The 57,671-nt window shown below is 70.2% G+C and carries 43 protein-coding genes and 2 tRNA genes (2 of these 45 running past the window's edge); 32 read left to right on the forward strand and 13 right to left on the reverse strand.

Annotation, left to right across the window (positions count from 1 at the left end; all coding sequences use genetic code 11):
- A protein-coding gene (locus LZ604_RS15215) for a S8 family serine peptidase (RefSeq protein ID WP_234515627.1) crosses the window boundary here: on the reverse strand, positions 1 to 2,574 show its 5' portion. The gene continues 732 nt to the left of window position 1, outside the view; the window shows 2,574 of its 3,306 coding nt (coding positions 1–2,574); it begins with the start codon at positions 2,572 to 2,574; its stop codon lies off the left edge, out of view.
- A 349-nt stretch (positions 2,575 to 2,923) separates the two neighbouring features.
- Here LZ604_RS15215 and LZ604_RS15220 point away from each other — a divergent pair, with 349 nt between their 5' ends.
- On the forward strand, positions 2,924 to 3,403 hold the full coding sequence (locus LZ604_RS15220) for an NUDIX hydrolase (protein WP_234515628.1): 480 nt from the start codon (positions 2,924 to 2,926) through the stop codon (positions 3,401 to 3,403).
- A 180-nt stretch (positions 3,404 to 3,583) separates the two neighbouring features.
- On the opposite strand, the gene LZ604_RS15225 is transcribed toward LZ604_RS15220, so the two are convergent.
- A complete protein-coding gene (locus tag LZ604_RS15225) occupies positions 3,584 to 4,153 on the reverse strand; it encodes a GNAT family N-acetyltransferase (RefSeq protein WP_234515629.1) in 570 nt (189 codons plus the stop codon).
- A 228-nt stretch (positions 4,154 to 4,381) separates the two neighbouring features.
- On the opposite strand from LZ604_RS15225, the gene LZ604_RS15230 reads away from it, so the two are divergent.
- Positions 4,382 to 5,590 carry a glycosyltransferase gene (locus tag LZ604_RS15230; RefSeq protein ID WP_234515676.1) on the forward strand — a complete coding sequence of 403 codons (1,209 nt, stop codon included), beginning with the start codon at positions 4,382 to 4,384 and terminating at the stop codon, positions 5,588 to 5,590.
- 75 nt (positions 5,591 to 5,665) lie between these two features.
- Here LZ604_RS15230 and LZ604_RS15235 read toward each other — a convergent pair whose 3' ends face one another.
- Positions 5,666 to 6,730 carry a hypothetical protein gene (locus LZ604_RS15235; RefSeq protein ID WP_234515630.1) on the reverse strand — a complete coding sequence of 355 codons (1,065 nt, stop codon included), beginning with the start codon at positions 6,728 to 6,730 and terminating at the stop codon, positions 5,666 to 5,668.
- 213 nt (positions 6,731 to 6,943) lie between these two features.
- A complete protein-coding gene (gene pepN, locus LZ604_RS15240) occupies positions 6,944 to 9,529 on the reverse strand; it encodes an aminopeptidase N (RefSeq protein WP_234515631.1) in 2,586 nt (861 codons plus the stop codon).
- A gap of 159 nt (positions 9,530 to 9,688) precedes the next feature.
- Here pepN and LZ604_RS15245 point away from each other — a divergent pair, with 159 nt between their 5' ends.
- Entirely contained in the window at positions 9,689 to 10,351 is a 663-nt protein-coding gene (locus LZ604_RS15245) for a mycothiol-dependent nitroreductase Rv2466c family protein (RefSeq protein ID WP_234515632.1), read from the forward strand.
- Between the two features lie 262 nt (positions 10,352 to 10,613).
- Here the strand turns inward: LZ604_RS15245 and LZ604_RS15250 are convergent, their stop codons facing one another.
- The gene (locus tag LZ604_RS15250; protein WP_234515633.1) at positions 10,614 to 11,990 is read right to left on the reverse strand and encodes an amino acid permease; all 1,377 of its coding nucleotides are present in this window, start codon (positions 11,988 to 11,990) and stop codon (positions 10,614 to 10,616) included.
- Between the two features lie 413 nt (positions 11,991 to 12,403).
- Here LZ604_RS15250 and LZ604_RS15255 point away from each other — a divergent pair, with 413 nt between their 5' ends.
- Positions 12,404 to 12,985 (forward strand): biotin transporter BioY, encoded by a 582-nt coding sequence (locus LZ604_RS15255; RefSeq protein ID WP_234515634.1) that lies wholly within the window; start codon positions 12,404 to 12,406, stop codon positions 12,983 to 12,985.
- 75 nt (positions 12,986 to 13,060) lie between these two features.
- Here the strand turns inward: LZ604_RS15255 and LZ604_RS15260 are convergent, their stop codons facing one another.
- Entirely contained in the window at positions 13,061 to 14,431 is a 1,371-nt protein-coding gene (locus LZ604_RS15260) for an FAD-binding oxidoreductase (RefSeq protein WP_234515635.1), read from the reverse strand.
- A gap of 175 nt (positions 14,432 to 14,606) precedes the next feature.
- Entirely contained in the window at positions 14,607 to 16,070 is a 1,464-nt protein-coding gene (locus LZ604_RS15265) for an amino acid permease (protein ID WP_234515636.1), read from the reverse strand.
- A gap of 271 nt (positions 16,071 to 16,341) precedes the next feature.
- On the opposite strand from LZ604_RS15265, the gene LZ604_RS15270 reads away from it, so the two are divergent.
- Together LZ604_RS15270 and LZ604_RS15275 are read left to right on the forward strand one after the other, a co-directional pair.
- Complete coding sequence (locus LZ604_RS15270) at positions 16,342 to 16,827, forward strand: ribose-5-phosphate isomerase (protein WP_234515637.1); 486 nt, start codon at positions 16,342 to 16,344, stop codon at positions 16,825 to 16,827.
- A gap of 120 nt (positions 16,828 to 16,947) precedes the next feature.
- Positions 16,948 to 17,757, forward strand: a complete 810-nt coding sequence (locus tag LZ604_RS15275) for an Fpg/Nei family DNA glycosylase (RefSeq protein ID WP_234515638.1) — start codon at positions 16,948 to 16,950, stop codon at positions 17,755 to 17,757.
- Positions 17,758 to 17,771: 14 nt separating this feature from the next.
- Here LZ604_RS15275 and LZ604_RS15280 read toward each other — a convergent pair whose 3' ends face one another.
- Complete coding sequence (locus LZ604_RS15280) at positions 17,772 to 19,001, reverse strand: GNAT family N-acetyltransferase (RefSeq protein ID WP_234515639.1); 1,230 nt, start codon at positions 18,999 to 19,001, stop codon at positions 17,772 to 17,774.
- Positions 19,002 to 19,151: 150 nt separating this feature from the next.
- Between LZ604_RS15280 and LZ604_RS15285 the strand changes: the two genes are divergently transcribed.
- Positions 19,152 to 20,333 carry a PP2C family protein-serine/threonine phosphatase gene (locus LZ604_RS15285; protein ID WP_234515640.1) on the forward strand — a complete coding sequence of 394 codons (1,182 nt, stop codon included), beginning with the start codon at positions 19,152 to 19,154 and terminating at the stop codon, positions 20,331 to 20,333.
- 50 nt (positions 20,334 to 20,383) lie between these two features.
- Here the strand turns inward: LZ604_RS15285 and LZ604_RS15290 are convergent, their stop codons facing one another.
- Positions 20,384 to 21,553 carry an acyltransferase family protein gene (locus LZ604_RS15290; protein WP_267971390.1) on the reverse strand — a complete coding sequence of 390 codons (1,170 nt, stop codon included), beginning with the start codon at positions 21,551 to 21,553 and terminating at the stop codon, positions 20,384 to 20,386.
- Between the two features lie 503 nt (positions 21,554 to 22,056).
- Between LZ604_RS15290 and LZ604_RS15295 the strand changes: the two genes are divergently transcribed.
- The 3 genes from LZ604_RS15295 to LZ604_RS15305 all read left to right on the forward strand — a co-directional run bounded on the left by LZ604_RS15295 (position 22,057) and on the right by LZ604_RS15305 (position 24,841).
- Complete coding sequence (locus LZ604_RS15295; RefSeq protein ID WP_234515642.1) at positions 22,057 to 22,251, forward strand: hypothetical protein; 195 nt, start codon at positions 22,057 to 22,059, stop codon at positions 22,249 to 22,251.
- 16 nt (positions 22,252 to 22,267) lie between these two features.
- Positions 22,268 to 24,376, forward strand: a complete 2,109-nt coding sequence (locus LZ604_RS15300; protein WP_234515643.1) for a serine/threonine-protein kinase — start codon at positions 22,268 to 22,270, stop codon at positions 24,374 to 24,376.
- Positions 24,377 to 24,565: 189 nt separating this feature from the next.
- Positions 24,566 to 24,841 (forward strand): SHOCT domain-containing protein, encoded by a 276-nt coding sequence (locus LZ604_RS15305; protein WP_234515644.1) that lies wholly within the window; start codon positions 24,566 to 24,568, stop codon positions 24,839 to 24,841.
- 147 nt (positions 24,842 to 24,988) lie between these two features.
- Here the strand turns inward: LZ604_RS15305 and LZ604_RS15310 are convergent.
- Positions 24,989 to 25,059, reverse strand: a tRNA-Gly gene (locus LZ604_RS15310).
- Positions 25,060 to 25,235: 176 nt separating this feature from the next.
- Here LZ604_RS15310 and LZ604_RS15315 point away from each other — a divergent pair.
- The 5 genes from LZ604_RS15315 to clpX all read left to right on the forward strand — a co-directional run bounded on the left by LZ604_RS15315 (position 25,236) and on the right by clpX (position 30,238).
- Positions 25,236 to 25,312 (forward strand) — tRNA-Pro (locus LZ604_RS15315).
- A gap of 202 nt (positions 25,313 to 25,514) precedes the next feature.
- Positions 25,515 to 26,891, forward strand: a complete 1,377-nt coding sequence (tig, locus tag LZ604_RS15320; RefSeq protein WP_234515645.1) for a trigger factor — start codon at positions 25,515 to 25,517, stop codon at positions 26,889 to 26,891.
- Positions 26,892 to 27,330: 439 nt separating this feature from the next.
- Complete coding sequence (locus LZ604_RS15325) at positions 27,331 to 27,942, forward strand: ATP-dependent Clp protease proteolytic subunit (RefSeq protein WP_234515677.1); 612 nt, start codon at positions 27,331 to 27,333, stop codon at positions 27,940 to 27,942.
- Between the two features lie 146 nt (positions 27,943 to 28,088).
- The gene (locus LZ604_RS15330) at positions 28,089 to 28,769 is read left to right on the forward strand and encodes an ATP-dependent Clp protease proteolytic subunit (protein ID WP_308283589.1); all 681 of its coding nucleotides are present in this window, start codon (positions 28,089 to 28,091) and stop codon (positions 28,767 to 28,769) included.
- A gap of 182 nt (positions 28,770 to 28,951) precedes the next feature.
- Positions 28,952 to 30,238 carry an ATP-dependent Clp protease ATP-binding subunit ClpX gene (gene clpX, locus LZ604_RS15335; RefSeq protein WP_234515646.1) on the forward strand — a complete coding sequence of 429 codons (1,287 nt, stop codon included), beginning with the start codon at positions 28,952 to 28,954 and terminating at the stop codon, positions 30,236 to 30,238.
- Positions 30,239 to 30,439: 201 nt separating this feature from the next.
- On the opposite strand, the gene LZ604_RS15340 is transcribed toward clpX, so the two are convergent.
- Positions 30,440 to 31,420 (reverse strand): hypothetical protein, encoded by a 981-nt coding sequence (locus tag LZ604_RS15340; RefSeq protein ID WP_234515647.1) that lies wholly within the window; start codon positions 31,418 to 31,420, stop codon positions 30,440 to 30,442.
- A gap of 137 nt (positions 31,421 to 31,557) precedes the next feature.
- Between LZ604_RS15340 and LZ604_RS15345 the strand changes: the two genes are divergently transcribed.
- The 16 genes from LZ604_RS15345 to LZ604_RS15420 all read left to right on the forward strand — a co-directional run bounded on the left by LZ604_RS15345 (position 31,558) and on the right by LZ604_RS15420 (position 54,602).
- Positions 31,558 to 34,182, forward strand: a complete 2,625-nt coding sequence (locus LZ604_RS15345) for a valine--tRNA ligase (protein ID WP_234515648.1) — start codon at positions 31,558 to 31,560, stop codon at positions 34,180 to 34,182.
- An 82-nt stretch (positions 34,183 to 34,264) separates the two neighbouring features.
- A complete protein-coding gene (gene folC, locus LZ604_RS15350) occupies positions 34,265 to 35,773 on the forward strand; it encodes a bifunctional tetrahydrofolate synthase/dihydrofolate synthase (RefSeq protein ID WP_234515649.1) in 1,509 nt (502 codons plus the stop codon).
- A 7-nt stretch (positions 35,774 to 35,780) separates the two neighbouring features.
- Positions 35,781 to 36,140 carry a DUF4233 domain-containing protein gene (locus LZ604_RS15355; protein WP_234515650.1) on the forward strand — a complete coding sequence of 120 codons (360 nt, stop codon included), beginning with the start codon at positions 35,781 to 35,783 and terminating at the stop codon, positions 36,138 to 36,140.
- 100 nt (positions 36,141 to 36,240) lie between these two features.
- Positions 36,241 to 36,654, forward strand: a complete 414-nt coding sequence (gene ndk / locus LZ604_RS15360; RefSeq protein ID WP_234515651.1) for a nucleoside-diphosphate kinase — start codon at positions 36,241 to 36,243, stop codon at positions 36,652 to 36,654.
- A gap of 362 nt (positions 36,655 to 37,016) precedes the next feature.
- The gene (locus LZ604_RS15365) at positions 37,017 to 38,036 is read left to right on the forward strand and encodes a rod shape-determining protein (protein WP_234515679.1); all 1,020 of its coding nucleotides are present in this window, start codon (positions 37,017 to 37,019) and stop codon (positions 38,034 to 38,036) included.
- 139 nt (positions 38,037 to 38,175) lie between these two features.
- Positions 38,176 to 39,138, forward strand: a complete 963-nt coding sequence (gene mreC / locus LZ604_RS15370) for a rod shape-determining protein MreC (protein WP_234515652.1) — start codon at positions 38,176 to 38,178, stop codon at positions 39,136 to 39,138.
- A 24-nt stretch (positions 39,139 to 39,162) separates the two neighbouring features.
- Positions 39,163 to 39,831 carry a rod shape-determining protein MreD gene (gene mreD, locus LZ604_RS15375; protein ID WP_234515653.1) on the forward strand — a complete coding sequence of 223 codons (669 nt, stop codon included), beginning with the start codon at positions 39,163 to 39,165 and terminating at the stop codon, positions 39,829 to 39,831.
- A gap of 138 nt (positions 39,832 to 39,969) precedes the next feature.
- Positions 39,970 to 42,222, forward strand: a complete 2,253-nt coding sequence (mrdA, locus tag LZ604_RS15380; protein ID WP_234515654.1) for a penicillin-binding protein 2 — start codon at positions 39,970 to 39,972, stop codon at positions 42,220 to 42,222.
- Entirely contained in the window at positions 42,219 to 43,418 is a 1,200-nt protein-coding gene (gene rodA, locus LZ604_RS15385) for a rod shape-determining protein RodA (RefSeq protein ID WP_234515655.1), read from the forward strand. Before mrdA ends, rodA begins: the two co-directional genes overlap by 4 nt.
- A 124-nt stretch (positions 43,419 to 43,542) precedes the next feature.
- Complete coding sequence (locus LZ604_RS15390) at positions 43,543 to 45,081, forward strand: CYTH and CHAD domain-containing protein (protein WP_234515656.1); 1,539 nt, start codon at positions 43,543 to 43,545, stop codon at positions 45,079 to 45,081.
- 233 nt (positions 45,082 to 45,314) lie between these two features.
- Entirely contained in the window at positions 45,315 to 47,285 is a 1,971-nt protein-coding gene (locus LZ604_RS15395) for a TIGR03960 family B12-binding radical SAM protein (RefSeq protein WP_234515657.1), read from the forward strand.
- A gap of 22 nt (positions 47,286 to 47,307) precedes the next feature.
- A complete protein-coding gene (locus LZ604_RS15400) occupies positions 47,308 to 47,466 on the forward strand; it encodes a hypothetical protein (RefSeq protein ID WP_234515658.1) in 159 nt (52 codons plus the stop codon).
- Positions 47,467 to 47,890: 424 nt separating this feature from the next.
- On the forward strand, positions 47,891 to 48,769 hold the full coding sequence (locus tag LZ604_RS15405) for a COG4705 family protein (protein ID WP_234515659.1): 879 nt from the start codon (positions 47,891 to 47,893) through the stop codon (positions 48,767 to 48,769).
- A gap of 96 nt (positions 48,770 to 48,865) precedes the next feature.
- Positions 48,866 to 49,276, forward strand: a complete 411-nt coding sequence (locus LZ604_RS15410) for an arsenate reductase ArsC (protein WP_234515660.1) — start codon at positions 48,866 to 48,868, stop codon at positions 49,274 to 49,276.
- A gap of 152 nt (positions 49,277 to 49,428) precedes the next feature.
- Complete coding sequence (locus LZ604_RS15415) at positions 49,429 to 51,867, forward strand: SpoIIE family protein phosphatase (RefSeq protein WP_234515661.1); 2,439 nt, start codon at positions 49,429 to 49,431, stop codon at positions 51,865 to 51,867.
- Between the two features lie 104 nt (positions 51,868 to 51,971).
- Positions 51,972 to 54,602 carry an amino acid permease gene (locus tag LZ604_RS15420; RefSeq protein ID WP_372482143.1) on the forward strand — a complete coding sequence of 877 codons (2,631 nt, stop codon included), beginning with the start codon at positions 51,972 to 51,974 and terminating at the stop codon, positions 54,600 to 54,602.
- Between the two features lie 39 nt (positions 54,603 to 54,641).
- Here LZ604_RS15420 and LZ604_RS15425 read toward each other — a convergent pair whose 3' ends face one another.
- Positions 54,642 to 55,055: a hypothetical protein gene (locus LZ604_RS15425; protein WP_234515662.1), complete on the reverse strand. Its 414-nt coding sequence runs from the start codon at positions 55,053 to 55,055 to the stop codon at positions 54,642 to 54,644.
- Positions 55,056 to 55,558: 503 nt separating this feature from the next.
- On the opposite strand from LZ604_RS15425, the gene LZ604_RS15430 reads away from it, so the two are divergent.
- Positions 55,559 to 57,052, forward strand: a complete 1,494-nt coding sequence (locus LZ604_RS15430; protein WP_234515663.1) for an alpha/beta hydrolase — start codon at positions 55,559 to 55,561, stop codon at positions 57,050 to 57,052.
- Positions 57,053 to 57,296: 244 nt separating this feature from the next.
- Here the strand turns inward: LZ604_RS15430 and LZ604_RS15435 are convergent, their stop codons facing one another.
- On the reverse strand, positions 57,297 to 57,671 hold the 3' portion of the coding sequence (locus LZ604_RS15435; protein WP_234515664.1) for a TIGR03767 family metallophosphoesterase. 1,374 nt of this gene lie beyond the right edge of the window; the window shows 375 of its 1,749 coding nt (coding positions 1,375–1,749); its start codon lies beyond the right edge, outside the window — the gene reads right to left on this strand; the stop codon is at positions 57,297 to 57,299.

Genomic DNA, 57,671 nt, shown 5'->3' on the forward strand with positions numbered 1-57,671 from the left:
ACGCACGTCGGGCTTGCAGCCGTTGCCGTCCAGGTAGTTGTTGTAGCAGTACGGCGTCGAGGTGTTGTCGACCGGAGTGCCGTACGGGTGGATCGCGATGAACCGGGTCTGGCTCTTGTCCTCCAGCCCGCCGATCGCCACCTCCAGCGACTTCGCACCCTCGGGCACGGTCACGAAGTACGACCGGGTGCTGTTGCGCTGCACCGAAGCCGACGCGGAGTAGGCGTACTCGACCGGCGTGGAGACGACGACCGTGGTCAGGATCTGCTTGTCGAGGCCCTCGGTCGCCGGGTCGTCGACCTCGAGGATCGCGCTCTTGAGGCCCGCGGACTTCGGGGCCGCCTGGACCTTCACGGTCACCGGCTGGTTCAGGGGCAGCCTCACCTCGTCCGAGCCGAGGATCCGGAAGGTGCCGCCGTAGTTGTTCTCGAAGTGCAGCTCGTGGCGGATCGCCCGGTCCGGGCCGGACGTACGGGTGATGGTGATGTCGTACGTCTTCTTCTCACCGGCCTTCAGCCCGCCCTCGCGGTCGTAAAGGCCGGTACCGAAGCCGGGGGTCTTCAGCGCGTAGTCGATCGCGGTGTCGACCGGGGCCTTCACCGTGTAGTCGTGGGCGCTCGCGTCGTCGCGGATCGCGTCCCAGGCGTCGATGATGTTGATCAGGCCCGCGCCCTCCTCGTACGCCTGAGCACCCTTGATGTGGTCGGCGGTCGAGGTCAGGGCCGTGCGCAGCTTCGCGGGCGACAGATCGATGCCCTTCTGCTTGGCGGCCGACAGCAGCAGCGCCGAGGCGCCCGCGGCCTGCGGGGACGCCATCGAGGTGCCCTGGAGCATCGAGTAGCCGGCCGGCAGCGAGTAGCCCGCCTCGGCGACCGGGGAGCCGGGCAGCCAGGTCTGAGTGGTGTTGATCGCGGCGCCGGGGGCGACGAGGGTCGGCGTGAAGCCTCCGTCCTCGCGCGGACCGCGCGAGGAGAACGGCATCAGCTGGTACTTCTTCGTCACCTGCGAGCCGTAGTTGGCGGCCCAGGTCTCCTTGGAGATGCCCGCGCCGACCGAGATGACCTTGTCGGCGAGGCCCGGGTCGCCGATGGTGTTGGCGCCGGGACCGGAGTTGCCCGCGGAGATCACCAGCTGCACGCCGTAGGTGTCGATCAGGCGCGTGTACAGCTCGGCGCGCGCGTTGTTGCCGTCGTTGAGCGCCGGCAGGCCGCCGATGGACATGTTGACGATGTCGACGCCGCGGTTGACGACGAGGTCGATCATGCCCTCGGTGAGCGCGACGTTGGTGCAGCCGCCGGTCCAGGTGCAGGCCCGGGAGGAGACGATCTTCGCGCCGGGGGCGGCGCCGTTCATCTTGCCGCCGAACAGGCCGTTGGCGGAGGTGATGCCGGCGACGTGGGTGCCGTGCTCGGACTCGATGACGCCGATGTTGACGAAGTCGGCCTTCTTGCCGACCCAGGACCCGCCGAAGGGGTCCATCGGCACGTCCTTGCGGATCTGCACGACGAACGGCACGCGCTCGACGACGTCGGTCTTCGGGTCGTCGGTGCCGAAGTAGCCGATCTGGTAGCCGTCCTTGTACGGCTTCATCGGCGTGTCGTCGCCGAAGTCGTGATTGTTGTTCAGGTCGAGGGTGACCGTGCCGGCCGCCGGGTCGTACAGGACGCCCCAGCTGTCGGTGGTGTCGCCGTCGCGGTTGAGGTCGCCCTTCTCGTCGCCGCCGGTGGTCGCGGACTCCTTGAAGGTGCTGATCTGGTACGAGCCCGTCGGCGCCGTCCAGGTCTGGCCGCCGTAGGAGAAGGTGGGCCCGGAGACCGCGGTCACCATCGGACGCCAGGTCGCGTCGCTGTCGACGATCGGGTCGGTCGCGGTCACCCAGTCGACGATCTTGCGCTCGCCGGTGGTGGTCTTCTGCAGCGCCGGGTGGCCGAGGTCCACGCCCGAGTCGAGGATGCCGATGGTGATGCCCCGGCCGTCCGCCTTCGGGTGCTCCTTGACGAAGTCGACGGCGCCCGTCTCGAAGGACGGGTTGTACGGGTTCTCGGCGGGGGTGCTCTTGCCCGGGGCGGAGTAGGTGGCCGTGCCCCTTACCGCCGTGCCCTTGGCGGTGTCCGCGCTCGGCGTCGGGTCGTCGAGTTTGATCTCCTGCCGCAGATCGATGGCGTGCACCGAGGACAGCTTCTCGGCGGCGGCGATGGCCGAGTCGGCCTTGGCTGTCGGGACGGTGGCGCGGACGTAGCCGAGTTTGTCGTCGCTACGGCCGACCGAGCCGCCCTTGACCGAGTCCAGCTCCTTGGCGACCTGCTCGGTCTGCCCGGGTGCGGTCGCGATCATCATGGTGACGTTCTTGGCGCCGTCCGCCTTGGCCTCGGCGAGGAGGTCCGCGTCGTCCGAACCGAGTTTGGCGGTCGCGGACTTGACGGCCGGGTCGGCGGAGCCCGGCTGGTGGTCCGCGGAGAAGGCCAGAGGTATCGGCCCGGCCGCGGAGAGCGCGGCCGCGAGACCTGTGGCAACGGCTATGCGGGCCACGCGTCTCGCGCCCGATATCGGGGCGCGCTGAGGGTCGGTGGTCATCGGCATCCCTTGTAGGTAAAGGAACGTGGGTGGTGCGGCCGGTTCCGACGATGCGTCGGTTCTGGTCGCGGTCGTCCGGATTTCGGGTCCCGGCGACCGCTCAGCTTTACCGAAGGGACAGATGTTTGGGGAGAGTTGACCGAGTCGGGGTGGAGCCGTGGCACAATTCCGCCATGCGTCATCGGGGACTTAGTGGCACAGGCCGGGACAATCCTGTGAACCGGCTGTGCCCCTACGCGCGTAGCCCGTGGATCCCGGCTGCCGCGTGTGCGCGGGCAGTGACCGGGCGCCTTCGCGCCGTTGCCGCTCGGCGGCCCGTCCGCCCCACGGCCCGCGGTAACGTCCGCGTGTGCACAAGAAGTTGAGGGTGGCGGCCTACGCCGTCTGCGTTCGCGACGGCAAGCTCCTGCTCGCCCGGGGGCGGGGCCGCGACGGCACTGCGGAATGGACCCTGCCGGGCGGTGGGACGGAACACGGCGAGGACCCCTACGACACCGTCCTGCGGGAGGTGGAGGAGGAGACCGGCTATCGCATCGAGCCCACCGGCCTGCTCGGCGTGGACTCCGTCCACCGCCGCCTCCCCGACCGCTTCGGCCGCACCGTCGACCATCACGGCCTGCGGCTGGTCTACGAGGGACGGGTCACCGGCGGCGCACTCCGCAACGAGGTCGGCGGTTCCACCGACCTCGCGGCCTGGCAGCATCTGGCCGCGGTGCCGGAGCTGAAGAGGGTTGGCCTCGTCGACATCGGGCTCGCACTGTGGCGCGAGCGCCCCGCGACCGGCCGCTCGTCGATCATCGGCCGACACCCTCGGCACCCGGGGAAATGAACGCGGAGTGACCGTTCCCCCGGGCCGTTCGAGGAGTGGTCGTGGACGCGCGGTCGTGGACGCGCGGGGTGGCCCGAGATCCACGTACGGTGATCGGTGCTGCGCGTTGCCGCCGCAATCACGCACAGGCGATCCCAGGGACCGGCCGGCCGTGAGGACACGGCCGGCCCGCGCCGTGGCTCACCCCTTCCGGGCCGGCACCAGCTCCGCCCGCTCCACGGCCGGCTCCCGCGGGCCCGTGGAGCGGTTGGCGGTGGCCGGGCCGCGCGGGGCCCGGCCCGTGAAGCGGAAGCGGAGCGAGGCGAGGAAGCGGCGGCCCCGGGACCAGCCCACCGGGACCGTCGTGGTCACGAGGGTGGTGCCGGACGCGGCAGCGCGGTCCAGCAGGACGGTGGCCACGGCGCGGCCCGTCCCCGTGCCCCAGAGCGACGGATGCAGCAGAAACAGGCCCACCGACCAGGCGCCGGGGGCCGGATGGTGCCGCACCGCGTCGATGATCCCCACCACCGGACCGCCGTCCTCCGTCACCACCAGGATCAGTTTGTCCTGCCAGTCCGCGCCGGGCGGCAGGCTGTAGTACAGGCTCTGGAGGTCGCCGGGGCCCGAGGGCAGGCCGGTGGCCGCCTCGAGGTACGCACCGCCGGCCTCGAAGAGCGCCAGCACGCCCGGCTCGTCGTCGGGCACGGCCTCCCGCAGGGTGTAGCGCCGTCCGTCGTCCGTCGTGATCGTCATGCTGATCGGCTCGGTCATCCGGTCATCGTCGACCCGGGACCGCACGGCGGACCACCGGATTCCGGCACCCGGGCAACCCGGGATCGCGGAATTCCGGAGTAAACCCATCCGACCCGGACATGAGACACGCTGTTCATCCAGATGAAACATCCGTGCCGCCTCATATCGGACAACCCGCAGTTCACGGGGATGGTTCGATATGTGTGCAAGGCGGGTGGTCGCGTGCTCATGAGGCACGAACTGCGCGTGCTGTCGGTATACGACGGTTTCTTCTCCGGGGGCGCCCGGATCCTCCACAGCGATGTCGTCCTGGGGCTCCAGGAGGGCGGTCAGCTCCACCGTGTGCTGAGCGTTCACGCAGAGGTGCTCCGCGAGGCCAGCCGGCAGGCGATGGAGGAGGACGCCTGCTACCGGTCCCTGACCGCGGCCGGGGTGGAGGTCACCTCCCTGGGCCGCACCTCCGGGCTGCCCGGGGGCCCCGGCGCCGACCCGGCGCTGTTCACCGGCCCGGAGCTGGCGGCGACGGCCAGGGCGATGGCGGGCGCCGACGTCATCCTGTCGCTCAAGGAGCAGCCGCTCGGCCTGCTCAACCAGGCCGGCCTGCCCCGCCGGCCGGTGATCGTCTCCCTGCACCGCTCGGACCCCCAGAACCAGGGCGGGGCGCTGGACGAGCTGAAGGCCGCCATCGACGAGGGCACCGTCGTGGCCTGCGTCTGCTGCGCCGAGTCGACCCGGGCGGCCTACGAGGCCGCCGGGATTCCGCCCGAGCTGCTGCACGTCATACCGAACGGTGTCGACCTGCTGCGCTTCCGGCCCGACCCCGCACGGCGGCTGCGGCTGCGCACCTCGCTCGGCATCACCGGCGACGCCCCGGTCGTCGTCTTCGCGGCCCGCTACGACGCCATGAAGAACGTCCCGCTCTTCCTGCGCGCCGCCCGGGCCTGGCTGCGGCAGCAGCCCGACGGGCACGTGCTGATGTGCGGCGCGGGCATGACGGTCGGCCAGCCGGGGCTGCACGCCGACATCGACGCCGCGTTCGGGCACGACCTGGCGCTCACGGACCGGCTGCACCTGCTGGGTGTCCGGCGCGACATGGAGACCGTATACGCGGCCTCCGACGTGGTCGCGCTGACCTCGGCCTGGGGTGAGGCGGCTCCGCTGTGCCTGATCGAGGGCATGATGTGCGGAGCCGTCCCGGTCGCCACCGATGTCGGGGACAGCGCGGCGATCGTCGCCGGGCACGGTTTCGTCACCCCACCGGACCCCGACGCGATCGCCACCGCCTGGGGCGACGCCGTCGCCGCCCGCGCCGACCTGGCACCGGTCCTGGAGCGCAGCCGCGAGCGGTTCAGCCGCACCCGCATGATCGCCGCCTACGCCGCACTGATCGACCGTGTGCACACGGAGTCGTTCCGGCCGCCCCTCCCGGAGCCTCCGCTGTCCGAGCCGCTCTGACGGACACGGCGCACGAGGAGGGGCCGCCGTCGGGCGGCCCCTCCTCTCCCCTCCTGACTTCCGGCGCCCCGCGGCCTACCGGGGCAGCACCATGACGTACGCGGCGGGCTCGCGGTCCGCCGATGCCATCAGGGCCGTGCGGACCACCGTCGCCTGCTGCTCGGGCGCCTCCCGCAGCTTCCTCGGCGTGATGTGGACGACCGTGATCCCGAGCCGCTCCAGGTGCTCGCGCTTGCGGGAGTACTCCGACCACACCGCGACGTCCTCCTGCCGGTGGCCGTGGCGCGGTGCTCGGGTGTCCAGCTCCAGCGCCACGGCCTGCTCGGGCCAGTACGCGTCCAGGCCGCCGAGGCAGGGGCCGCCGGGGAGCCTGAGCTCCACGTTCCAGACCGGGTCGGGGAGGCCGTGCTCGCGCACCATCCGGTACAGGCGGTCCTCCGCCATCGCCCGGCCCTCCGCCAGCAGCGAGTCCACCGCGTCCACCACGTGCGGGCGGCTCAGCAGCCTCGCCTGGTTGAGCTCCCGCACCACCGCGGCCGGCTCGCAGTGGCCGCCGCGCACCGCCTCCGTCAGCAGCCGGCGCACCGTGCCCGCGTCCGGCAGCCGGTCCACGGCGTCGGCCAGCGCGCGCGGGACCGGCGCCACCGGCACGCCGGTCACCACGTGCGGGGCGGGCAGCAGCGGGGTGCGGATCACCCGCGCGCAGCCGGTGCTGCGCAGCCGCCGGGAGCGTGGGACGAGGACGTCGATGTGCTCCAGGGACGGCAGTGTGGGCGTGCAGGAGAAGCCGTACAGGGTCAGCGCGGCCAGGCCCGTGAGCATGGCGTCGGGGTAGCGCAGCGGGGCGTGCGGGCCGTTCGCGTCCGGCTGGGGTGGGACACCGGCGGCCGGTGCGCCGAGCGGCGAGCGGGTCGCGTACAGCAGCACCGCGTGCAGGCGTTCCTCGGAGGTCGGCGGTCCCTGGTGGAGCAGGTACACGCCGGGCAGGAACTGCTGCCAGGGGCCACCGGGCCGGGCGTGCTCGGTGGCCTCGGTGGCCGTCACACCGTGGGCGCGCAGCTGGGCGGTGGTCAGCACCCGGCGCTGCACCTCCGACAGATGACGGAGGGGGCGGGGGGAGAGCGGGGTGTTGTGGTTCATGACCCCGGAGTTCCCGTGTCCGATCCGTCCGCTAACCACTGTTACACGCCTGTCGACAAATCCGGACAATACAGAGCTAAAGTACGGGCGTTCGACTGCCGAAAGGGGCTGGTCCGGACGGGGGGAACGAGGGGTTACGGGTTCGGATACTCGTATTTCGTAACTGTCGTTCCCCGGGGGCCCGTCCGTGTGACGGTCCCCCGGAACCACCTCCTAGCAACCCGCCTCCGCGTCGCACGCCTGCCCGCGCAGGATGCGCGCCAGATCGTCGCGCGCCTCGAGGACCAGCCTCCGCAGCGCGGGCGCCGCGTCCTCGTGCTCCGACAGCCACGCGTCCGTCGCGTCGAGGGTCTCCGGGGAGTCCTGGAGCGCGGGGAACAGTCCCCTGACCACGTCCATCCCGATCTGGATGGAACGCTCGGCCCACACCCGGTCGATCGCCGCGAAGTACATCGCCGTGTACGGCGCGAGCAGTTCACGCTGCGACGGCTGCACGAAGCCCGCGATGGTCGCCTCCACGAGCGCGTTCGACAGCGCGTCCGACTCGACGACCTGCGCCCACGCCTGGGCCTTGACCGCCGCGGAGGGGCGGGCGGCCAGGCAGCGCACCTGGTGCCGCTTTCCGGAGGCCGTGTCGTCGCGGGCCAGCTCCGCAGCGAGCACCGACTCGTCCGCCGCCCCGTGCGCGGCCAGCGGCTCCAGGAACGCCCAGCGCAGCTCCTGGTCGACGTCCAGGCCCTCGATCTTCGCCGTGCCCTCCAGCAGCGCCTGCAGCAGCTGGAGGTCGGCCTCGTCGCGCGCCATCGCCGCGAAGAACCGCGCCCACGTCAGCTGGTGCTGGCCGCCCGGCTCCGCCTGCCGCAGCTCGTACAGCGCGCCCTGGGCCAGCAGCCGGCCGCCGGTCTCCCGCCACTCGGGCGCCGCGTAGTACGTCAGCGCCGAGTCCGCCCAGCTGTGCAGCATCTGGAGCACGCCGATGTCGGACTCCCGGCCCGCGAACCGGAGCACCAGGTCGATGAAGTCCCGGGCCGGCAGCAGCGCGTCCCGGGTCAGGTTCCACAGCGCCGACCAGCACAGCGCCCGTGCGAGCGGGTCGGTGACGGAGCCGAGACGGTCCTTCAGGGTCGCGAGCGAGGTGTCGTCGAAGCGGATCTTGCAGTACGTGAGGTCGTCGTCGTTGACCAGGACCAGTTCGGGGGCCTCGGCGCCCGCCAGTTCACCGACCACCGTCCGGGGACCGTGCACATCCACCTCGGCGCGCGCGTACCGGACGAGCGCGTCCCCCTCGCTCCGGTACAGGCCCACGGCCACCCGGTGCGGCCGCAGTTCGGCATGCGACTCCGGCGCCTCCTGGAGCACCGACAGCTCCGCGATCCGGCCGTCCGTGCCCAACAGCACCTGCGGAGTCAGCGAGTTGACGCCCGCCGTCTGGAGCCAGGAGCGCGCCCAGGCCGTCATGTCCCGGCCGCTGGTCTCCTGAAGGACCGACAGCAGGTCGGCGAGGCGCGTGTTTCCGTAGGCGTTCCGCTTGAAGTAGCGGCGCGCGCCCTCCAGGAACGCATCCCGCCCCACGTACGCCACCAGCTGCTTCAGCACCGACGCGCCCTTGGCGTAGGTGATGCCGTCGAAGTTGAGCTTGGCGTCCTCCAGGTCGCGGATGTCCGCGGTGATCGGATGCGTGGAGGGCAGCTGGTCGGCGCGGTAGGCCCACGCCTTGCGGTTGTTGGCGAAGGTGATCCAGCCGTCGGTGAAGCGGGTCGCCTCCACCAGTGAGAAGGAGCCCATGAAGTCGGCGAAGGACTCCTTCAGCCACAGGTCGTCCCACCACACCATGGTCACCAGGTCGCCGAACCACATGTGGGCCATCTCGTGCAGGATCACATTGGCCCGGCGCTCGTACGACGCCTGTGTGACCTTGCCGCGGAAGATGTACTCCTCGCGGAAGGTGACCAGGCCCGGGTTCTCCATGGCCCCGAGGTTGTACTCGGGCACGAACGCCTGGTCGTACTTCCCGAAGGGGTACGGGTAGTCGAAGTGGTCGTGGAAGAAGTCCAGGCCCTGCTTGGTGACCAGGAAGACGTCGTCCGCGTCGAAGTGCCTGGCCAGGCCCTTGCGGCACATCGCACCGAGCGGGATCTCCAGGGTCGAGCCGTCGTCGAGGGTGCGGGTGTAGGTGTCCGTGACGTAGTGGTACGGCCCCGCCACGACACAGGTGATGTACGTGGAGATCGGCTTGGTCTCCGCGAAGCGCCACACCCCGTCGTGCCGCTCGCCGGCGCCGTTGCTCCACACCGTCCAGCCCTCGGGGGCGCGGACCTCGAAGCGGAAGGGGGCCTTGAGGTCGGGCTGCTCGAAGTTGGCGAAGACGCGGCGCGAGTCGGCGGGCTCGTACTGCGTGTACAGGTAGACCTCGCCGTCCTCCGGGTCGACGAAGCGGTGCAGGCCCTCACCGGTGCGGGAGTAGGCGCACCGGGCGTCGACCACCAGCTCGTTGTCGGCGGCCAGGTCCTCCAGCCGGATGCGGGTGCCGTCGAAGACCTCGCCGGGGTCGAGGTCCTTGCCGTTGAGCGAGACGGCGCTGACACTCGGGGCGACCAGGTCCGCGAAGCTCGTGGCACCCGGCTCGGCGCAGCGGAAGCGGATCGTGGTGACCGAACGGAACGTGCGGGGCTCACCGTCCGCGGCGCCGGGTGCCTCCCCCACCGCGGAGCGCAGGTCGAGCGACACGTCGTACCCGTCGACGGACAGCAGGGCGGCCCGCTCCCGGGCCTCGTCGCGGGACAGGTTCTCACCGGGCAAGGGGGGCACTCCCTGGGTCGGCTGGATCGGCGGACAAGGACCGATCCTGCCATGCACCCCTGATCCCGGGCACCGGGGCGCACCTCGTGAGGCCTTTGGGGAATGACGGGTGCGCCCCCGGACGTTGCCGGGTTAAACGACCGCCTTCCTAGGAGAGTCATGTCCGAGACCGTGTCCGCTTCCGGCAAGACCCCCGTCGACTTCTGGTTCGACCCGTTGTGCCCCTGGGCCTGGATGACCTCCCGCTGGGTCCTGGAAGTGGAGAAGGTCCGGGACATCGAGGTCCGCTGGCACATCATGAGCCTCGCCGTGCTCAACGAGGACAAGCTGGACCAGCTGCCCGAGGAGTACCGGGAGATGCTGGCGACCAAGGCGTGGCAGCCGGTGCGTGTGGTGACCGCGGCATGGCAGAAGCACGGCGCGGACGTCCTCGGCCCGCTGTACACGGCCCTCGGCACGCATTTCCACAACCAGGGCGAGGGCCCGACGCTCGAGGCGATCGCCGCCGCGCTCGAGGAGGTCGGCCTGCCCGCGGATCTGATCGACTACGCCGAGCAGGAGGACTTCGAGTTCGACGCCGAGCTGCGCGCCTCGCACAAGGAGGGCATCGAGAAGGTCGGCCAGGAGGTGGGCACCCCGGTGATCGCGGTCCCGGGCGCCGACGGCGAGCAGATCGCCTTCTTCGGCCCTGTGGTCACCCCGGCCCCCAAGGGCGAGGACGCCGCGAAGCTGTGGGACGGCACCCTGGCGGTCGCCTCGGTCCCGGGCTTCTACGAGATCAAGCGCACCCGTACCAAGGGGCCGGACTTCAGCAACCTGTGACGGCGCCCGCCGCGTACCGGGAGACCCCCCGCGAGTCACATCCTCGCGGGGGGTCTTCCCCTTTCTCCGCCTGCCGGTGAACGGTGAGAAGACGATCACGGCAGGACGCTTCACACGCCGTCAGACGGCGAGCGGCAGGGCGTCGGTCCGGGACCTGGCCGCCGCGTAGCGCCTGGCGACATCCTGCCAGTGTGACGGGCAACACGAAGGCCCCCACGTGTCGACGTGGGGGCCCTTGCCGGCCTTCTCCCGAGCGGGGGCGTCAATCCCGGGCGCGGACCCGCTGCCGGACGTAGCCCACGACGGCCAGGAACAGCGTCATGCCGCCCGTCGAGTACAGCTGTACGCGCGTGTCCGGCTGCCGCGCCATCAGAACGAAGATCGCCGCCATCCCTGCCAGCGCGACCCAGGTCAGCAGCGGGAACGCCCACATCCGCACGGCCGGTCGCCCGGGCGCCTCCCGCTCCAGACGGCGGCGCAGACGCAGTTGCGAGACCGCGATGAAGAACCAGACGACCAGGATGACCGCGCCGATCATGTTCAGCAGCCAGGGGAAGACGTCGTTCGGCCGCCAGTAGCTGAGGACGACGCACACGAAGCCGAACACCGACGAGGTCAGCACGGCGACCCGGGGAACGCCGCCGGACACCCTGCCGAGCGCCTCCGGGCCCTGGCCGCGTTCCACCAGCGAGTACGCGATGCGCGAGGAGCCGTAGATGTTGGCGTTCATCGCGGACAGCAGCGCGACCAGCACCACCACGCTCATCAGCCGGCCGGCCCCCGGAATGCCCAGGTGGTCGAGGGTCGCCACGTAGGGGCCCTTCTCGACGACCTCTTTCCCGTTCCACGGGACGAGGGTGACGATGACCGCCATCGAGCCGATGTAGAAGAGCGCGATGCGCCACATGGCCGTACGGACCGCGCTCGCCACACCCCTGACCGGGTCCGGGGACTCCGCCGCGGCGATGGTGACGGTCTCCAGACCGCCGTACGCGAACACCGACGCGAGCAGACCGATGACAAAGCCCTGGCTGCCGTGCGGCAGGAAGCCGGTGAGGTTGGAGGCACCGGGGGACTCGGTGCCCGGCAGCACACCGGCGATCGCCAGCACGCCCAGCACCAGGAACAGCGTGATCGCGCCGACCTTGAGGGCGGCGAACCAGAACTCGAACTCACCGAAGTTCTTCACCGCGGCCAGGTTCGAGCCGCAGAACACCACCATGAACAGCGCCACCCACGCCCACTCGGGCGTTCCCGGCAGCCAGCCGGTGACGATCTTCGCGGCGCCGATGCCCTCCAGGCCGACGGCCGTGCACAGCAGTACCCAGAACGACCAGCCCGCGGTGAAGCCCGCCCAGGGGCCGATCGCCCGCTCGGCGTGCGCGGAGAAGGAACCCGAGGACGGGTAGGCGGCCGACATCTCGCCGAGCATCCGCATCACCAGCATGACGAGCAGACCGGAGACGGCGTAAGCGATCACGATCGACGGACCGGCGGCGGCGATGCCCGCGCCGGAGCCGACGAACAGGCCGGCGCCGATCACGCCGCCGAGGGCGATCATCGACAGATGGCGCTGCTTGAGGCCGTGGGACAGGGAGGCCCCGGTCTCGGGCGGGGTCTCGACGGTGGTACTGGGCATGGGGCGCGCCTTGTCGATTGCAAGAGTCGGGCAAAAACCCCCACAGTCTGGGCAGCCTGTCCGCTCCGGCGAAGAGGCTGCCCACTATCCGGACGCCGGCCGTACGGAAGGTGAATCCCCGGTTACGCGGTCGCCGCCCGGAACGGCGATCGAGGGGGTGCGACGGGAGCCATGAGCCCGGACCAACCCGGTTGGCGAAACCCTACAGTTGCCCTCGGCCGGCCTCTCCGGGCTTCATCGCCCTCACCTCAGTGACCGGGATCACGCCGCACCATGTGTAAGCCTCGGCTTTTGTGCACAACCCACCAAGTCCCGGATCCGGCCTTTGTCGAGCGCTGACGGTGATCGCTTCACCGGCCCTGGGATAGCGTCGCCGTGTCCCGAACCGTCCCCACCGCCGGAGTGAGTTCCCAATGAGCACCGCCACCGCCACAGTTGCCCGCCCCGGCGAGGTCCTCGCCGATCTGCTGCCCGCGTCCCGCGTGCGGGACATCGCCCTCGTGGTCGGCGGTGCCGTGCTCACCGGGCTCGCCGCGCAGCTCTCGGTGCCCGTGCCGGGTTCGCCGGTGCCGGTGACCGGACAGACCTTCGCCGCGCTGCTCGTGGGCACCTCCCTCGGTGCCGGCCGCGGTTTCCTGTCGCTCGCCCTGTATGCGCTGGCCGGTGTGGCCGGCGTCCCGTGGTTCGCGGGCGGTGGCTCCGGCGCCGCCGCCCCCTCCTTCGGCTACATCATCGGCATGCTGCTCGCCTCCGCCGCCGTGGGCGCCCTGGCGCGCCGCGGCGCCGACCGCTCGGTGCTGCGCACGGCCGGGGCGATGCTGCTGGGCGAGGCGATCATCTACGCGGTCGGTGTCCCGTATCTGATGCTGGCCACCGGCATGTCCCTGTCCGCCGCGCTCGCGGCCGGGCTCACCCCCTTCCTGATCGGCGACGCGCTGAAGGCGGCCCTGGCGATGGGCCTGCTGCCCACCGCCTGGAGGCTCGTCCGCAAGTGACGCGGTCTCAGCGGGTGACACACGCCAGGAAGTGACACCCGTAAGGGAGTGACACCCGTCAGGGAGTGACACCCGTCAGGGAGTGACACCCGTAAGGGCGTGACACCCGTCAGGGAGTGACGTCGAAAAGCCGCCGTAGTTCCTGCGGAAGAGGTTCGCCGGGTCGTATCGCATCTTCAGCCCGGCGAGCCTCTTGTGCGTTCCGGCGTCGTACAGACCCTCCGTGCGGTCCCCGGACCCGAACGCAAAGTTGAGGGCGCGCCCGATCGTCCACGGCGCCACCTCGGTGAACGCAGGATCCAGCAGTGTCCGCCCGGCCTCGCGACTGCCCATCGTGAGCAGCCGCACCAGATAGCGTCCCGCGCGGTGCGGCACGCAGTTGGGTGCCTGTCGCGCCAGCGCGCCGCCCAAGTGGTTGATCTGGAGCACGCACGGGGACGGCGCGTCGGGCCCGGTGCGCGCCATCAGGCGGGCGCCCGCCTCCACGTCGAGGTCGTCGAGCACCGCGCTGTCCCCGTAGTAGGCGTGCGGGAATTCGGGGTCCCTGTGGATGGTGTGGCTGTCGGCGTACGGCATGTCGCGCAGCGAGTCCTCGAGCGCCGGGCCGATCTCCCGCAGGGGTGCGACGAGCCGCTCGCCGTCGGCGCCGGTGTGGGCGAGGCGGACCGCGACGACGTAACGGCCGCGCAGCTGCGGGGGCAGCGCCGGAATGTCCGGGTGGGAGACCGCGGAGAGCGACGACGTCAGTTCGTCGGGCACGGTCTCGCTCCACTTCCGGTAGGCGCGCAGCACGGCCACCGGGTCGACGGCGTGCCCGTCGAAGGCGAGGACCCCGCCGTACAGGCGGGGCACCGGGACGAGGTCCATCTCCAGCTCGGTGACCACGCCGAAGGCATGGCCCGCGCCGAGCAGGGCCCCGTACAGATCGGGGTCGCCGGCCGGGGTGACGGTGCGTGGACGGCCGTCCGCGGTGACGACCTCCAGCGAGCGCACATGGTCGGCCGCGTAGCCGAAGCGGCGGGCGAGAATGCCGAGGCCGCCGCTCAGTGTGTAGGAGACGGCACCCACGCCGGGCCCCGAGCCGTTCAACGGGGCGAGCCCGTACGGAACGGCGGCGGCCACGACCTGCCCCCAGCGCACACCCGCCTGGATGCGGACGGTACGGGCCTCGGGGTCGACGGTGAGACCGTCCATGCGCTTCGTCGTGATCAGGACACCGCCGGCCGCGTCGCCCGGCAGCCCGTGCCCGGTGGCCTGGACGCCGATCGGGAGTCCCCGTTCGGCCGCGTAGGCGACCGCGGCGGCCACGTCCCGCGTCGAGGAGGCGGCGAAGACCACGTCGGGCCGTAGCGTGAAACCCGTCTGGAAGCCTGCGAGTTCCTTCTCGAAGCCGATGTCGCCGGGGCGGAGGAAGAGCTGATCTGTGGAGCTTTTCAGGAGTTCCATGGCCCTCAGCATGGCGGCATAACCGGACATAAGCCGTCAGGTGACGACCGGCCAGGGGGCCTGTGTCGCGGCCCGGCCCCGGGGTCACCGTGCTGTGTCCCGTATCGGTGCCACCGCACACGGAAGGGCCCCGCGGCCTGATGCCACGGGGCCCTTCTCGACGCTCACGCGCTGGTCAGGCACCGACCTCCGCCCGCGCCCGCTCCGCGTCCGCGGTCTGCTCGGCGGTCCGTCCGCCGCCCAGCTTCTCCTTGACCACGGCGATCACGAGCACGACCGCCGCGACGAGCAGCGACAGCAGTACCGTCTCGCGTCCGTCGTGCTCCGTGTCGGTGAGCATGTAGCCGAGGACGAACACGATCAGCGCGGCCGCCGCCCAGGTCAGGTACGGGTACAGCCACATCTTCACGATCAGCTTCTCCGGCGCCTCACGCTGGATGATCTTCCGCATCCGCAGCTGCGAGAAGCAGATCACCAGCCAGACGAACAGGGCGACCGCACCGCTGGAGTTGACCAGGAAGAGGAAGACCGAGTCCGGGAACTTGTAGTTGAAGAACACCGCCACGAAGCCGAAGAGGACGGAGGCGACGATCGCCGTCCTCGGCACACCACGGCCGGTGGTCCGGGCGAACGCCTTCGGCGCGTCGCCGCGCCGGCCGAGCGAGAAGGCCATGCGGGAGGCCGTGTAGAGGCCGGAGTTCAGGCAGGACAGCACCGACGTCAGCACGATGAAGTTCATGATCTGGCCGGCGTGCGCGATCCCCAGGGAGTCCAGGGCGGCGACGTACGAGCCCTGCTTCTTGATCGACGGGTCGTTCCACGGCAGCAGGGAGACGACCACGAGGATCGAGCCCAGGTAGAAGACGCCGATGCGCCAGATGATGCTGTTGGTCGACTTGGTCACCGCGCGCTGCGGGTCCTCGGACTCGCCGGCCGCCAGCGTGGCGATCTCGCTGCCCATGAAGGAGAAGACGACGAGCAGTACGCCGGTGAGGATCGCCCCCGGCCCGTGCGGCAGGAAGCCGCCGTGGGAGGTCAGGTTGCCCAGCCCCGCCTTGTCGCTGTGCACGCCGGGCAGCACACCGAAGACGGCGAGGGCGCCGACGACGATGAAGGCGCCGATCGCCACGACCTTGATTCCGGCGAACCAGAACTCGAACTCACCGTAGGACCCGACGGAGACCAGGTTGGTCGCGGTCAGCACGATCATGACGATGAGGGCCCAGCCCCACTGGGGCACGGCCGGGATCCAGCTCTGGAGGATCTTGGCGCCCGCGGTGGCCTCCACGGCCAGCACGACCACCCAGAAGAACCAGTAGAGCCAGCCGATCGAGAAACCGGCCCAGCGGCCGAGGGCGCGGTCCGCGTGGGCGGAGAAGGAGCCGGAGGTGGGGTTCGCGGCGGACATCTCGCCCAGCATGCGCATCACCAGCACCACGAGCGTGCCGACGAGGGCGTAGGAGAGCAGGATGCCGGGGCCGGCGGTGGCGATGCCGCTGCTGGATCCGACGAACAGACCGGCGCCGATGACGCCGCCGATGGCGATCATCGACAGATGACGGTTCTTGAGTCCGGCCTGGAGGCCGCCGCCGGGTTCTCCGGCGGGTGCGGCCTTTGTGGGGGTCGGCTGCGAGGTCATAAGGAGATTTCCTTTGAGCCGGGTGTACGGGGACGTGGGGGTCACATGCCCGTACGGACGCTGGCCCCGTACGGGCGGAGCACGCGGAGTACGGGGGCTCATACGAGCGGTGTACGAGCCGGACCAGTGAATCCGAGGCGAAGAGATTCGGGAACCTTTGAATCCGGATTGTTACTTGAGGTTTCCTTGAGGTTCAATGGTGTAGGTCACACCTTTTTCGGGGTCGGAGCCCCACGAAGCCGACCGGGGACGGGCGTGACACACTCGGACCATGCGCGTGTATCTCGGCTCCGACCATGCCGGCTTCGAACTGAAGAACCACCTCGTCGAGTGGCTCAAGTCAGCCGGTCACGAGCCCGTCGACTGCGGGCCCCACATCTACGACGCCCAGGACGACTACCCGCCCTTCTGCCTCCGCGCGGCGGAGCGCACCGCGGCGGACCCCGAGGCCCTGGGCATCGTGATCGGCGGCTCGGGCAACGGCGAGCAGATCGCCGCGAACAAGGTGAAGGGCGTACGGGCGGCCCTCGCCTGGAGCGAGGAGACGGCGTCACTCGGCCGTCAGCACAACAACGCCAACGTCGTCGCGGTGGGCGCGCGGATGCACACGCAGGACGAGGCGACGAAGTTCGTCGAGACGTTCCTGAACACGCCCTTCTCGGGTGACGAGCGGCATGTCCGGCGTATCGACATGCTGTCGGCCTACGAGACCACGGGCGACCTGCCGCCGATCCCCGCCCACCACCCGCAGGACTGATCGCGCGCCCGCCGGGCGTCAGAAGGGCGGGGAGGCGCAGAGACCGGGGGTCGGCGGCCCCGTGCGCCGCCGTACCCGAGGTACGGCGGCGCAGGGACGATCTGAAAGGTGGGGGCGAGGGTGCCGGAGGGGCACACGATTCACCGGCTGGCCGAGGACTACGCCGCACGGTTCGCCGGCGGCCCCGTCGCCGTCTCCAGCCCCCAGGGCAAGTTCGCCGATGCCGCCGCCCTGCTCGACGGCGCCGAGCTGCACACCGCCGATGCCCACGGCAAACACCTCTTCCTCGGCTTCCGCGGCGGCGACTGGGTGCACGTCCATCTCGGCCTGTTCGGCAAGGTCACCTTCGGCGGCACCCCCGCGCCCCCGCCGACCGACACGGTCCGCCTGCGCCTCGCCAACCCCGTCTCCTACGTCGACCTGCGCGGCCCCACCACATGCGCGCTGATCACGGACGAGGAGAAGGACGCGCTGCACGCCCGCCTCGGCCCCGACCCGCTCCGCGAGGACGCCGACCCCGCGGCGGCCTACCGTCGCGTATCCCGCAGCCGTACGACCATCGCCGCCCTGCTCATGGACCAGAAGGTCATCGCCGGCGTGGGCAACGTCTACCGTGCCGAGGTCCTCTTCCGGCACGGTGTCGACCCGTACCGCCCCGGCAAGGACATCTCCCCGGACGAGTGGGACGCGATCTGGGCCGATCTCGTCGGCCTGATGCGCGAGGGCGTCCGCAACAACCGCATCGACACCGTCCGCCCCGAACACACGCCCGAGGCCATGGGACGCCCGCCGCGCGTGGACGACCACGGGGGCGAGGTGTACGTGTACCGCAGGGCGAACCTGCTCTGCCACGTCTGTGGCGGCGAGATCCGCACCGCCGATCTCGCCGCCCGCAACCTCTTCTGGTGCCCGGGCTGCCAGAAGCGGTAGCCGTCTCCGGGCGGTCAGAACCCGTGCGGCAGCCAGGGCGCCACCGCCGAGCCGAACGCGAGCGACGCCTCCGCCAGCGCCCCCTGCCGCAGCTCCCGCACCCGCCCGGCCGCCGCCAGCGCCTTGAGCGACACCCCGCCCAGGTACGCCGATCCCAACTCCCGCACCGACAGGGCGAGATCGGCCGCGTCGCCCGTACGCGCACAGGACGCCCCCTTCGCGTCCCCCGTCAGCCGCCAGCGCCCCTCGTTCCACGGGCAGAAGGCGTCCTCCACCTCGACCACCACGTCCACCGGCGCCTGGTACGTCCGGGCCTGGAGCGCCGCCTCGACGTCGACGAGACGCACATGGAGCGCGTCCCGCAGCCGTGGCCGGCACCGCCGCATGTCGGACACCAGATGCTGCCAGCCCTCGTCCAGCGGCCGACCGCGCACGGTCAGCGTCGTCGTCAGGTCGATACCGAACAGAAAACGCCACAGCGCCGCATCCGTCGCCGGGTCCAGCGCGGCCAGGTCCGTCAGGGAGACCGTGCCGTTGTGCCCGGCGACCCCCCAGTCGAGCTTGGTGCGGAAGCGGGCGTACCCCGTGATCTCCCCGTCCCGCTCGGCGACCACGCACTGAAGCGTCGACGCCCCGTCCCGCCCGCCCGGCGGATCCAGCAGGGCCAGCCGCTCCCAGCCGGGCTCCCGTGCCGGCATGCCGGGGCGGGAGGGCACCAATTGTGCGTAGACCGCCTCGCACGCGTCGAGGACGTCGGCGGGGGCCGCGTACCGCAGCCGTACGTCATCGGTGCCGGCCGGAACGGACAGGTGCACCCGGCTCGTGTCGATCTCCGCGCCGAGCTGGAAGGTCCCGACGCCGTACCCGAACCTGCCGTAGATCGCCGGCTCGGACGCGGTCAGCACCGCGAGCGGCTCGCCCCAGCCACGGACGTCGTCCAGCTGCCGGCGCATCATCGACGTCAGCACCCCCCGCCGGCGATGAGTCGCCGCGACGCTCACCATCGTGATGCCGGCCGTCGGGACCGGGGCGCCGCCGGGGACCGTGAGGCGGAAACGGAACGCGCCCGCCGTGCCCACACACTCTCCGTCGTCCCATACACCCAGACAACGGTCGAACGGTATGAGTTCCTTCCAGAGTGCCCGCTCTTCCGGTGATTCCTCCGCTCCGCCGAACGCCCGGAGGAGGTTGCCGTACCAGTTGTCCCACTCGTCGTGCCGCAGCACCCGAACGTCCGTCGTCATGGGCCATGCCTACCAGGGCAATGCGGGACGAGCGAGCGGATTTCTCCCCGGCCGCGGGGGCCCGGCTCCTGTGAAGTTCAGCGCTCGGAGGGGGGACAAGTGGGACCTCCCGTGCCAAGCACCTGGTCCGATGGATAGGGTCCCGAGTCAATGGCAGCAGGACGAGAGCGGCGCGCGGAAGCCGAGACGTTCACGGCCCGGTTGAAGATGCAGTGGCACCGGGCCCGCACCGGCGTGCGCAGATCCGCCGTGGACTACTTCCGCGGGGACGGCTCGGACTGGGTGGCGCTGGCCGGTCTGCTGCTGATGGTTCCCGTGATCGCGGCCACCACCCTGGTCGATCCCGTGTGGTGCTCGCCCGCGGTCCTCGTCCTGCCGATCGTCGCCGGCGGTCTGCTGCTGCGCCCCTCCAGCCTGCTCGGCCTGTACGCCGTGGCGGCCACCGCGCTGATCGTCGAGTCGGTCAAGCTCGGCCCGTACACGGAGGGCCCGTCCCGGGTCACCCCCGGCATCGTCCTGGTGGTCGCGGCCTGCGGATTCTTCGGACTGCTGATCGCGCAGTTCCGCAGCCGGGTCGGTGTGCCCTGGCGGCGCGGCGGAACCATGCTCTTCGACCTGCGCGAACGCATCCGGGTCCAGAGCAAGCTGCCGAAGCTGCCGGTGGGCTGGCATCGTGAGATGGCGCTGAGGCCGGCGGGCGGGCAGTCGTTCTCGGGCGACTTCGTGGTGGCCGCCCGCACGAACGGGGGCCGGACCCTGGAGGTGGTCCTGACCGACGTCTCCGGCAAGGGCATGGACGCCGGTTCGCGCGCCCTGCTGCTGTCCGGAGCGTTCGGCGGCCTGCTGGGCTCGCTGCCGCCGCATGCCTTCCTCCCCGCCGCCAACGGCTATCTCCTGCGCCAGGACTGGGACGAGGGCTTCGCGACCTCCATCCATCTCGTTCTGGACCTGGAGTCGGGCGACTACGAGCTTTACTCGGCGGGCCACCCGCCGGGCCTCCAGCTCAGCGCGGGCACCGGCCGCTGGGAGGAGAAGGCCGCGGACGGTCCGCTCCTCGGGGTGTACGACGGCGCCCAGTTCGACTCCGTGAAGGGCACGCTGCGTCCCGGCGACGTGCTGATGCTGTTCACGGACGGCCTGGTGGAGACGGCCGACCGCGACATCGTCGAGGGCATGGACCGTCTCACGGGCGAGGCCGACCGCTATGTGGCGGGCGGCTTCCGGGGCGCCGCCTGGCACCTGATCGAGGCGGTGGCCAAGGACGTCAACGACGACAGGGCGCTGCTGCTGATCTGCCGCGAGGGCCCGACGGCCCAGTCCGCGGCCCGCTGACCCCTGAGCCTCCCGTCCGCGTCCAGCGGGAGGCGGAGCGGCGGTTGTGCTCAGGCCCTCGCCGGCTCCCTCGTCTGCGCCGCCACGTCCTTCCCGAACGCCCAGTCCATCTCCGGCTCCATCACACACCGGAACAGCCGCCGCACCGGTGATGTGCACAGCAGCGTCACCAGCGCGCCCGCGAGGAGCGTCACGGCCACCTCGCCCGAGGGCCGGTGCAGCCAGGCCGCGTCGTACCAGCCCCGGTAGTCCGCGCCCTTCACGAAGAACCCGTGCAGCAGATAGCCGCAGAGGGTGCCCGCGCCCAGCGCCGTGAACCACGTCCTGCGTCCGGGCACCCAGGCGAAGAAGCAGACGGTGAGAAGCAGCGAGCAGCCCAGCAGTGCCAGCGTCATCACCGGACCGCACCACCACGGTGCGCCCAACTCCTGTGCACTGTCGCGATGGTAGAGCCAGGACGGATTCATCCGCGGCACCGCCCACCAGGCCACGGCGAGCGCACCGGCGAACACCGGCACCGACAGGATCCGCACGGAGCGGCGCCGCACCAGCCGGAAGTGCTCCTGCCTGAGCGACAGGCCGATGACGAAGAACGGCAGGAACTGAAGCACGCGCTGGAGGTCGAGGTCGTCACCGATGTCGGGCGAGAGGGAGGCCAGCATGGCGATCACGACGGCCGGCGGCACCGGGTGCCGGACCAGCTTCCACAGCGGGGTGGTCATGCGCCAGATGAAGAGCGCGGCCAGGAACCAGGTCAGGTACCAGGGGTCGAGCAGGCTGATCGGCAGACTGGGGTCCCCGTCGACGGTGCGTTTGAAGAGGACGTACGCCGTCTCGAACACGACGTACGGCACCAGGACACCCGTCACCAGCCGCTTGAGCCGGTCGGGGCGCATGTCGAAACTGCGCGAGAAGTAGCCGGAGATGACGATGAACGCCGGCATGTGGAAGGCGTAGACGAACAGGTACGCCGCCTGCAGGACGCGGCTGTCGCCCTTCAGCGGCTCCCAGGAGTGGCCCATGGCCACCAGCACGATCGCCAGGTACTTGGCGTTGTCGAAGAAGGCGTCACGCTGCTTGGCACGCGGTTTCGCCGGCTCGGCGGCGCGTGGGCTCGGGACTCCGCCCACAGGCGATGTCACCGGGGGAAGTGACGCGCGTGACAGCGGTGCCGACGATGGGCCTGTTGCTCTTGAGGAGGAAGAGGCGGATTGGAACATCCGAGGCACCCTAGCCTTTTCGAAGGGCTCTCGTAAAACTTTCGAATCGCATACCGCTTATCCCCCCGGATACCCGGGGTCCGGCGATGTCTGCCTTGCTGCCGCGCGTTTCAGCGCACACCGATTTTCCTACCACATAGGGGTGTTGTGTCCTAGTTCTTCCCGACTAAAGCGGGCATACCTCCCGCGGGTGACTCCGGCGGAATGTCCGGCGATGGAGGTAGTGGGGAGGGTATTCGAATAACCCGTGAACGCGATGCATGGACATGGAAACGACCGATGATGCAATTCCCGCCGCGGGCTCCTCGAATTACTGTGCGGAAACGCGGAGTTCACGATCACCCGGCGGTGCGCTCGCGCGGCGTCCGCGGCTGGGGTGACCGACGATGCCTCACGGGCCGCATAGCGGGGGCCCGTTGGTGGCACGATGGTTCTGGCGGGGGTGCGCAAGGGGTTGGTGCCCCCGGGCCGGGAGAGCGGACCGACCGAGGGTGTGATCAGTTGTGGCCATTTCGCTGTCAGTGGTGCTGCTGTTGGCGATCATCCTGGTGGTGTTGATCCGAGGGGGCTCGATCAAGACCGGCCCGGCGATCGTGGCGATCCTCTTCGGCTTCTTCCTCGCCTCGACGGGTATGGCTCCGTCCATCAGCCGTTTCCTCAACTCCATAGCGGAGACCATCAACTCGATCAGCTTCTGACCGGGGCGTTCGGGGGATGTCGCTGCGCGACGCGGACCCGGCGGAGGTGGGCGGTTACCGCATCGAGGGCCGCCTGGGCTCCGGCGGGATGGGGGTGGTCTACCTCGCGCGGTCGGCTTCCGGCCGCCGTCTGGCACTCAAGGTCGTCCACGGCCAGTACGCCGACGACGACGAGTTCCGCACGCGCTTCCGCCGTGAGGTGGCCGCGGCCCGCCGGGTGAGCGGCGCCTTCACCGCGCCCCTGGTGGACGCGGACGCCGACGCCCCGCACCCCTGGATGGCCACGCTCTACATACCGGGCGAGAACCTCGGCGCATACGTGAGGCGCAACGGTCCGCTGCCCCCGGAGAAGGTCCGCGCGCTCGCCGCCGGCCTCGCCGAGGCGCTCCGGGACATCCACCGCGTGGGAGTCGTCCACCGCGACCTCAAGCCGGCCAACGTGATGCTCGCGGACGACGGCCCCCGCGTCATCGACTTCGGCATCTCCCGCGCCGCCGACTTCGCCGCCGCGGACGTACTCACCCAGACCGGGCGGGTGATGGGCACGCCGCCCTTCATGTCCCCCGAGCAGTTCTCGTCCCCGCACGAGGTGGGTCCGGCCACGGACGTCTTCTCGCTGGGGGCGGTCGTCGTGTACGCGGCGTCCGGGCACGGTCCGTTCGACGGCGTCAGTCCGTACGAGGCGGCCCTGAAGGTCGTCGAGGGGAATCCCGACCTGCGGGGTGTCCCGGCGGAGCTGCTTCCCCTCGTGGCACTGTGCCTGGACAAGGACCCCGGGTCCCGGCCGACGGCGGACGAGCTGCTCGCGTTCCTGCGGGACGGCACCCGGCCCGTCCCGCGCGCCGCCGAGGAGGAGCCGGCGGTTCCCGAGCGGGCCGCGCGCCGGCGCCCAGGGCGCCGCCGGGCGCTGATCGCCGCCGTCTCGGTGGTGCTGGCGCTGGCGGTGGCGGCGTCGGTGGCCGCGGCCCTGCGGGGGACCGGACGGCCGGGCGTGCCCGCGGCACTGCCCGCGGGCTGGCATGCCTGGCACGCCCGGGCCCAGGGGGCGGAGGGGGCGGGCAGTGTGTTCAGCCGCTGCGCCGTGGCCGGCACGTTCCTGGTGTGCGCCGGGGACAACCTGAAAGCGGTGCCGTTCTCCCTGGCCACCGGCAAACAGGCCTGGTCCCGCCCCGTCGACTCCGTGACGGACGGCTCGGTGGGCAACGAGGGCTCGGTCATCGGCGTCCACCGGCGTGCCGTCTACGTCTACGGCAACGAAGCGGACCGCAAGGGGGACCACTACTCGGTACAGCTGATGGACACGGCCACGGCCCGGGTGCTGTGGCGGACCCCCACCGGTGACGGCGATGCGATCGCCCCCGATCCGGACCACGGCGGGGCGGCGGCCGTCCCCGAGGGCGTCCTCGCCGTCCTGGGATCCGGCGGCACCTACTCGTACGGACTGCTGGACGCCGACCGCGGGGCGGTCCGCTGGCGGCACCCGATGCCCAGGGGACACGGCGCCTGCGGCGTGGGCGCGGCCGGCGGCCGTTCCTATCTGCTGTGCTGGAGCGAGGCCGGACGCACCCGGATCTCCCTCCTCGACCCGGCGACGGGAGCGGCGCGCTGGACGGCCACGGCCGAGGGCACCCTCTTCCTCCTGGGCCAGGACCGTGGCCGGCTGATCCTCGCCGAGGAGGACATGGGCACGACATACCGCACCATCACGACCCTGGACCCGGACACCCACCGAGTGGTCCGCGTCCCGCTCGCCCGGCCCCAGCCGGCACAGGCCGCCGTGCGCCTCAGCGCAGGCGCCCTCTACTTCACCCTGGGCAACGGCAGCGTGCGCTCCGTCGACCCGCGCACCGGCCGTCAGGACTGGGAGAACAACTCCACCCTGGAGAACCCGGGCCCGCCGCTGGCCTCCGGCACGCGCGTCTACGTAGCCTCCCCGAACGGCCGGCTCGCCGCCCTGGACCGGCACACCGGAAAGGTCCTGGCCACCCGCCCGGGCCGCAGCGACGGCGGCAACGTCGACGCGACCGCCGGCAGCGCACCCCTGGTCCTGTCGGGCGACGCCCTGTACGTCCCCTACGGCTTCCGCTCGGTGTACTCGGTGGACGTACGGCATCTGCAGCCCTGAGCCGTAAGGCACACATGGGGCACCGCGGCCGGTGCGGCACGACCCCACGCTGAGGGCGATTCTTCACTCGCATGAGCCGTGGGGCCGTTCGGCCCTGAAACGGGAGCCGGATGCCCTGTTTCCACGGAAAACGACACTCTTCACGCTGGAGTCGGAAGTGCACGCCGGCCGGCCGAGGGAGTGATCGACATGTGGTACGACGGCGGCTGGGGCTGGGGCGGCTGGTTCGTGATGACCCTGTTCATGCTGCTGTTCTGGGCATTGGTGCTCGGCGGCATCGTTGCCCTCGTCCGTTACCTGACCGGCGCCCACCGTGGTCAGGGGCCTGGTACCCCTCCTCCGTCCGGCGGGCGCGGGTGGGGCGGCGGGCGGGCGGAGGACCTGCTCGCCGAGCGCTTCGCCCGCGGGGAGATCGACGAGGACGAGTACAAACGCCGGCTCACGCTGCTGAGGGAACAGCGATGAACGCGAACCGCCGGCGCCGGATGCGGGTCCTCCTGGCCGGTGCCCCGAGGAGCGCGCGGGGAACGCGGCAGAACGATCCGGACCCCCGGAAACGAGTCGGGGCCAGGTCGGAGGATCAATCCTCCGACCTGGCCCCGAGCCCTACAGAGCGGGCGACGGGAATCGAACCCGCGTAGCTAGTTTGGAAGACTAGGGCTCTACCATTGAGCTACGCCCGCAACAGGACGCGCCGCTGGTCAGTGACCGCGGCACAGGAGGCATCGTAGCGGGTCACCCGCCCCGTAGGCCAACGCGTTGATCCGCGCGCACGCCCGACGAAAAACCCGATGAGGAACCCGACAACAAAGCGGCCGCCGCGACCTGTCCGGGCATGTACCCTACGTGTCGCACCAGACGGGGTGTGGCGCAGCTTGGTAGCGCGTCCGCTTTGGGAGCGGAAGGCCGTGGGTTCAAATCCCGCCACCCCGACCAACCGGCAGGCGCCGCGCGGCGCGGCATCGCATGATCGCCTTTTGGGGCGTCCCGTGGCTGCGGTTACTATGCAAGCTGCGCGCCCGTGTGTCTGCACTGCCACGTCTCTCAGGCAGGGGCCCGCGAATCCGCCGAAGGCACGCCCGCCAGGGCGGAGCAGCTCGGCAGAACCCCAAGAAGTCAGCCACAAGGAGACCGAACCGTGAAGAGCGCCGTGGAGACCCTGAACCCGACCCGGGTTCGGCTCACTGTTGAGGTGCCCTTCGAGGAGCTCAAGGACAGCCTCGACGCGGCGTACAAGAAGATCAACCAGCAGGTCACGGTGAAGGGCTTCCGCAAGGGCAAGATCCCGGCCCGCGTCATCGACCAGCGGTTCGGCCGCGGTGCGGTCCTGGAGGAGGCCGTCAACGACGCGCTCCCCAAGTTCTACACCGAGGCGGTCAACGAGGCCGAGCTGAACCCGCTGGGCCAGCCCGAGGTCGACATCAAGGAGCTGAAGGACAACGAGCTGCTGTCCTTCACCGCCGAGGTCGACATCCGCCCGGTCATCGAGATCCCGGACTACTCCGGCATCGAGGTCGAGGTCGACGCGGTCGAGGTGACCGACGAGGACGTCGAGAAGTCGGTCGAGCAGCTGCGTGAGCGCTTCGCGTCCACCAGCCCGGTCGAGCGCGCCGCCGAGGACGGCGACGTCGTCACCATCGACCTGGAGGCCAAGGTCGAGGGCGAGGTCCTCGAGGACGGCGTCGCCAGCGACGTCTCCTACACCATCGGCTCCGGTGAGCTGCTGGATGGCATCGACGACGCCGTGAAGGGCCTCTCGGCCGGCGAGGAGGGCACCTTCACCTCCGAGCTGAAGGGCGGCTCGGCGGCCGGCAAGGAGGCCGAGGTGACGGTCAAGGTCACCCAGGTCGCCTCCCGTGAACTGCCGGAGCTGGACGACGAGTTCGCGCAGCTCGCCTCCGAGTTCGACACGCTGGAGGAGCTGAAGGCGGACAGCCGCAAGCGCCTCCAGAACATGAAGCAGTACGACCAGGCCACCCAGGCCCAGGAGCGTGTCCTGGACAAGCTGCTCGAGCTGGTCGAGGTCCCGATCCCCGAGAAGCTCCTCGAGGACGAGATCAACACCCGTAAGCACAACCTCGAGCACCACCAGCTCGGCCAGATGGGTCTGACCCTCGACCGCTACCTGGAGATCCAGGGCAAGAGCGCCGAGGAGTTCGAGACCGAGACGCGCGAGGCCGCGATCAAGGGCATCAAGACCCAGTTCGTGCTCGACGAGCTGGTCAACAAGGAGAAGCTGAACGTCAACCAGGAGGAGCTCACCGAGCACCTCATGCGGCGCGCGGCCTCCTCCGGCATGTCCCCCGACCAGTTCGCCCAGGCGGTCGTCGAGGGCGGCCAGGTCCCGATGCTGGTCGGCGAGGTCGCCCGCGGCAAGGCCCTGGCGGTCGTCGTCGAGGCCGCCACGGTGAAGGACACCAACGGCGAGATCGTCGACCTGGACGACGAGGACGAGGACGAGGCGGAGGGCTCCGCCGAGGCCACCGAGGCCACCGAGGAGAAGCCGGAGGCGTAACCCCTCCGGAACCACCGGCCACCGACGGGCCCCGGGGCGCACAGCGCGCCCCGGGGCCCGTCGCCGTCCGCACACCACCGGCCGGACGGCCCCCCGCCGCGCAGGGGGCGCGGGAAACCGCGCGAGCGTCCACGAACGACCCCCACCGACGCGACCACCGGACCACCCGCGGCGACAATGGAACCGGGCCCGGGGCGGAGCCCCGTGACGGCGCCCCCGACGCCGGGTCCCGCACCGTTAAGGCCCATGCGCTGACAGCGAACACCCGCGGAAGCGGGATGGCACCCGACTGCCTGCGCGTTAGGGTCCATGAATACGAGGGCAGGGGAGTCCCCGAAGCCGCCCCGCAGGGGACGCGCAGGGGTCCCAAGCCCCGGCAGGACACGTGAGACGGCCCCGCGCCGTCGTAAGACGAGCAGGTGGATACGTGACGAATCTGATGCCCTCCGCCGCCGGCGAGCCTTCCATCGGTGGCGGCCTCGGCGACCAGGTCTACAACCGGCTGCTCAACGAGCGGATCATCTTCCTCGGCCAGCCGGTGGACGACGACATCGCCAACAAGATCACCGCACAGCTGCTGCTCCTTGCCTCCGACCCGGACAAGGACATCTACCTGTACATCAACAGCCCTGGTGGTTCCATCACGGCCGGCATGGCGATCTACGACACCATGCAGTACATCGAGAACGACGTGGTGACGATCGCCATGGGCATGGCGGCCTCCATGGGGCAGTTCCTGCTCAGTGCGGGCACCCCCGGCAAGCGCTTCGCCCTGCCCAACGCCGAGATCCTGATCCACCAGCCCTCCGCCGGACTCGCCGGCTCCGCGTCGGACATCAAGATCCACGCCGAGCGGCTCCTGCACACCAAGAAGCGCATGGCAGAGCTCACCGCCTTCCACACCGGCCAGTCGGTCGAGCAGATCACCCGCGACTCGGACCGCGACCGCTGGTTCGACGCCGAGGAGGCCAAGGAGTACGGCCTGATCGACGAGGTCATCACCACCGCTGCCGGCATGCCGGGCGGCGGAGGCACCGGGGCGGGCTCGTAAGGGCTCACCGGGCCCAGAACGGCCGGCAGGACCCTCCGGGCGCCCGCCCGGGCCCCTGCCGCCGTGACGGTCCCACCGGGCCCCGTAGCGGCCCCCAGCGCCCCTCCAGCCCCCAGCCACCGCCTCAGCCCCTCTCAGGAGACATCGTGAACGACTTCCCCGGCAGCGGCCTCCACGACCGCGTGCGCGCCGAGTACACCGCCCCCGTGGCCGAGTCCCGCTACGTCATCCCGCGCTTCGTCGAGCGCACCTCGCAGGGCATCCGCGAGTACGACCCGTACGCGAAGCTCTTCGAGGAGCGCGTGATCTTCCTGGGCGTCCAGATCGACGACGCCTCCGCCAACGACGTCATGGCGCAGCTGCTGTGCCTGGAGTCGATGGACCCCGACCGGGACATCTCGGTCTACATCAACAGCCCCGGCGGTTCCTTCACCGCGCTCACGGCCATCTACGACACGATGCAGTTCGTGAAGCCGGACATCCAGACGGTCTGCATGGGCCAGGCCGCCTCCGCCGCCGCGGTGCTGCTCGCCGCGGGCACCCCGGGCAAGCGCATGGCGCTCCCGAACGCCCGGGTGCTGATCCACCAGCCCTACAGCGAGACGGGCCGTGGCCAGGTCTCCGACCTGGAGATCGCCGCCAACGAAATCCTCCGGATGCGCTCGCAGCTCGAGGAGATGCTGGCGAAGCACTCGAACACGCCGATCGAGAAGATCCGCGAGGACATCGAGCGCGACAAGATCCTCACGGCCGAGGACGCGCTGTCGTACGGCCTGATCGACCAGATCATCTCCACCCGGAAGATGAACAACACCGCGGTCCGCTGAAGGCGTACCGCCGCCGGGCCCGTACCGTCGGCCGCCCTCGGCACGGTTTGAAACGGTGCACGTCAAAGTGAACCGTGCCAAGGGGGGCCCGAACGGGGGGCCCGGCAAGGTACCGTCGGACATAAGGCAGCACCAGGAGCCGCTGGACCTAAGGCGTCTCCCAGGCGAAGGGGAAGCACACCGTGGCACGCATCGGTGACGGCGGCGATCTGCTCAAGTGCTCGTTCTGCGGCAAGAGCCAGAAGCAGGTCAAGAAGCTCATCGCAGGCCCCGGTGTGTACATCTGCGACGAGTGCATCGATCTCTGTAACGAGATCATCGAGGAAGAGCTCGCGGAGACGAGCGAGGTGCGCTGGGAGGAACTCCCCAAGCCCCGCGAGATCTACGAGTTCCTCGAGGGGTACGTGGTCGGCCAGGAGGCGGCCAAGAAGGCCCTGTCCGTCGCGGTGTACAACCACTACAAACGGGTCCAGGCCGGTGAGAACGGCGGTGCCCAAGGCCGGGACGACGCCATCGAGTTGGCCAAGTCGAACATCCTGCTGCTGGGCCCCACCGGCTCCGGCAAGACGCTTCTGGCCCAGACCCTGGCCCGCATGCTGAACGTGCCCTTCGCCATCGCCGACGCCACGGCGCTCACGGAGGCGGGCTATGTGGGCGAGGACGTCGAGAACATCCTCCTGAAGCTGATCCAGGCCGCCGACTACGACGTCAAGAAGGCCGAGACGGGCATCATCTACATCGACGAGATCGACAAGGTGGCCCGCAAGAGCGAGAACCCCTCCATCACGCGCGACGTCTCCGGTGAGGGCGTCCAGCAGGCCCTGCTGAAGATTCTGGAGGGCACGACGGCCTCGGTGCCCCCGCAGGGCGGACGCAAGCACCCGCACCAGGAGTTCATCCAGATCGACACGACGAACGTGCTGTTCATCGTGGGTGGCGCGTTCGCGGGCCTGGAGAAGATCATCGAGGCCCGGGCCGGCGCGAAGGGCATCGGCTTCGGCGCGACGATCCGCTCCAAGCGCGAGCTGGAGTCCAAGGACCAGTTCGAGGACGTCATGCCCGAGGACCTGGTGAAGTTCGGGATGATCCCGGAGTTCATCGGCCGCCTCCCGGTCATCACCTCGGTCCACAACCTCGACCGCAAGGCGCTCCTTCAGATCCTCGTCGAGCCGCGCAACGCGCTGGTCAAGCAGTACCAGCGGCTGTTCGAACTCGACGGTGTGGAGCTGGACTTCGAACGCGAGGCCCTGGAGGCCATCGCGGACCAGGCCATCCTCCGCCAGACGGGCGCCCGGGGCCTGCGCGCCATCATGGAGGAGGTCCTCCAGGCGGTGATGTACGAGGTGCCGTCCCGCAAGGACGTGGCCCGCGTGGTCATCACGGCCGACGTGGTCCTGCGCAACGTGAACCCCACCCTGATCCCGAGGGACGCCCGCGGCCGGGGGCCGGGGGAGCAGAAGACGGCGTAGGCGGTACAGATACGTCACAGGGGGCGCCCGGCGATTTCGCCGGGCGCCTTTTTCCTTGCGGGGCTACGGAGCCGGCCTCCACGTCCGATGACGTGCGAGCGTGAGCATCTCCCTGTAGGGGCGAATGCTGCTGCTGACGCAGTGACGGGGCGCGCCACGCAGGCGGTGGGGCGCCCCGTCGGTGAGACGGATTCCCTCGCGTCAGGCCTTGACGCGGACGTCGTTGCGGAGCTTGGCCGCGAGTGCCGCCGTGTCGTCGACCGACGGGCTCGAGCCCGCGGCGATGGAGGCGAAGCTGAAGGTGGTGACGTCGGCGACCGTGCTGTGGTCGCCCCAGATGCAGATGGGCATGGTGAAGCTCTTGGCGGCGCCGGAGGCCGCTCCCGAGGACTGGTCGGTCTGGAACTGGGCCACCTGGCACTTCATGATGCCGCCCGAGAAGCCGGCCGGGCTGACCTTCTCCGGGCTGCCGAGCAGCTTGCCCTCGCTCTTCTTGTCCTTGGCGGCCTCGGACTTGATTTTCGCGAACATGGAGTCCACAACGGCTTCGGGGTCGTCGATGGTGCCGTAGACGCCGCCGAAGGTGAGGTTCTTCGCCGACACGCCCGTGCCGTTCTGGTATGCCGCGCTGACGTCCTTGGCGTTCTTCACTCCCCACTTCTCGAAGTCCGCCAGGTCCTCGTGGCTCATGGCGTCCGGGGAGCCGCCGCTGTCCGCCTTCTTGTACGTGCCGCCGATGACCGCCGCCGGCGCCGTCAGCTTGTGCGGGCCGTCGTCGGCGACCGAGCCGCCCCCGCTTCCGCCGAGCACCAGGGCCGCGCCCACCGCGATGGCCGCCACGACCGCCACCGCACCGACGATGACAAGCGCCGTCTTCTTCTTGCCGCCGCCCGGCGCCGGGGGCTGCGGTACGCCGTAGGGCTGCTGGCCGTACGGAGGCTGGCCGTAGGGCTGGGCCGGAGGCTGGCCGTACTGCGGCGCGGGCGGCTGGCCGTACGGCTGTGTGGGCGGCTGCTGCTGGGCGTACGGGTTGTGCTGGGGCGGGACACCCCCGGGGGCCTGCGGGGGGTAGCCGTAGCCGGGCTGGGGTGCCTGCGGCGGCTGGCCGTAGGGGCCCGGCTGACCGTACGGCCCGGGCTGCTGGGGCTGCCCGCCGTACGGGCCCGGCTGGTTGTGGCTCATCTTGTGGGATCCCCTCCGGATGCTGTTGCGTGTCCGCCATCCTGGCGCAGGCGGAGGGGCCCGGGGGCGCACGGGGGTTCACCGTTACCGAAGAATCGCGTTTCGGGACGGGGTCGTGACACCTCTAAACTGACCCCGTGACCGAGAACGCTCAGCAGCAGCCATCAGCGCCCGACACCGAACTGCCGACCCAGTACGCGCCGGCCGATGTAGAGGGGCCGCTGTACGAGCGCTGGGTAGAGCGCGGTTACTTCGAGGCGGACGAGAAGAGTGACAAGCCGCCCTACACCATCGTCATCCCGCCGCCGAACGTCACCGGCAGCCTGCACCTCGGGCACGCGTTCGAGCACACCCTCATCGACGCCCTGACCCGCCGCAAGCGCATGCAGGGCTACGAGACGCTGTGGCAGCCCGGCATGGACCACGCCGGCATCGCCACGCAGAACGTCGTGGAGCGGGAACTCGGCAAGGAGGGCAAGTCGCGCCACGACCTCGGGCGCGAGGCCTTCGTCGAGCGCGTCTGGCAGTGGAAGGCCGAGTCCGGCGGGCAGATCTCCGGGCAGATGCGGCGCCTCGGGGACGGTGTCGCCTGGTCCCGTGAGCGCTTCACCATGGACGAGGGGCTCTCCCAGGCCGTCCAGACCATCTTCAAGCGGCTCTACGACGACGAGCTGATCTACCGAGCCGAGCGCATCATCAACTGGTGCCCGCGCTGCCTCACCGCGATCTCCGACATCGAGGTGGAGTACCAGGACGACGACGGCGAACTGGTCTCCATGAAGTACGGCGAGGGGGACGAAACCATCGTCGTCGCCACGACCCGTGCCGAGACCATGCTCGGTGACACCGCCGTGGCCGTCCACCCGGAGGACGAGCGGTACAAGCACCTGGTCGGCAAGCTCATCAGGCTGCCGCTGACCGACCGCTCCATCCCCGTCGTCGCGGACGAGCACGTCGACCCCGAGTTCGGCACCGGCGCGGTCAAGGTGACCCCGGCCCACGACCCGAACGACTTCGAGATCGGCCAGCGCCACGACCTGCCCGCCATCACCGTGATGGACGAGCACGCGGTCATCACCGTCCACGGCCCCTTCCAGGGCCTGGACCGCTTCGAGGCCCGGTCCGCCATCGTCGCCGCCCTGCGCGCCGAGGGCCGGATCGTCGCCGAGAAGCGGCCCTACATCCACTCGGTCGGCCACTGCTCGCGCTGCAAGACCACCATCGAGCCCAGGCTCTCCATGCAGTGGTGGGTCAAGGTCGGCCCGCTCGCCAAGGCCGCCGGTGACGCGGTCCGCGACGGCAAGGTCAAGATCCATCCGCAGGAGATGGAGAAGCGGTACTTCGACTGGGTCGACAACCTCCACGACTGGTGCATCTCCCGGCAGTTGTGGTGGGGCCACCGCATCCCGGTCTGGTACGGGCCGGGCGGCGAGGTCGTCTGCGTCGGTCCGGACGAGGAGCCGCCGAGCGGCGAGGGCTGGCACCAGGACACCGACGTCCTCGACACCTGGTTCTCCTCCGGCCTGTGGCCGTTCTCCACGCTGGGATGGCCCGAGCGGACCGAGAGCCTCGCGAAGTTCTACCCGAACTCCGTCCTGGTCACCGGCTACGACATCCTCTTCTTCTGGGTCGCTCGGATGATGATGTTCGGCCTGTACGCGATGGACGGCACCCCGCCGTTCCACACCATCGCCCTGCACGGCATGGTCCGCGACCAGTTCGGCAAGAAGATGTCGAAGTCCTTCGGCAACGCGGTCAACCCGCTGGACTGGATGGACAAGTACGGGTCGGACGCGCTCCGGTTCACCCTGGCCCGCGGTGCGAACCCGGGTGTCGACGTCCCGATCGGCGAGGACTGGGTCCAGGGCTCCCGCAACTTCGCCAACAAGATCTGGAACGCCACACGGTTCGCGCTGATGAACGGTGCGACGGTCGAGGGCCCGCTGCCGGACGCCGCGAAGATGTCGGCCACGGACCGCTGGATCCTGTCCCGCCTCAACTCCGTGGTCGCCGAGGTCGACGCGCTCTACGACGACTTCCAGTTCGCCAAGCTGTCCGACGCCCTCTTCCACTTCGCCTGGGACGAGGTCTTCGACTGGTACGTCGAGCTGTCCAAGACGACGTTCCAGGCGGGCGGCGAGCCGGCCGAGGTCAGCAAGCGCGTCCTGGGCGAAGTCCTCGACGTCACGCTGAAGCTGCTGCACCCGGTCGTCCCGTTCGTCACGGAGACGCTGTGGACCACCCTCACGGGCGGCGAGTCGGTCGTCATCGCCGAGTGGCCCACCGACAGCGGCTTCCGTGACGCTGCCGCCGAGCGGGAGATCGGCACCCTGCAGTCGGTCATCACCGAGGTCCGCCGCTTCCGCGCCGACCAGGGCCTCCAGCCCGGCCAGCGCGTCCCGGCCCGCCTCACACTGGACGGCACGGCCCTGGCTCCGCACGAGGCCGCCATCCGCCAGCTCCTGCGCCTCCAGCCGGAGGGCGACACCTTCACGGCCACGGCGACCCTGCCGGTCGCCGGCGCCACGGTCGCGCTGGACCTGTCCGGCACGATCGACGTGGCGGCGGAGCGCAAGCGGCTGGCCAAGGATCTCGCGGCGGCGGAGAAGGAGAGGTCCCAGGCCACCGCCAAGCTCGGCAACGAGGCGTTCCTGGCGAAGGCCCCGGACCACGTCGTGGAGAAGATCCGCACCCGGCTCGCCAAGGCGGAGGACGACATCGCACGGATCCAGGCCCAGCTGGACCGGCTCCCCGCCGCCTAGCCGCCCGACGGCGACCGAAGGCCCCCGGCACCGCCCGGGGGCCTTCGCCGCGCTCGTCACCCGTCCTCCGTAGACTGGCCTCGTGAGTGACCTGCCCCAGCGTGACCCCAATGAGAGCGATCCCTTCGAAGAGATCGTCGCGGCCGAGACGGACCGGGATCCCGATCTCGCGGTGATCGAGGCCGGCAGCCGCACCCTCCGCACCCACGGCGGCCCGTCGCATGACGAAGTTCCCGCCCGTCCGGACGACCCCGCGCTCGACCAGGCCCTGCGCGAGGTCGAGGCCGAGCTGGCCACCCGCTGGGGCGAGACCAAGCTGGAGCCGTCCGTCGCCCGGATCTCGGCCCTCATGGACGTCCTGGGGGAGCCGCAGCGCTCGTACCCGTCCATCCACATCACGGGCACCAACGGCAAGACCTCCACCGCCCGCATGATCGAGGCCCTCCTCGGCGCCTTCGAACTGCGCACCGGCCGGTACACCAGCCCGCACGTCCAGTCGATCACCGAGCGGATCAGCCTCGACGGCGCCCCCGTCTCAGCCGAGCGGTTCATCGAGACGTACCGCGACATCAGGCCGTACATCGAGATGGTCGACTCCTCGCAGGAGTACCGGCTTTCCTTCTTCGAGGTCCTCACGGGCATGGCGTACGCGGCGTTCGCGGACGCGCCCGTCGACGTGGCCGTCGTCGAGGTCGGCATGGGCGGCAGCTGGGACGCCACCAACGTCATCGACGCGGACGTCGCCGTCATCACCCCCATCGACCTGGACCACACCGACCGGCTCGGCGGCACGCCCGCGGAGATCGCCCAGGAGAAGGCCGGCATCGTCAAGCAGGGTTCGACCGTCATCCTGGCCCAGCAGCCGGTCGACGCGGCTCAGGTGCTGCTGAAGAAGGCCGTGGAGGCCGACGCGACCGTGGCCCGCGAGGGCCTGGAGTTCGGGGTCGTCGCGCGGCAGGTGGCGGTCGGCGGCCAGCTCCTGACGCTGCGCGGCCTCGGCGGCGAGTACGACGAGGTGTACCTGCCGCTGCACGGCGCCTACCAGGCCCACAACGCCGCCGTGGCGCTCGCCGCCGTCGAGGCGTTCTTCGGCGTGGGCTCCCAGCGCCCCGAGCGGCTGGACGCCGACACCGTCCGCAAGGCGTTCGCATCGGTGTCGTCCCCGGGCCGTCTGGAGGTCGTACGCCGCTCCCCGACCGTCGTCCTGGACGCCGCGCACAATCCGGCGGGCGCCCGCGCCACCGCCGAGGCGGTGAGCGAGGCGTTCGACTTCAGCCGGCTGATCGGGGTCGTCGGCGCGAGCGCCGACAAGAACGTCCGGGGCCTGCTGGAGGCGTTCGAGCCGATCTTCGCCGAGGTCGTGATCACGCAGAACTCCAGCCACCGGGCGATGGACGCCGACGAGCTGGCCGCGATCGCCGTGGAGATCTTCGGCGAGGAGCGCGTCCAGGTCGAGCCTCGACTGCCCGACGCGCTCGAGGCCGCGATCACCCTCGCCGAGGAGGAGGGGGAGTACGCGGGCGCAGGCGTGCTCGTCACCGGCTCCGTCATCACCGTCGGCGAGGCCCGACTGCTTCTGGGGAAGGGCTGACTCTCCCGTGCGTACGCTGTGTGCTTCGACCCTGATCGGCGAGTTCTTCGTCATCGGCTTCGCGGGTCTGGTCGCCATGAAGGACCCGAATCTGTCCACCACCACGGTCTGGACCGTCAGCGGCATCGCGATGGCGCTGAGCATCCTGCTGTGCGGCCTGATCACCCGCCCCGGCGGGGTCCAGCTGGGCTGGGCCCTGCAGATCGCGCTGATCGCCTCCGGCTTCATCGTGCCGGCGATGTACTTCATGGGCGCGATCTTCGCGGCGCTGTGGTGGGCGTCGGTGCACTACGGAAGAAAGATCGACGAGGCCAAGGCCCGCTTCGCGGCGCTGCAGGACAACGAGGGCAGCCCGGCAGCCTCCTAGCTCCGGAGTGGCAGGGCCCCGACCTGACGCTGCGTAACGGTCGCACCAACCCGCCCTGTACCCTCTACGCACCGCACCACCTTGATGAAGGAGCCCTCTCGTGACCTCGCGCACTCTCGTCCTCCTCAAGCCCGACGCCGTCCGTCGAGGGCTGATCGGCGAGATCATCAGCCGCATCGAGCGCAAGGCCGGCTGGACCATCAGCGCGCTGGAGCTGCGCACCCTGGACCAGGACACGCTGGAGCAGCACTACGGCGAGCACAAGGGCAAGCCCTTCTACGAGCCGCTGGTGGAGTTCATGGCCTCCGGTCCGGTCGTCGCGCTCGTCGTGGAGGGTGAGCGGGTCATCGAGGGGATGCGCGCGCTCGCCGGGCCGACCGACCCGATCGCCGCCGCGCCCGGTTCCATCCGCGGAGACTACGGCGTGATCGTCCGCGAGAACCTCGTGCACGCCTCCGACTCCGCGGAGTCCGCGGAGCGCGAGCTGAAGATCTTCTTCCCCGGCCGGTTCTGAGCCCCCCGGACGCTTCCCGGCGTCCGGATGATGAACTTTCGATCCCGCAATGTGAACAATCTCTGAGGGTTTTTCACGTCACTCGGACGCATGACCAAGGGCGGCCGTGGAAACCGGTCGAACGAACCCGGTCGCTCCCTGGCATATGCGTGCCGATCGGGGGAACGGCTACCCCCGAACGCCCGTCTCCAGGAGCGAGACGGCGCGTCATCTGCTGACAATGGCGAAGACCCTCGCGCAGTGTTCCGTGCGGGCGAGACTACGATGTAAGCCTTCACGTCACAGCACCCACTTCGCCGCCCCGACAAAAGCCGTCACACGCTCGACTTGGGAAGGCCAGACGAATCCTGATGGGGAACTCAATGTCGTTCATCGGCCGTGACATGGCTGTCGACCTCGGGACCGCCAACACGCTGGTGTACGTCAGGGGCCGTGGGATCGTGCTCAACGAGCCGTCGGTCGTCGCGATCAACACCAACACCGGGGGCATCCTCGCGGTCGGTGCGGAAGCCAAGAAGATGATCGGCCGGACCCCGGGCAACATCGTCGCCGTGCGCCCGCTCAAGGACGGCGTCATCGCCGACTTCGAGATCACCGAGCGGATGCTCCGCTACTTCATCCTGAAGATCCACAAGCGGCGGTATCTGGCGCGCCCGCGGGTCGTGGTCTGTGTGCCCTCGGGTATCACGGGCGTTGAGCGCCGCGCGGTCATCGAGGCGTCCTCCCAGGCCGGCGCTCGCCAGGTGCACATCATCGAAGAGCCCATGGCGGCCGCCATCGGCTCGGGGCTGCCGGTCCACGAGGCCACGGGCAACATGGTGGTGGACATCGGCGGCGGCACCACGGAGGTCGCGGTCATCTCGCTCGGCGGCATCGTCACCGCCCAGTCCATCCGCGTCGCCGGCGACGAACTCGACAATGCGATCATCCAGTACGTCAAGAAGGAGTACTCCCTCCTCCTCGGCGAGCGGACGGCCGAGCAGATCAAGATCACGATCGGTTCGGCGTACGACCTCGACGCCGACGAGCACACCGAAATCCGAGGCCGGGACCTGGTCTCAGGGCTGCCCAAGACCGTGGTCATCTCGGCGGCCGAGGTCCGCAAGGCCATCGAGGAACCGGTCAACGCCATCGTGGACGCGGTCAAGACGACCCTTGACAAGTGCCCGCCGGAGCTGTCCGGCGACGTCATGGACCGCGGCATCGTCCTCACCGGCGGCGGCGCCCTGCTGCGCGGCCTCGACGAGCGGCTGCGCCGGGAGACCGGCATGCCGATCCATATCGCCGAGGACCCGCTGGACAGCGTGGCGCTCGGCTCGGGCAAGTGTGTCGAGGAGTTCGAGGCGCTCCAGCAGGTGCTGGACGCCCAGCCCCGCAGATGAGGCGACGCGCCGATTCCGCCGTACGAGACGATCTCCTCTCGTGCGGCGGATCGTTGATATAGAGGCATAAGCCCCTATCACCACCCATAACCACCCGGATCCGTTACACATTCCGACGAGGAAGGCACGGCCGCCGCACGTGAGGGACACACGAGAGAGCCGGCTGCTCCTGGTGCTGCTGATCGCCATCGCGTTCGCACTGATCACGGTGGACATCCGTGGCGGCCAGGACTCACCGGTCGAAGGTGCCCGCCAAGCCGCCGCCACGGTCTTCGGCCCGATCGAGAACGGGGTGTCGTCCGCCGTCGACCCCGTCGGCAACGCGGTCGCGGCCGTACGCGACTCCGGCAGGCGGCACGACCGCATCGCCCAACTCGAGCGCACGAACGCCGCGTTGAAGGCGAAGCTGGGCAGCGACGACCGCAACCGCAGCCGCCTCAAGCAGCTCGACAACATGATCCGGGTGGCGGGCGAGGGACAGTACGGGATCAAGGGTGCCGAAGTCATCGCGATAGGAGCGGCCCAGGGCTTCTCCTGGACGGTCACCATCGACGTGGGCGCGAAGGACGGCATCAAGCGCGACATGACCGTCCTCAACGGTGACGGACTGGTCGGCCGCATCACCACCGTCGGCCCCGACACCTCCACCGTGCTGCTGGCCAACGACCCGGACTTCACCGTGGGCACCCGTATGGAAGGCAGTGACGAACTCGGGTTCGCCGCCGGGCAGGGCGACCGCCCGCTGCGCGTGCAGCTCCTCAACGGCAAGGCCGCCGTGAAGAAGGGCGACCGCCTCGTCACCTTCGGCTCCCAGGCCGACAAGCCCTTCGTGCCGGGTGTCCCGGTCGGCGTGGTCTCCCGTGTCGACCCGTCCGGCGGCGGTCTGACCCGCACCGTCTACGTGAAGCCGTTCGTGTCCTTCAGCAGCCTCGACATCGTCGGGGTCGTCGTCCAGGCGCCGAAGAAGGACCCGCGCGACACCGTCCTGCCCCAGAAACCCCAGCCGACGCCCACCCCGACCGTGACCGTCACCGTCACGCCCTCGGCGTTCGCCGACAACCAGGCCTCCGAGGAGGACCTGGCGTCCGAGGACGACGAGTAGCAGACGCCCTAGGAGCCGAACCAGATGCGCCTCAACCGGATGCTGCTCTCCACCGCCCTGGTGGTCGTCGCCCTGGTGATCCAGGTGAGCGTCCTCGCCCGCCTCCATCTGCCCGGTGCCGTCCCGGACCTGGTGCTCCTGACCGTCGTCGGCCTCGCCATGGTCTACGGCCACGTCGGCGGATGTCTCATCGGCTTCGGCGCCGGTCTGCTCTCCGACCTCGCCCCGCCCGCCGACCACGCCGCGGGCCGCTACGCCCTCGTCCTGTGCGTCATCGGCTACCTCGCCGGGCTCGCCCGGCCCGAGAACGGCCGACTGAAGTCCGCCAGCGGCCCGATGGCCGTGGTGGCCGCCGCCGCCGTCGGCTCCACCCTGCTGTACGCGGGTGTGGGCGCCCTCGTCGGCGACACCGCCGCCCGCCATGTCGGCCTCACCAGCCTGCTGGTCACGGCCGCCGTGTACGACCTGCTGCTCGCGCCCTTCGTGGTGCCCGGGATGATGGCGCTGGCCCGCCGGATCGACAACGACCCGCTCGCCGAGGCCGGCTCCGCCAAGGCCGCCGACGTCTCCCCCGGTTGGCTCTCCTCGGGTACCGGACTGCGCATCGGCAGCCAGCGCGGGGTGCTGCGGGTCAGGGCGGCCAAGGCCCGGATGGCCCGGGCGGGACGCATCAAGGGGGTCAAGCGACTGTGACGCCCACAGAGTTGGCGGCCTGGTGGGACAGGCCGGCCGTGTACTCGTACAACACATATGTGCAGGCAAAGGCGGCGGCGGTAGTGACCCACACCCCCCCGTCCCCCGTGACCACCCTCGACCAAGCGGGCTTCGCCGATGACTAACATCCCCGAGACCGGACGGACGCCCCGCGTCCAGATCCGGCTGGTCATCATCCAGATCCTCGTCCTCTCCCTTCTCGGCACCCTCGGCGCCCGCCTCTGGTACCTCCAGGTCCGCAACGGCGCCGAATACGCCAAGGAGGCCTCCGGCAACCACGTCCAGCAGGTCGTCCAGCCCGCCGTGCGCGGCGAGATCCTGGACGCCAGGGGTGTCCCGATCGCCGACAACGAGACCCGGCTGGTGGTCTCCGCCTCCCGCACCGACCTGCTGAAGATGAAGGACGACGGCAAGGCGGTTCTGACCAAGCTGGCCGGCGTCCTGGGCATGAAGCCGCAGGACGTCATGGGCAAGGTCCGCCTGTGTGACGCCAAGACGCCGCAGCCCTGCTGGAACGGCTCCCCGTACCAGCCGATCCCCATCACCGACGAGGCCACGCCCCGCCAGGCCCTCCAGATCCGCGAGCGCTCCGAGGACTTCCCCGGCATCACCGCCGAACCCGAGGCCGTGCGCCGCTACCCGGCCCCCGGAGATGCCAACACCGCCCAGGTCCTCGGCTACCTCTCGCCCGTCACCGACGACGAGATCCAGAAGGCCAAGGACACCGATTCGCCCTATCTGCGCTCCGACATGGTCGGCCGCTCCGGACTCGAGCGCCAGTACGACAAGGTGCTGCGCGGCAAGGCCGGCGTCACCCGCTACGAGGTCGACAACCTCGGCCGCGTCCTCGGCAAGGCCAAGAGCGACTCCGCCGAGCCCGGCTCCAACCTGGTCACCAGCATCGACGCGCGCGTCCAGCGAGTCGCCGAGTACGAGCTGGACACGGCGATGAAGACCGCCCGCAACCAGTTCGACAAGATCACCGGCGAGAAGTACAAGGCCGACTCCGGCGCCGTCATCGTGATGGAGGCCAAGACCGGCCGGATCGTCGCCATGGCGTCCGCCCCGACCTACGACCCCAACGTCTGGGTCGGCGGCATCTCCGCCAAGGACTACCAGCAGCTCACCGGCAAGGACTCCGACTACCCGCTGCTCAACCGGGCCATCCAGGGCCAGTCGGCGCCCGGCTCCACCTTCAAGGTGGTCTCCACCGCCGCCGCCATCCAGGCCGGCTACGACTTCGACGGCCACTACCCGTGCACCAGTTCGTACTCGGTCGGCGGACAGGTCTTCAAGAACTTCGAGGGAGAGAACTTCGGCCCGATCTCGCTCGGCCGCGCCCTCGAGGTCTCCTGCGACACCGTCTTCTACGGTCTCGCGGACAACGAGTGGAAGAAGGACGGGGGCATCAACCCCAAGAAGGGGCAGCCCAAGGACTGGTTCTTCAAGACCGCTCACCAGTTCGGCCTCGGCAAGCCCACCGGCATCGACCTGCCCAACGAGGTCTCCGGCCGCGTCCCCGACCGCCAGTGGAAGCAGGACTACTGGAAGGCCAACAAGGACGCCTGGTGCAAGACCGGCAAGAAGGACGGCGACTACGTCGCGAGGATCGCGTACGAGAACTGCCTCGAGGGCAACAAGATGCGCGAGGGTGACGAGATCAACTACTCCATCGGCCAGGGCGACACGCTCCTGACGCCGATACAGGAGGCCACCATCTACGGTGCGATCTCCAACGGCGGCACGCTGTGGAACCCGACCATCGGCAAGGCGATCATCAGCCCCGACGGCAAGAGCGTGACCGAGATCAAGCCCAAGTCGCACGGCAGGCTGCCGATCGACGCCAAGACCCGGGACGTCATGGACGAGGCGCTCGCGGGCGTCGTCACCCGCGGTACCGCCGCCTGGAAGTTCGGCGGCTGGCCGCAGGACAAGATCCCGCTGCACGCCAAGACCGGTACCGCCGAGGTCTACGGCAAGCAGACCACGTCATGGCTGGCCACCTACTCCAAGGACTACGCCGTCGTCATGACCATCGCTCAGGCCGGTACGGGTTCCGGCGCCTCCGGTGAAGCCGTGCACCACATCTACGACGCCCTCTACGGCGTCCAGAAGGACGGCTCGATCGACAAGGGCAAGGCGCTGCTCCCCACCCCGCAGCAGGGCCTGCCCAAGATCCGCCCCGACGGTTCGATCGAGGCCCAGAAGATCCAGAAGTACGACCCCAACGCCGACCAGGCGACCGGCCAGGACCAGCAGGGGACCCCCACCGACAACCCGTCGGCCACCGTGCCGTCGCCCACCGCGAGCAACCGCCGCACCACCCGGCGCTCGGCCCGCCCGGAGAAGAGGCGGAGGATCCTCGCATGACCGGAGCGAACAACTTCTCCGTCTCCGGGTACGGCCCCGACCGGGCGGGCTGGACGCGGATCTTCGCCCGCGACGGCCTGGCCCGCCGGCTCGACTGGCCGATACTGCTGTCGGCCACGGCCCTGTCCCTGATCGGCACCGCCCTGGTCTACTCGGCGACCCGCAACCGCACCGAGATCAACCAGGGCGACCCGTACTACTTCCTGATCCGCCACCTGATGAACACCGGCATCGGGTTCGCGCTGATGATCGGCACGATCTGGCTCGGCCACCGCACCCTGCGCACGGCCGTGCCGATCCTGTACGGCATCTCGGTCTTCCTGGTCCTGCTGGTGCTCACCCCGCTCGGCGCGACGGTCAACGGTGCGCACGCCTGGATCGTCTTCGGCGGCGGCTTCTCCCTCCAGCCCTCCGAGTTCGTGAAGATCACGATCATTCTGGGCATGGCCATGCTGCTCGCCGCCCGGGTCGACGCGGGCGACAAGCCCCACCCCGACCACCGGACCGTGGCCCAGTCCCTGGGTCTGGCCGCCGTCCCGATGCTGATCGTGATGCTGATGCCCGACCTCGGCTCGGTCATGGTCATGGTGATCATCGTGCTGGGCGTGCTGCTGGCCTCCGGCGCCTCCAACCGCTGGGTGTTCGGTCTCATCGGCGCGGGCGCCGTGGGTGCGCTCGCCATATGGCAGCTGCACATCCTGGACCAGTACCAGATCAACCGCTTCGCCGCCTTCGCCAACCCCAACCTCGACCCCGCGGGCGTCGGCTACAACACCAACCAGGCCCGTATCGCGATCGGATCCGGCGGACTCACCGGCGCGGGACTCTTCCACGGCTCGCAGACCACCGGCCAGTTCGTCCCCGAACAGCAGACCGACTTCGTCTTCACGGTCGCGGGCGAGGAGCTGGGCTTCGTCGGCGCCGGCCTGATCATCGTGCTGCTCGGAGTCGTCCTGTGGCGGGCCTGCCGGATCGCCCGGGAGACGACCGAGCTGTACGGCACGATCGTCGCCGCGGGCATCATCGCCTGGTTCGCCTTCCAGTCCTTCGAGAACATCGGCATGACCCTGGGCATCATGCCGGTCGCGGGCCTGCCTCTGCCGTTCGTCTCGTACGGCGGCTCCTCCATGTTCGCCGTCTGGCTGGCGGTGGGACTGCTGCAGTCGATCCGGTTGCAACGGCCGGTGTCCGCGTAGACGTCAAAGGAGGGGGCGGAGGTCGTTACCGGCCGAAAGGCCGGGGCGTTCGGCGGAGGAGCGCATTCCAGACGAACGCCGGCGGACTCTGCCCTGGCGGCCCGTTTGCCACTAGATTCAGTTCATGGCGGACACAAAACGCGAAATCGAGCGCAAGTACGAGGCCGCGACCGGTGACGCACTGCCCGACCTGACCGCCGTCGGCGGTGTCTCGGCCGTCATCGACAAGGGCGTCGCCGAACTCGACGCCACCTACTACGACACGGCCGACGCACGACTGGCCGACGCCTCACTGACACTGCGCCGCCGCACCGGCGGTGCCGACGCCGGCTGGCACCTCAAGCTTCCCGTCGCCGAAGGCGTCCGCGACGAGGTCCGCGCCCCGCTCTCCGACACCGTCCCCCCATACCTGTCCAGCCTCGTCCGCTCCCGGGTCCGGGACGCCGAACTCGTCCCCGTCGTCCGGCTCCGCTCCTCGCGCGACGTCCGCCACCTCGTCGACGCCGACGGCACTCTGCTCGCCGAGGTCAGCCTCGACCGGGTGCACGCCGAGCGGCTCAGCGGCGGCGCGGGCACCGCCGACTGGACCGAGATCGAGGTCGAACTCGCGGACGACCAAGACCCCGCCTTCCTCGACAAGGTCGACAAGAAGCTCCGCAAAGCGGGCGTGAGCCGCTCCTCGGCCCCGTCCAAACTGGCCAGGGCGCTGGAGGAGACCGCCGGCCGCCCCGAGCCCACCGCGACCGGCGGGCGGCAGCCACCGCCCGCCCCGGCCGGTCCCCGACGGCCACCGGCCACAGCGGGCGGCCACGTCCTCGCCTACGTCCGTGCCCAGCGCGACGCCATCGTCGCCCTCGACCCCGCGGTGCGCCGGGACGTCCACGACTCCGTGCACTCCATGCGCGTCGCCACCCGCCGGCTACGCAGCACCTTCCGCTCGTTCGGCAAGGTCCTCGACCGCCGGGTCACCGACCCGATCGCCGACGAGCTGAAGTGGCTGGCCGGCGAGCTGGGCGTCGACCGCGACCGGGAGGTCCTCACCGAGCACCTGACGAACGCCGTGTCCGAACTGCCCCGCCCCCTGATCTCAGGCCCCGTCCGCAACCGCCTGCGCACCTGGTCCGACGCCCGGCACGACGGCTCCCGTCGCCGTCTGATCAGCGTCCTCGACGGCGAGCGCTATCTGAGCCTGCTGAACGCGCTCGACACCCTGATCGCCGACCCACCCCTGCTGAAGGCCGCCGCCAAGGACCCGGCGAAGGCGATCGCCAAGGCCGTACGCAAGGATTTCCGCAAGGTCGCCGACCTGGTCGGCCGGGCCCTCGACCTGCCCCCGGGCAGCGACCGCGACATCGCGATCCACGAGGCACGCAAGAAGGCCAAGCGCACCCGGTACGCGGCCGAGGCCGCCGCACCGGCGCTGGGCAGGCCCGCCGAGGCCCTGGTCAGGTCGATGAAGTCGCTCCAGACCCTGCTCGGCGACCACCAGGACAGCGTGATGGCCCGCGAGGCCCTGCTGGAACTCTCGGCCCGGGCACACGCGGCGGGGGAGAGCACCTTCACCTACGGCGTTCTGTACGGGCGGGAGGAACAGCGAGCGGCGGCCGCGGAGGCGGCACTGCCGCAGCTGTGGCAGACGGTGCGGGCCGAGATGGCCGTCTGAACGGGCGGCCGAGGGCCGGACGGCAGGAGGCGCTCGGCGGCCGGGCCGGGAGCGGACGCCGGCCGAGCAGGAAGCGGACGGCGGCCGGGCAGGAAGCGGACGGCCGGGAGCCGGGCCACCGGGCCGGGCGCCCGGCTCCGTCCCGGACCTCTGGGCGTCCGAGGACCGGCCGGGGGCGCGTTAGGCTTGATGGTCACCCCTATCCGTTCCCTCCAGCCCACGAAAGTCGCGAGATGTCTGCCGAAGCCGCCGTATCGGTGTTCCCGCAGCTCGAAGCTCTGCTCCCGCACGTGCAGAAGCCGATCCAGTACGTCGGCGGTGAGCTGAACTCCACCGTCAAGCCGTGGGACTCCTGTGACGTCCGCTGGGCGCTCATGTATCCCGACGCCTACGAGGTCGGTCTGCCCAACCAGGGCGTCATGATCCTCTACGAGGTCCTGAACGAGCAGGAGGGCGTCCTCGCCGAGCGCACCTACAGCGTGTGGCCGGACCTGGAGGCCCTGATGCGGGAGCACGGCGTCCCGCAGTTCACGGTGGACAGCCACCGCCCGGTGAAGGCCTTCGACGTCTTCGGCCTGTCCTTCTCCACCGAGCTGGGCTACACGAACATGCTGACGGCCCTGGACCTGGCGGACATCCCGCTGGAGTCCAAGGACCGCACCGTCGACGACCCGATCGTGGTGGCCGGCGGCCACGCGGCCTTCAACCCCGAGCCGATCGCCGACTTCATCGACTGCGCGGTGATCGGCGACGGCGAACAGGCCGTCCTGGAGGTCACCAGGCTGATCCGCGCCTGGAAGGCGGAGGGCCGTCCGGGCGGACGCGAGGAGCTCCTCTTCCGTCTGGCGAAGACCGGCGGGGTCTACGTACCGGCCTTCTACGACGTCGAGTACCTCCCCGACGGCCGTATCGGCCGCGTCGTCCCCAACAGGTCGGGCGTCCCGTGGCGCGTGTCGAAGCACACGGTCATGGACCTCGACGAGTGGCCGTACCCCAAGCAGCCCCTCGTCCCGCTGGCGGAGACGGTCCACGAACGCATGTCCGTCGAGATCTTCCGCGGCTGCACCCGCGGCTGCCGCTTCTGCCAGGCGGGCATGATCACCCGCCCGGTCCGCGAGCGCTCGATCACCGGCATCGGCGAGATGGTCGACAAGGGCCTGAAGGCGACGGGCTTCGAGGAGGTCGGCCTGCTCTCCCTCTCCTCCGCGGACCACTCCGAGATCGGTGACATCGCCAAGGGCCTGGCGGACCGCTACGAGGAAGACAAGATCGGCCTGTCTCTCCCCTCCACCCGTGTGGACGCCTTCAACATCGACCTGGCGAACGAGCTGACCCGCAACGGCCGCCGCTCGGGGCTCACCTTCGCCCCCGAGGGCGGCTCCGAGCGCATCCGCAAGGTCATCAACAAGATGGTCTCGGAAGAGGACCTGATCAGGACGGTCGCCACGGCGTACGGCAACGGCTGGCGCCAGGTGAAGCTGTACTTCATGTGCGGCCTGCCGACGGAGACCGACGAGGACGTCCTCCAGATCGCCGACATGGCCACGCACGTGATCCGGAAGGGCCGCGAGGTCTCCGGCTCGAACGACATCCGCTGCACGGTCTCGATCGGCGGCTTCGTCCCCAAGCCCCACACCCCCTTCCAGTGGGCCCCGCAGCTCTCGGCGGAGGAGACGGACGCGCGTCTGGAGAAGCTCCGCGACAAGATCCGCGGCGACAAGAAGTACGGCCGGTCGATCGGTTTCCGCTATCACGACGGCAAGCCTGGCATCGTCGAGGGACTCCTCTCCCGCGGCGACCGCCGTATCGGCGCGGTGATCCGCGCGGTCTACGAGGACGGCGGCCGCTTCGACGGCTGGCGCGAGCACTTCTCGTACGACCGCTGGATGGCCTGCGCGGACAAGGCGCTGGCTCCCTTCGGCGTGGACGTCGACTGGTACACCACCCGCGAGCGCACCTACGAGGAGGTCCTCCCCTGGGACCACCTCGACTCGGGCCTCGACAAGGACTGGCTCTGGGAGGACTGGCAGGACGCCCTCGACGAGACGGAGGTCGAGGACTGCCGCTGGACGCCGTGCTTCGACTGCGGCGTGTGCCCGCAGATGGACACGGCCATCCAAATCGGCCCGACCGGCAAGAAGTTGCTGCCTCTGACGGTCAAGAACGCCGGTCCGACGCCCGCAGCGAGTGGTCACGCGCACTGATGTGAGTGAGGCACTCGATCGTGTGATTGAGGCTCTGGCGGGGGTGAGCACGGAGGAGGTGGCCTCCGGGCCGGCTGCGGCCGGTGCCGCGCATCCTCGCCCGCCGGTGCCGTCGGTGGTGTCCCGGACGCCGCTGCCGGGCCCTGCCGGCGCCTTGCAGATCGTCTTCGAGGCGGTCTGAGGGCCCGTTCCGGGCCTATGCACGCCTGCGCGGCCCTTGAGCCCCCTTCCTGGTCGGGAGGGGGCTCTTGTGTACGACGCCGCACCCAACCCGTCGGGCAGGAGCCCTCTGGCATCTCGTGCGCTCAACCTCGGCCGTTCGACGTCACTCCAGTGAGTGGTTGAGCCGGTCCGGCACCGTGTCGCAACCCACCCGGCCGGTCGCCCTGCAAGACGCTGAAGGCAAAGAGTGTCCCTGCGTCGACGTACGTGCCGAACGGGCCGGCGTCGTTGGCCGTATGAGAGGACCAGAGGGCAGGCGGACCCGCCTCGCCGGCGCAAAGGGACGTGGCATGCCTGCGGCTCTCCGAAATCCGCCTGTTCCGCGCGATGTTCCGGGCCGAGAGGGTGGGCGTCGCGGTACCGACCGATCGGGAGTCAGGAACATGGAAGAGCCGGAAGTGCTTACCGACCTGGATGTCGCCAGCACCGACAAGTACGTCATGAAGAAGCTGCCGGAGGTCACCCTGGCCTTCTGGATCATGAAGATCGCTGCGACGACCCTCGGCGAGACAGCCGGTGATCTCTTCTCCCAGACGCTCAAACTGGGCTACTTCCTGACCACGATCGCGCTGTTCCTGCTCTTCGTGGTCACGCTCGTCGTCCAGCTCAACTCCAAGCGGTACAACCCGCTCTTCTACTGGACCGTCATCCTGTCCACCAGCATGGCGGGCACCACGATGTCCGATTTCATGAACCGGGACGCCAGCGAGAAGTACCTCTCCAACGGGGCCACCTCGCTGGGCTGGGGCCCGCAGGGCCTGGGACTGGGCTACCCGGCCGGCGCCGCGATCCTGATCTCGATCCTGATCGTGATCTTCGCCGTCTGGAAGTTCACCGGGATGACGTTCGTCATCCGGGACATCACGACCTTTCGCGGTGAGGCCCTCTTCTGGTCGGCGATCCTCGTCTCCAACACCCTCGGCACGTCCATGGGGGACTTTCTGTCCGACAGTTCCGGGCTCGGCTACCTGGGCGGCGCACTCGTGGTCTCGGCACTGCTGGCGGTGCTCCTCCTCCTCATGCGGGTACCGGTCGTTCCCAACGTCCTGCTGTTCTGGATCGCTTTCGTGCTCACCCGTCCGCTCGGTGCCACCGCGGGTGACTTCCTCACCAAGCCCAGCGCCAAGGGCGGTCTGGACCTCGGCACGGTGGGCTCATCCGCCGTACTTCTCTCGGTCCTCCTCGGTCTCATGTGCTACGCCCACATGCAGGAGCGCGGGAACGCCGTCCCGGGAGGCAAGGTCGTGGCCCGGAACTCCTGAATCCGGGTGCGCACACGGCACGGCGGGCGGGGTACGGTGCCTGGGGCGGTCGGCTCCAATGCTCGCTGAACCACCCTCCTCAGGAAGACCTCGCCCATGAGCACTCCCGCTCCACGTCCGTCGGCACTGTTCGTCTGCGTCCACAACGCCGGTCGCTCCCAGATGGCCGCCGCGTTCCTCACCCACCTCGCCGGAGACCGCGTCGAGGTCCGTTCTGCCGGCTCCGCTCCGGCCGACGCCGTCAACCCGGCTGTGGTGGAGGCGATGCAAGAGGTCGGCATCGACATCGCCGCCGAGACGCCGAAGGTACTGACCGTCGAGGCCGTGCAGGCATCGGATGTGGTGATCACCATGGGATGCGGCGACACCTGTCCCGTATTCCCCGGCAAGAGGTACCTGGACTGGCAAGTCGACGATCCTGCCAGGCAGGGAGTCGAGGCGGTCCGCCCGATCCGGGACGAGATCGAACACCGTATCCGCGGCCTGGCGGCAGACCTGGCCGGCTGACGACGCCCTGCTGCCTCTGACGGTCCGGAACGCGGCCCCTGCCGCCGGCGGCGACGGAGCAGCCCCGGCCGGCGGTCCCGAATGGAACGGGGGAGTCGCGGACGGGGACCGGGGCGGGGAAGATCGGAGTTACGGAGGCAGGGTGGTGGCTTATGGGTACGCCGTCGACGCTGTTCAGCGAGAGTCCCGAGGACCCGTTCGCCCTCGGGCGTGCCGCATCGGCTGTGCTCGACGACGACGGCACGGTGGTCGGCTGGAGCGCGCGTGCACAGGAGCTGCTGGGCTATACGGCCAAGGACGTGATCGGACGGGCGTGGCAAGACCTCCTGGTCGACGCCCGTGACCTGCCTGTCGTGCGGGCCGCCGCCGCGGACGCCATGAGCAAGGGCGGCTGGTTCGGTGCCCTGCCCATCCGGCACCGCGACGGACGGCGTGTGGAGATGGGCTTCCGGGCCCGCGCGATCGCCCGTGAGCAGGACGGCCGGGAGTGGTTTCTGGTGGGTGCTCCGGTCGCGGAGGTCATGGCCTGGCAGCGGGACCGTGCGCTGCTGGACGGCCTGTACCAGCGGTCCCCGATCGGTCTGGTCGTCCACAGCCCCGACAGGAGGGTGCTTCGGATCAACCGCGCGGTCGCCAAGGCAAGCGGCTACCCGGCCGAGGCGCCGGTCGGCCATCGCCCCCGCGAATTCCTGGTGCCCGAGGACGCAGGCCCGGCCGAGGAGCGGGTACGCCACGTGCTGGAGACCGGCGAGCCGTTGATCTTCGCGGAGCAGTCCGCCCGGTCACGTCTGGATCCCGGCCGGGAACGGATGGTGTCCGTCTCGGCGTTCCGGATGGAGGACTCCTCGGGCCGGGTTCTCGGTGTGGCCGAGACGATCGAGGACGTGACCGAGCGCTACCGGGCCCAACGGAGGCTCACCCTGCTGAACGAGGCGAGCGCCCGGATCGGAACCTCGCTGGACGTTAGACAGACCGCCCGGGAACTGGCCGAGGTGGCGGTCGACGGCCTGGCCGACTACTGCTCGGTGGACCTTCTCCAGCCGGTGACGGTCGGTGACGAACCGCGGCCCGGTATAGCTGTTCCGCTGCTGAGAGTAGCGCTCTCGCCTCCGGATTCCCGGGTCCCGTACCAGGAGGGCGAGGTGGTCCCGCTCCTTCCGGAATCTCCGCAGGCGCGGTGCCTGGCCGAGCGCCGCCCGATTCTCGAACGGCTGCTGTCCCTGCGCCCCGAGTGGCATGCCATGGACCAGCGGCGGAAGGAGATCGCCCTGGGTCTCGGCGTTCATTCGCTGATCGTGGTGCCCCTGGTGGCGCGCGGCCTGATTCTGGGCGTGGTGAGCCTGTGGCGAGCGCGCTACTCGGAGCCTTTCGAGGACGACGACGCCGCGGTGGCCCAGGAGTTCTCCTCGCGTGCGGCCGTCTGCATCGACAACGCGCGCCGTTTCACCCAGCAGCAGAGCGCCGCTCTGACTCTGCAGCGCAGTCTGCTGCCGAGCGCGGTGTCGGACCTGCCGGCCGTGGAGGTGGCCTGCCGGTACCTGCCGGCGAGTGGTGAGCTCGGCATCGGCGGTGACTGGTTCGACGTGATCCCGCTGTCGGGTGCCCGGGTCGCCCTCGTCGTGGGGGACGTGGTCGGCCACGGGATCCACGCCGCGGCCTCGATGGGCCGCCTGCGTGCCGCCGTGCGCACCCTGGCCAGCCTTGACCTGGAACCCGACGAAGTGGTGGCCCGGCTGGACGATCTGGTCAGTCTGCTGGCCACCGAGGTGGAGGCGAACGCGGGCGGCAACCTGTCCGGGGACGAGCAGGTGCTCGGGGCCACGTGCGTCTACGCGGTCTACGATCCGGTCTCCCAGCGCTGCTCTCTGGCACGCGCCGGCCACCTGGCACCGTTGGTGTCCACCCCGGACGGCCGGGTGACCGTGCTCGACCTGCCCGCGGGTCCACCGCTCGGCCTGGGTGGGCTGCCGTTCGAAACGTACGACGTCGAACTCCCCGAGGGCAGCCTGCTCACGCTCTTCACCGACGGCCTTCTGGAGGCGCGCAACGGCGACATCGACGCGGCGCTGGCGAGCCTGCACCAATGTCTCGCCCACTCCGCCGATCCTCTGGACCGCACCTGCCGCGGCGTGGTCGAGGCGCTGCTGCCCAGGGGGGACCACCTCCCCACCGACGACATCGCGCTGCTCATCGCCCGTACCCAGGTGCTTCCCCCACAGAATGTCGCCTCATGGCAGTTGCCCCTGGAAGCGACGGCCGCTGCCCGCGCCCGGGAGCTGACCACGGCGAAACTGACCGAATGGGGGTTGGCGGAAGTGGCCTTCACCACCGAGCTGGTGGCCAGCGAGCTGGTCACCAACGCCTACCGGTACGCGGCCGGCCCCGTCACCCTGCGCCTCATCCGTACACAGTGCCTCATCTGTGAGGTGTCCGACACGAGCCACACCTCCCCCCACCTCCGGCGGGCCCTCAGCACGGACGAGGGCGGACGCGGGCTCTTCCTGGTCGCGCAGCTCACCGAGCGATGGGGCACCCGCTACACCCACGACGGCAAGACCGTCTGGACGGAGCAGCCTCTGCCGCCCGCATGACCCGTGACCAACCGCGAACAGCCGCCTTCCTGCGGCTTCCGCGCCCGTTGCCGCGGCACCTGCGCTGTTGCGGAGCGGAGTGGCCCGGCGGTGCAATCGAGTGTGTGAGGCACTTTGGCGGCGCTGAGTCCGCCGGCCGCCCCGCTCCCGGGACGGGCGCCGGCCGGAAGGGACTCAAGAACGACGCCCTGGGGATGTTCTCCTCGGTGGTCATCGGGCTGGCGTCCACCGCCCCGGCCTACAGTCTCGCCGCAACACTGGGGCTCATCGTGGCGGCGGTCGGCCTCCAGGCCCCGATCGTCATCATGCTGTCGGTCGTCCCGATGCTGATGATCGCGTACGCCTTCCGGGAGCTCAACGCGAGCAACGCCGACTGCGGAACCACCTTCACCTGGGCGACCCGCGCCTTCGGCCCGCGCACCGGCTGGATGGGCGGCTGGGGCATCATCGTCGCCAACGTCATCGTCATGGCGAGCCTCGCCGAGATCGCCGGAGCCTACAGCTTTCGATTGGTGGGCCTGGACGGGCTGGCCAAGGACCGGCTGTGGACCACCGTGGCGGGCATCGTTTGGATCGCCACGATGACCACGGTCTGCTACGTCGGCATCGAGTTCTCGGCCGCCGTCCAGCGCTGGCTGCTGTGCCTCGAAGTGGGCATGCTGGTCGTCTTCGCCGTCGCGGCGCTGGTCAGGGTCTACACCAACGCTCCGCCGACGGCGATCCATGTCTCCGCCTCCTGGTTCAATCCCCTCGAGGTGACCTCGGCGAAGGCCCTGACGTCGGGCGTCCTGGCGGGGGTCTTCATCTACTGGGGCTGGGACACCGCCGTCGCGATCAACGAGGAAACCGTCGAGAGCACCCGCATCCCCGGGCGCGCCGCGGTGCTGTCCACCGTGCTGCTCCTGGTCATGTACGCGCTGGTGTCGACTTCGGCGCAGGCCTTCGCCGGAGTGGGCTCGAAGGGTGTGGGGCTGGGCAACACCGGCAACTCGTCCGATGTCTTCTCGGGACTGGGCCAGACCGTCTTCGGGACCCACGGCCCAGGGCTCGTCCTGTCGAGACTGCTCATCCTGATGGTCCTGACCTCGGCGCTGGCCTCCACCCAGACCACCATCCTGCCCTTGGCCCGGACCGTCTTCTCAATGGCGGTCCACAAGGCCGTCCCCGCCCAGTTCGCCCGGGTGCACCGCAGGTTCCTCACGCCGACCTGGTCGACCGTCGGCATGGGAGTGGTCTCGATCGCCTTCCTGGTCCTGCTGACCTCCTTCAGCGGGAACGTACTGGCCGACTCGATCGACTCCATCGGCCTCGCGATCACGTTCCACTACGGGCTGACCGGGTTCGCCTGCCTCTGGTACCACCGCAAAATCCTCACCCGCAGCACCAAGGACCTCGTATTCAAAGGCGTGCTGCCAGGGCTGGGCGGGCTGATCATGCTCGTCCTGTTCCTCTACGCCGCGATCGTCTACGCAGCCCCCAAGTACGGCGCCACCAGCGTCGACCTGCCGCTGATCGGACCGACCGGAGGGGTCACGGTCGTGGGCCTGGGTGCCCTGCTGATCGGCTTGCTGCTGATGCCGGTGGTCACCCGTGGCCACACCGTGGCCCTGAAACTCCAGCGGAACATGCTTCCCCGCCACCTGCCGCCGCACACCGCCGTCGACTCGGCGAGCCGCTACATGCCCGCCGACACCGGATCCGGGGTGGGTGGTGACTGGTTCGACGTCATTCCGTTGTCGGGCACCCGGGTCGGCCTGGTCGTCGGGGATGTGCTCGGCGGGGGTCTGCGGGCCGCCGCCACGATGGGGCGCCTGCGCACGGGTGTGCAGGTCCTGGCCCGGCTGGACCTGGTCCCGGACGAGCTGCTCTCCCGTCTCGACGACCTGGTCGAGCAGACCGCGCACGAGAGCGAGGCCGGCCAGGGCCCGGGCCGCCGGCAGCCTCAGCCCCACGGGGCGCTGGGCGTGACCTGCCTGTACGCCGTGTACGACCCCGCCTCGGGAAAGTGCAGCCTGGCACGGGCCGGGGAGTCGGTGCTCGCGGTCGTCGAACCGCACACGGGCGTCGTCGACTATCCGGAGCTTCCCCCCGGTCCGCCCCTGGGAATCGGTGGCCCGCCCTACGAGAGCACGGAGCTGAAGCTTCCGCCGGGTAGTCTCGTCGCCCTTTTCACGGGCGGCCTTCTCCAGGCGGCCGACGGCCGTGCCGCCGGGCTCGCGCGGCTGTCCGAGGCCCTCGCCGACCACCGGACGCCCCTGGAGGAACTGTGCGACCGGACGGTGACCACCATGCTGCCCGGGCCGGTGGACGAGGACGCGACGCTTCTCGTGGCCCGCACACGCCTGCTCGACCGGAACCAGTTCACCCAGTGGGAGCTGCCCCCGGATCCGGCGGCGGTCGCCACCATCCGCACCGCCGTCAGCAAGCAGCTCCGCGACTGGGGGCTGGACGAACTGACGTTCGCCAGCGAGCTCATCGTCAGCGAACTGGTCACCAACGCCATCCGCTACGTCGGCGGCCCGATCCAGGTACGCCTGATCCGCGACCGCACGCTGACCTGCGAAGTGTCCGACACCGGCCACACCACGCCCAACCTCCGGCACGCGGCGAACGATGACGAGGGAGGCCGGGGCCTGTACATCATCGCCCAGATGACCCACCACTGGGGAACGCGCTACACCCCCACCGGCAAGATCATCTGGACCGAGCAGGACCTGCTGACGGACGCCCGGTAGCACCCCGGAGGCGCTTCGACGACCGTGAATGACACGGTGTCACGGCGTTCTGCGGCGCAGGCTCCTCACGAAGAGCGGCACCGACAGCAGGAGCAGGGCTCCTTCGACGGCCAGGCTGACCAGCCCGAGCGTTTCCGTCCAATTGCCGACGTCCTCGCGGTAGTCGGGCAGTCCCGGACCCCTGGAGAGGATGTAGCCGAGCAGGGGGCCGACGGCGACCCCGACTGCCAGCAGACTTCCCGGTCGGACGAGGTCGAGCAGGAGCAGCACGGCGGCGACCACGGCCGCGATCTCGAGAACGTGGTAGGCGACGCCGATGTAGTGGGGGCCCCTTGTTGCCGTGATGCCGCCTTGGTCCACGACATGGATGGCGGCCACCGCGAGGCACAGAAGAGCTGCCGCCCACCTGGCCAACCAGGTAGCCCCCGGCGCCTTTGCGGCGTGGCGTGACATAGGGAGGTACCTTTTCCTTTCTTCGGCAGCGCGCGCCTGCCGAGCCCCGGCCCCTCTGCCCGGCCGGCTCCCGAACAGGCGGCGCACCGCACCTGTGTCAGGTCCCAGCCTCGGCGGACGGCTGCTCGCCGTCGCCCCCGACGGCGCAGACGAGTGACTCGACCGCCGCGGCGAGGCCCTGATCGTCGCCGCGGCGCGCCGCCTGTCCTGGCGGAGGTGTGTTGTGGCCCGCCCTTACGCGCGCCTGCCCCTGGCAGCAGGAGCACACCTCCGTGACCGCGGTGTGCTTCCGAGCCCCTTCCTTGACGGTGAGGGGGCCCGGCGGCTTGTGCCGTTGCCTTGCTGTTGCTGTTGCCGTTGCCGCGTCCGCCGTACGTGCCGGTCTGTTCCGCGGACGGTCACCGGCGTGGCGCGGTGCACGCCGGGAGGTGGGGGAAACCCCCGTGGGAACAGGGATGTTGGCCGGATGGGAAGGGCGGGCGCGATCCGCGAGGCTCGTGGGCATGAAACAGACCACTCGCACAAGGGCCGCCTGGACGGCCGTCTCCGCCGTAGTCCTGGGCATTGCCGCCCCCTTCGCCGCCACCGTACCCGCATCCGCGGCGGCTGCCGCCCCGGCCTCCTCCCTGCACTGGACCCGCTGCGCGGGCAGCGGTCTCGATCCGCGTCAGGAGTGCGCGTCGGTCGAGGTGCCGATGGACTACGCCGACCCGGGCGGGCGGAAGATCGACGTGGTCATGTCCCGCATACCGAGCGAGAAGCCCGCCACCCGCCGGGGGGCGCTGCTCCTGATCCCCGGCGGGCCCGGCGGTTCCAGCCTCGACGACCCCTCGGGGAAGGGGCAGAAGTTACCGCAAGCCGTACGGGACACCTACGACCTGATCGGCTTCGCCCCCCGGGGCCTGGCGCCCTCCACCTCCGTGAGCTGCGGCCTCGACCACGGTGACCTTGCCGTCTCCAAGCTGCGGCCCTGGCCCGCCCCGGACGGCTCCATCGCCCTGAACATGGCCACCGCCCGGCGGACGGCCGCCGCCTGCGCCCGCAACGGCGGTGCGCTGATCCGGCACATGGACACGGTCGACGAGGCCCGCGACGTCGACCGCATCCGGGCCGCGCTCGGCGAGCGGAGACTCTCGGCATGGGGCGTCTCGTACGGTACGTATGTCGGCGCCGTCTACAGCCAGTTGTTCCCCCACCGCACCGACCGCATCGTGCTCGACAGCAACGACGCCCCCGACCGGGGCTCCCGGGGCTGGCTCGCGGCGTACGAGGCCGGGGTCGAGGACACCTTCCCCCGGTTCGCCACGTGGGCCTCGGCGCCCGGCAACCCGGACCGCGTGGCCAGGACGGCGGCCGAAGTACGGCCCCTGTTCCTGCGCCTCGCCGCGCGCCTCGACCGGGCACCGATACCGTGGCCCGGCGCCAACCCCGAGGAGCTGAACGGGAATGTGCTGCGCCAGACCATGCTGGACAGCCTCTACGCACCCAGCCGCTTCCCCACCCTGGCGAGACTGATGCGGGCGGCACTGCACGGCACCGTGCCGCCGGCGCCCGCGGCGCCCCCGGAGCCGCTGCAGCAGAACGTCACCGCGGTCGCCGCCGCGACCATCTGCAACGACGTCGCGTGGCCCAGGTCGGCGGCCGAGTACCGCAGAGGGGTCACCGAGAGCCGCGAGGAGTATCCGCTGACGGCGGGTATGCCCCGGAACGCCATGGTCTGCGCCGCCTGGCCGTACCCGCCCGAGCACACACCGGTGCGCATCACGTCCCACGGACCGTCCAACGTCCTGCTGGTGCAGAACGAACGCGATGTCGCCACTCCCCTGAGCGGCGCCCGGAAGCTCCGCGACGCTCTCGGTGCCCGCGCCGTCATGGTGACTGTGGACTCCACCGGCCACGGTTCCTACCTCGCCAACGGGAACGCCTGCGGCGACCGCACCGTCTCCCGCTTCCTGGCGACCGGGGAGCGGCCCTACGAGGACACCCGCTGCGCATAAGGGGCTACCGACGAAATGCGGCTCGCGGGCAACCGGGCGATGCGCCGGGCGACAGGGAAGCGCTGTTACTGCAAAGATCAGCACCCGCTCGGCCCGGCGCCCGCTCGGACCGCTCCTCGGCGGCCGCGCGGTGGTGGCCGGGTCGGTGGGCTGGCCCACTCGCGGGCTTCTGCGCCAGCCCACCGACCACGGGCATGTCGGCGTCTACGTCCACTGGGACGGTTACCCCGGCGAACGGCGGACCTCAGCCCTTCTTCAGCAGTAGTTCCGTGTTGCGGTCGCGGGGGTCGCCCTGGAGGGTGAGGGAGCCTTCGTGGGCGTTGAATGAGAGTTCGCGGTAGAGGGCGGCGAGGCCGGTCTGAGACAGGTCGGTGAAGTCCGTGCGGTGCGGGGCGGCGGACTCGATCAGGGTGGTGTACAGGGAGAGCGTGCCGTCCTTGTTGTCCACCAGCTCGATGACACGGGCGAGTTGGGGGAAGTCGACGTGGGAGGCGGTGGATATCTCCCAGAAGGAGTGGCCGCCGCTGCCGGTGTGCGGGGTGATGGTGTTGCGGTGCACATGGCCGTTGACCCAGGCGACGACGTTGCGGTGCCGGCCGAGCAGGGCGAGCAGTTCGTC

It is taken from the genome of Streptomyces glomeratus (assembly GCF_021462825.1).
GTDB classification, from domain to species: domain Bacteria; phylum Actinomycetota; class Actinomycetes; order Streptomycetales; family Streptomycetaceae; genus Streptomyces; species Streptomyces glomeratus.

Bases quoted from the DNA above. Each gene is read 5' to 3' on its own strand.
- LZ604_RS15225 (WP_234515629.1), bottom strand. From the start codon at position 4,153: ATGACCGAGCCGATCAGCATGACGATCACGACGGACGACGGACGGCGC.
- LZ604_RS15235 (WP_234515630.1), bottom strand. From the start codon at position 6,730: ATGAACCACAACACCCCGCTCTCCCCCCGCCCCCTCCGTCATCTGTCG.
- LZ604_RS15245 (WP_234515632.1), top strand. From the start codon at position 9,689: ATGTCCGAGACCGTGTCCGCTTCCGGCAAGACCCCCGTCGACTTCTGG.
- LZ604_RS15250 (WP_234515633.1), bottom strand. From the start codon at position 11,990: ATGCCCAGTACCACCGTCGAGACCCCGCCCGAGACCGGGGCCTCCCTG.
- LZ604_RS15255 (WP_234515634.1), top strand. From the start codon at position 12,404: ATGAGCACCGCCACCGCCACAGTTGCCCGCCCCGGCGAGGTCCTCGCC.
- LZ604_RS15260 (WP_234515635.1), bottom strand. From the start codon at position 14,431: ATGGAACTCCTGAAAAGCTCCACAGATCAGCTCTTCCTCCGCCCCGGC.
- LZ604_RS15265 (WP_234515636.1), bottom strand. From the start codon at position 16,070: ATGACCTCGCAGCCGACCCCCACAAAGGCCGCACCCGCCGGAGAACCC.
- LZ604_RS15270 (WP_234515637.1), top strand. From the start codon at position 16,342: ATGCGCGTGTATCTCGGCTCCGACCATGCCGGCTTCGAACTGAAGAAC.
- LZ604_RS15280 (WP_234515639.1), bottom strand. From the start codon at position 19,001: ATGACGACGGACGTTCGGGTGCTGCGGCACGACGAGTGGGACAACTGG.
- LZ604_RS15285 (WP_234515640.1), top strand. From the start codon at position 19,152: ATGGCAGCAGGACGAGAGCGGCGCGCGGAAGCCGAGACGTTCACGGCC.
- LZ604_RS15290 (WP_267971390.1), bottom strand. From the start codon at position 21,553: ATGTTCCAATCCGCCTCTTCCTCCTCAAGAGCAACAGGCCCATCGTCG.
- LZ604_RS15300 (WP_234515643.1), top strand. From the start codon at position 22,268: ATGTCGCTGCGCGACGCGGACCCGGCGGAGGTGGGCGGTTACCGCATC.
- LZ604_RS15305 (WP_234515644.1), top strand. From the start codon at position 24,566: ATGTGGTACGACGGCGGCTGGGGCTGGGGCGGCTGGTTCGTGATGACC.
- LZ604_RS15325 (WP_234515677.1), top strand. From the start codon at position 27,331: ATGCCCTCCGCCGCCGGCGAGCCTTCCATCGGTGGCGGCCTCGGCGAC.
- LZ604_RS15340 (WP_234515647.1), bottom strand. From the start codon at position 31,420: ATGAGCCACAACCAGCCGGGCCCGTACGGCGGGCAGCCCCAGCAGCCC.
- LZ604_RS15365 (WP_234515679.1), top strand. From the start codon at position 37,017: ATGTCGTTCATCGGCCGTGACATGGCTGTCGACCTCGGGACCGCCAAC.
- mreD (WP_234515653.1), top strand. From the start codon at position 39,163: ATGCGCCTCAACCGGATGCTGCTCTCCACCGCCCTGGTGGTCGTCGCC.
- mrdA (WP_234515654.1), top strand. From the start codon at position 39,970: ATGACTAACATCCCCGAGACCGGACGGACGCCCCGCGTCCAGATCCGG.
- rodA (WP_234515655.1), top strand. From the start codon at position 42,219: ATGACCGGAGCGAACAACTTCTCCGTCTCCGGGTACGGCCCCGACCGG.
- LZ604_RS15390 (WP_234515656.1), top strand. From the start codon at position 43,543: ATGGCGGACACAAAACGCGAAATCGAGCGCAAGTACGAGGCCGCGACC.
- LZ604_RS15395 (WP_234515657.1), top strand. From the start codon at position 45,315: ATGTCTGCCGAAGCCGCCGTATCGGTGTTCCCGCAGCTCGAAGCTCTG.
- LZ604_RS15405 (WP_234515659.1), top strand. From the start codon at position 47,891: ATGGAAGAGCCGGAAGTGCTTACCGACCTGGATGTCGCCAGCACCGAC.
- LZ604_RS15410 (WP_234515660.1), top strand. From the start codon at position 48,866: ATGAGCACTCCCGCTCCACGTCCGTCGGCACTGTTCGTCTGCGTCCAC.
- LZ604_RS15415 (WP_234515661.1), top strand. From the start codon at position 49,429: ATGGGTACGCCGTCGACGCTGTTCAGCGAGAGTCCCGAGGACCCGTTC.
- LZ604_RS15425 (WP_234515662.1), bottom strand. From the start codon at position 55,055: ATGTCACGCCACGCCGCAAAGGCGCCGGGGGCTACCTGGTTGGCCAGG.
- LZ604_RS15430 (WP_234515663.1), top strand. From the start codon at position 55,559: ATGAAACAGACCACTCGCACAAGGGCCGCCTGGACGGCCGTCTCCGCC.